General features: G+C 63.4%; 51 protein-coding genes. 17 read left to right on the top strand and 34 right to left on the bottom strand.

The genetic code is table 11. The features are described from left to right. Window positions 1-992, top strand: a 992-nt coding sequence (locus tag I8J29_RS26685; RefSeq protein WP_240546516.1) for an RluA family pseudouridine synthase, incomplete at its 5' end; no start/stop codon positions are given. A 92-nt stretch (window positions 993-1,084) separates the two neighbouring features. Beyond that, window positions 1,085-2,056, top strand: coding sequence for a helix-turn-helix transcriptional regulator (locus tag I8J29_RS26680; protein ID WP_208850408.1), 972 nt, complete (start codon window positions 1,085-1,087; stop codon window positions 2,054-2,056). On the opposite strand, the gene I8J29_RS26675 is transcribed toward I8J29_RS26680, so the two are convergent. Beyond that, window positions 2,045-2,755 carry an MBL fold metallo-hydrolase gene (locus I8J29_RS26675; RefSeq protein WP_208850407.1) on the bottom strand — a complete coding sequence of 237 codons (711 nt, stop codon included), beginning with the start codon at window positions 2,753-2,755 and terminating at the stop codon, window positions 2,045-2,047. The two genes, I8J29_RS26680 and I8J29_RS26675, sit on opposite strands and share 12 nt — an antisense overlap. A 167-nt stretch (window positions 2,756-2,922) precedes the next feature. Between I8J29_RS26675 and I8J29_RS26670 the strand changes: the two genes are divergently transcribed. After that, window positions 2,923-3,690, top strand: coding sequence for a TspO/MBR family protein (locus I8J29_RS26670; protein WP_208850406.1), 768 nt, complete (start codon window positions 2,923-2,925; stop codon window positions 3,688-3,690). Window positions 3,691-4,408: 718 nt separating this feature from the next. Continuing rightward, window positions 4,409-5,029 carry a DUF2087 domain-containing protein gene (locus tag I8J29_RS26665; RefSeq protein ID WP_208850411.1) on the top strand — a complete coding sequence of 207 codons (621 nt, stop codon included), beginning with the start codon at window positions 4,409-4,411 and terminating at the stop codon, window positions 5,027-5,029. Between the two features lie 213 nt (window positions 5,030-5,242). On the opposite strand, the gene I8J29_RS26660 is transcribed toward I8J29_RS26665, so the two are convergent. The 3 genes from I8J29_RS26660 to I8J29_RS26650 form a co-directional block, all read right to left on the bottom strand. Further along, window positions 5,243-6,745 (bottom strand): IMP dehydrogenase, encoded by a 1,503-nt coding sequence (locus I8J29_RS26660; RefSeq protein WP_208850405.1) that lies wholly within the window; start codon window positions 6,743-6,745, stop codon window positions 5,243-5,245. Window positions 6,746-6,837: 92 nt separating this feature from the next. Then, window positions 6,838-8,277 (bottom strand): S41 family peptidase, encoded by a 1,440-nt coding sequence (locus I8J29_RS26655; RefSeq protein ID WP_208850404.1) that lies wholly within the window; start codon window positions 8,275-8,277, stop codon window positions 6,838-6,840. A 222-nt stretch (window positions 8,278-8,499) separates the two neighbouring features. Then, window positions 8,500-9,438, bottom strand: coding sequence for an aldo/keto reductase (locus I8J29_RS26650; protein ID WP_208850403.1), 939 nt, complete (start codon window positions 9,436-9,438; stop codon window positions 8,500-8,502). A gap of 139 nt (window positions 9,439-9,577) precedes the next feature. Between I8J29_RS26650 and I8J29_RS26645 the strand changes: the two genes are divergently transcribed. Beyond that, complete coding sequence (locus I8J29_RS26645; protein WP_208850402.1) at window positions 9,578-10,444, top strand: AraC family transcriptional regulator; 867 nt, start codon at window positions 9,578-9,580, stop codon at window positions 10,442-10,444. 71 nt (window positions 10,445-10,515) lie between these two features. Beyond that, window positions 10,516-11,319 (top strand): Cof-type HAD-IIB family hydrolase, encoded by an 804-nt coding sequence (locus tag I8J29_RS26640; protein ID WP_208850401.1) that lies wholly within the window; start codon window positions 10,516-10,518, stop codon window positions 11,317-11,319. A 119-nt stretch (window positions 11,320-11,438) separates the two neighbouring features. Here I8J29_RS26640 and I8J29_RS26635 read toward each other — a convergent pair whose 3' ends face one another. After that, a complete protein-coding gene (locus tag I8J29_RS26635; protein WP_208850400.1) occupies window positions 11,439-12,500 on the bottom strand; it encodes a YeiH family protein in 1,062 nt (353 codons plus the stop codon). 195 nt (window positions 12,501-12,695) lie between these two features. Between I8J29_RS26635 and I8J29_RS26630 the strand changes: the two genes are divergently transcribed. Further along, window positions 12,696-13,835, top strand: a complete 1,140-nt coding sequence (locus I8J29_RS26630) for a PdaC/SigV domain-containing protein (RefSeq protein WP_208850399.1) — start codon at window positions 12,696-12,698, stop codon at window positions 13,833-13,835. A gap of 135 nt (window positions 13,836-13,970) precedes the next feature. Here the strand turns inward: I8J29_RS26630 and I8J29_RS26625 are convergent, their stop codons facing one another. The 6 genes from I8J29_RS26625 to I8J29_RS26600 all read right to left on the bottom strand — a co-directional run bounded on the left by I8J29_RS26625 (window position 13,971) and on the right by I8J29_RS26600 (window position 20,027). Beyond that, window positions 13,971-15,047: a sulfate ABC transporter substrate-binding protein gene (locus I8J29_RS26625; RefSeq protein WP_208850398.1), complete on the bottom strand. Its 1,077-nt coding sequence runs from the start codon at window positions 15,045-15,047 to the stop codon at window positions 13,971-13,973. Window positions 15,048-15,123: 76 nt separating this feature from the next. Next, on the bottom strand, window positions 15,124-16,188 hold the full coding sequence (locus I8J29_RS26620) for a sulfate/molybdate ABC transporter ATP-binding protein (RefSeq protein ID WP_090641223.1): 1,065 nt from the start codon (window positions 16,186-16,188) through the stop codon (window positions 15,124-15,126). Between the two features lie 3 nt (window positions 16,189-16,191). Beyond that, window positions 16,192-16,989 (bottom strand): sulfate ABC transporter permease subunit, encoded by a 798-nt coding sequence (locus tag I8J29_RS26615; protein ID WP_208850397.1) that lies wholly within the window; start codon window positions 16,987-16,989, stop codon window positions 16,192-16,194. Next, complete coding sequence (cysT, locus tag I8J29_RS26610; protein ID WP_420831166.1) at window positions 16,986-17,789, bottom strand: sulfate ABC transporter permease subunit CysT; 804 nt, start codon at window positions 17,787-17,789, stop codon at window positions 16,986-16,988. The genes I8J29_RS26615 and cysT overlap by 4 nt, the downstream gene beginning before the upstream one ends. Window positions 17,790-18,035: 246 nt before the next feature. Continuing rightward, window positions 18,036-18,668, bottom strand: coding sequence for a YigZ family protein (locus I8J29_RS26605; protein ID WP_208850395.1), 633 nt, complete (start codon window positions 18,666-18,668; stop codon window positions 18,036-18,038). 9 nt (window positions 18,669-18,677) lie between these two features. Further along, window positions 18,678-20,027, bottom strand: a complete 1,350-nt coding sequence (locus tag I8J29_RS26600) for a glucose-6-phosphate isomerase (protein ID WP_208850394.1) — start codon at window positions 20,025-20,027, stop codon at window positions 18,678-18,680. Window positions 20,028-20,471: 444 nt separating this feature from the next. On the opposite strand from I8J29_RS26600, the gene I8J29_RS26595 reads away from it, so the two are divergent. After that, entirely contained in the window at window positions 20,472-21,380 is a 909-nt protein-coding gene (locus tag I8J29_RS26595; RefSeq protein WP_208850393.1) for an NAD(P)-dependent oxidoreductase, read from the top strand. A gap of 242 nt (window positions 21,381-21,622) precedes the next feature. On the opposite strand, the gene ppnP is transcribed toward I8J29_RS26595, so the two are convergent. From ppnP to I8J29_RS26575, 4 genes are all read right to left on the bottom strand, one after another. Next, window positions 21,623-21,940: a pyrimidine/purine nucleoside phosphorylase gene (gene ppnP, locus I8J29_RS26590; protein ID WP_208850392.1), complete on the bottom strand. Its 318-nt coding sequence runs from the start codon at window positions 21,938-21,940 to the stop codon at window positions 21,623-21,625. A 105-nt stretch (window positions 21,941-22,045) separates the two neighbouring features. Beyond that, on the bottom strand, window positions 22,046-24,061 hold the full coding sequence (gene tkt, locus I8J29_RS26585) for a transketolase (RefSeq protein ID WP_208850391.1): 2,016 nt from the start codon (window positions 24,059-24,061) through the stop codon (window positions 22,046-22,048). A 307-nt stretch (window positions 24,062-24,368) separates the two neighbouring features. Then, complete coding sequence (gene purU / locus I8J29_RS26580; protein ID WP_090641210.1) at window positions 24,369-25,265, bottom strand: formyltetrahydrofolate deformylase; 897 nt, start codon at window positions 25,263-25,265, stop codon at window positions 24,369-24,371. Between the two features lie 61 nt (window positions 25,266-25,326). Further along, window positions 25,327-26,454 (bottom strand): deoxyribonuclease IV, encoded by a 1,128-nt coding sequence (locus tag I8J29_RS26575; RefSeq protein ID WP_208850390.1) that lies wholly within the window; start codon window positions 26,452-26,454, stop codon window positions 25,327-25,329. Between the two features lie 217 nt (window positions 26,455-26,671). Here I8J29_RS26575 and I8J29_RS26570 point away from each other — a divergent pair, with 217 nt between their 5' ends. Together I8J29_RS26570 and I8J29_RS26565 are read left to right on the top strand one after the other, a co-directional pair. After that, complete coding sequence (locus I8J29_RS26570) at window positions 26,672-27,103, top strand: DUF2621 family protein (RefSeq protein ID WP_208850389.1); 432 nt, start codon at window positions 26,672-26,674, stop codon at window positions 27,101-27,103. Window positions 27,104-27,180: 77 nt separating this feature from the next. Continuing rightward, window positions 27,181-28,086, top strand: a complete 906-nt coding sequence (locus I8J29_RS26565; RefSeq protein WP_208850388.1) for a TIGR01777 family oxidoreductase — start codon at window positions 27,181-27,183, stop codon at window positions 28,084-28,086. A 196-nt stretch (window positions 28,087-28,282) separates the two neighbouring features. On the opposite strand, the gene I8J29_RS26560 is transcribed toward I8J29_RS26565, so the two are convergent. Genes I8J29_RS26560 through I8J29_RS26510 form a run of 11 tightly spaced genes read right to left on the bottom strand, consistent with a single transcriptional unit; the run spans window position 28,283 to window position 38,945 of the window. After that, entirely contained in the window at window positions 28,283-30,079 is a 1,797-nt protein-coding gene (locus tag I8J29_RS26560; RefSeq protein ID WP_208850387.1) for a DUF6382 domain-containing protein, read from the bottom strand. A 21-nt stretch (window positions 30,080-30,100) separates the two neighbouring features. Continuing rightward, window positions 30,101-30,619: an A24 family peptidase gene (locus tag I8J29_RS26555; protein WP_208850386.1), complete on the bottom strand. Its 519-nt coding sequence runs from the start codon at window positions 30,617-30,619 to the stop codon at window positions 30,101-30,103. Continuing rightward, the gene (locus I8J29_RS26550; protein WP_208850385.1) at window positions 30,612-31,739 is read right to left on the bottom strand and encodes a TadE/TadG family type IV pilus assembly protein; all 1,128 of its coding nucleotides are present in this window, start codon (window positions 31,737-31,739) and stop codon (window positions 30,612-30,614) included. The genes I8J29_RS26555 and I8J29_RS26550 overlap by 8 nt, the downstream gene beginning before the upstream one ends. Further along, on the bottom strand, window positions 31,702-33,246 hold the full coding sequence (locus I8J29_RS26545; protein ID WP_208850384.1) for a hypothetical protein: 1,545 nt from the start codon (window positions 33,244-33,246) through the stop codon (window positions 31,702-31,704). The genes I8J29_RS26550 and I8J29_RS26545 overlap by 38 nt, the downstream gene beginning before the upstream one ends. An 18-nt stretch (window positions 33,247-33,264) precedes the next feature. Further along, window positions 33,265-33,963, bottom strand: coding sequence for a hypothetical protein (locus I8J29_RS26540; protein WP_208850383.1), 699 nt, complete (start codon window positions 33,961-33,963; stop codon window positions 33,265-33,267). Then, window positions 33,956-34,669 carry a TadE/TadG family type IV pilus assembly protein gene (locus tag I8J29_RS26535; protein ID WP_208850382.1) on the bottom strand — a complete coding sequence of 238 codons (714 nt, stop codon included), beginning with the start codon at window positions 34,667-34,669 and terminating at the stop codon, window positions 33,956-33,958. The genes I8J29_RS26540 and I8J29_RS26535 overlap by 8 nt, the downstream gene beginning before the upstream one ends. Beyond that, window positions 34,659-34,850 (bottom strand): Flp1 family type IVb pilin, encoded by a 192-nt coding sequence (locus I8J29_RS26530; protein ID WP_208850381.1) that lies wholly within the window; start codon window positions 34,848-34,850, stop codon window positions 34,659-34,661. The genes I8J29_RS26535 and I8J29_RS26530 overlap by 11 nt, the downstream gene beginning before the upstream one ends. Before the next feature lie 35 nt (window positions 34,851-34,885). After that, a complete protein-coding gene (locus I8J29_RS26525) occupies window positions 34,886-35,740 on the bottom strand; it encodes a type II secretion system F family protein (protein WP_208850380.1) in 855 nt (284 codons plus the stop codon). A gap of 13 nt (window positions 35,741-35,753) precedes the next feature. Then, the gene (locus tag I8J29_RS26520) at window positions 35,754-36,599 is read right to left on the bottom strand and encodes a type II secretion system F family protein (RefSeq protein WP_338113291.1); all 846 of its coding nucleotides are present in this window, start codon (window positions 36,597-36,599) and stop codon (window positions 35,754-35,756) included. Continuing rightward, window positions 36,596-37,834: a TadA family conjugal transfer-associated ATPase gene (locus I8J29_RS26515; protein WP_208850378.1), complete on the bottom strand. Its 1,239-nt coding sequence runs from the start codon at window positions 37,832-37,834 to the stop codon at window positions 36,596-36,598. Before I8J29_RS26515 ends, I8J29_RS26520 begins: the two co-directional genes overlap by 4 nt. A 13-nt stretch (window positions 37,835-37,847) precedes the next feature. Further along, window positions 37,848-38,945 (bottom strand): P-loop NTPase family protein, encoded by a 1,098-nt coding sequence (locus I8J29_RS26510; RefSeq protein WP_208850377.1) that lies wholly within the window; start codon window positions 38,943-38,945, stop codon window positions 37,848-37,850. A gap of 315 nt (window positions 38,946-39,260) precedes the next feature. Here I8J29_RS26510 and I8J29_RS26505 point away from each other — a divergent pair, with 315 nt between their 5' ends. Continuing rightward, window positions 39,261-39,890 carry a nitroreductase family protein gene (locus I8J29_RS26505; RefSeq protein ID WP_420831165.1) on the top strand — a complete coding sequence of 210 codons (630 nt, stop codon included), beginning with the start codon at window positions 39,261-39,263 and terminating at the stop codon, window positions 39,888-39,890. Window positions 39,891-40,013: 123 nt separating this feature from the next. On the opposite strand, the gene ndk is transcribed toward I8J29_RS26505, so the two are convergent. Further along, window positions 40,014-40,496: a nucleoside-diphosphate kinase gene (gene ndk / locus I8J29_RS26500; protein ID WP_208850375.1), complete on the bottom strand. Its 483-nt coding sequence runs from the start codon at window positions 40,494-40,496 to the stop codon at window positions 40,014-40,016. A 230-nt stretch (window positions 40,497-40,726) separates the two neighbouring features. Next, the gene (locus I8J29_RS26495) at window positions 40,727-42,520 is read right to left on the bottom strand and encodes a M3 family oligoendopeptidase (protein ID WP_208850374.1); all 1,794 of its coding nucleotides are present in this window, start codon (window positions 42,518-42,520) and stop codon (window positions 40,727-40,729) included. A gap of 270 nt (window positions 42,521-42,790) precedes the next feature. Here I8J29_RS26495 and I8J29_RS26490 point away from each other — a divergent pair, with 270 nt between their 5' ends. Continuing rightward, the gene (locus I8J29_RS26490) at window positions 42,791-42,973 is read left to right on the top strand and encodes a YycC family protein (RefSeq protein WP_208850373.1); all 183 of its coding nucleotides are present in this window, start codon (window positions 42,791-42,793) and stop codon (window positions 42,971-42,973) included. After that, window positions 42,970-43,206 (top strand): hypothetical protein, encoded by a 237-nt coding sequence (locus tag I8J29_RS26485; RefSeq protein ID WP_208850372.1) that lies wholly within the window; start codon window positions 42,970-42,972, stop codon window positions 43,204-43,206. The genes I8J29_RS26490 and I8J29_RS26485 overlap by 4 nt, the downstream gene beginning before the upstream one ends. A gap of 138 nt (window positions 43,207-43,344) precedes the next feature. Here the strand turns inward: I8J29_RS26485 and I8J29_RS26480 are convergent, their stop codons facing one another. Both I8J29_RS26480 and I8J29_RS26475 read right to left on the bottom strand, forming a co-directional pair. Next, window positions 43,345-44,043 carry a DUF2225 domain-containing protein gene (locus tag I8J29_RS26480; RefSeq protein WP_208850371.1) on the bottom strand — a complete coding sequence of 233 codons (699 nt, stop codon included), beginning with the start codon at window positions 44,041-44,043 and terminating at the stop codon, window positions 43,345-43,347. A 23-nt stretch (window positions 44,044-44,066) separates the two neighbouring features. Next, window positions 44,067-44,444: a globin domain-containing protein gene (locus tag I8J29_RS26475; protein WP_208850370.1), complete on the bottom strand. Its 378-nt coding sequence runs from the start codon at window positions 44,442-44,444 to the stop codon at window positions 44,067-44,069. 457 nt (window positions 44,445-44,901) lie between these two features. Here I8J29_RS26475 and ylbJ point away from each other — a divergent pair, with 457 nt between their 5' ends. The 3 genes from ylbJ to I8J29_RS26460 all read left to right on the top strand — a co-directional run bounded on the left by ylbJ (window position 44,902) and on the right by I8J29_RS26460 (window position 48,646). Further along, entirely contained in the window at window positions 44,902-45,975 is a 1,074-nt protein-coding gene (gene ylbJ, locus I8J29_RS26470) for a sporulation integral membrane protein YlbJ (RefSeq protein WP_208850410.1), read from the top strand. Window positions 45,976-46,107: 132 nt separating this feature from the next. Next, on the top strand, window positions 46,108-46,905 hold the full coding sequence (locus I8J29_RS26465; RefSeq protein WP_208850369.1) for an NAD kinase: 798 nt from the start codon (window positions 46,108-46,110) through the stop codon (window positions 46,903-46,905). 1 nt (window position 46,906) lies between these two features. Then, on the top strand, window positions 46,907-48,646 hold the full coding sequence (locus tag I8J29_RS26460; protein WP_208850368.1) for an ABC transporter ATP-binding protein: 1,740 nt from the start codon (window positions 46,907-46,909) through the stop codon (window positions 48,644-48,646). Between the two features lie 197 nt (window positions 48,647-48,843). On the opposite strand, the gene I8J29_RS26455 is transcribed toward I8J29_RS26460, so the two are convergent. Both I8J29_RS26455 and lipA read right to left on the bottom strand, forming a co-directional pair. Continuing rightward, window positions 48,844-49,779, bottom strand: coding sequence for a YutD family protein (locus tag I8J29_RS26455; RefSeq protein ID WP_208850367.1), 936 nt, complete (start codon window positions 49,777-49,779; stop codon window positions 48,844-48,846). Window positions 49,780-49,798: 19 nt separating this feature from the next. Then, window positions 49,799-50,806 (bottom strand): lipoyl synthase, encoded by a 1,008-nt coding sequence (lipA, locus tag I8J29_RS26450; RefSeq protein ID WP_208850366.1) that lies wholly within the window; start codon window positions 50,804-50,806, stop codon window positions 49,799-49,801. 108 nt (window positions 50,807-50,914) lie between these two features. Here lipA and I8J29_RS26445 point away from each other — a divergent pair, with 108 nt between their 5' ends. Then, window positions 50,915-51,925: a M23 family metallopeptidase gene (locus I8J29_RS26445; RefSeq protein ID WP_208850409.1), complete on the top strand. Its 1,011-nt coding sequence runs from the start codon at window positions 50,915-50,917 to the stop codon at window positions 51,923-51,925. A gap of 103 nt (window positions 51,926-52,028) precedes the next feature. Here I8J29_RS26445 and yunB read toward each other — a convergent pair whose 3' ends face one another. Next, window positions 52,029-52,910: a sporulation protein YunB gene (gene yunB / locus I8J29_RS26440; RefSeq protein WP_208850365.1), complete on the bottom strand. Its 882-nt coding sequence runs from the start codon at window positions 52,908-52,910 to the stop codon at window positions 52,029-52,031. Window positions 52,911-52,986: 76 nt separating this feature from the next. After that, window positions 52,987-53,225, bottom strand: a 239-nt coding sequence (locus I8J29_RS26435; protein ID WP_208850364.1) for a hypothetical protein, incomplete at its 5' end; no start/stop codon positions are given.

Genomic DNA, 53,225 nt, shown 5'->3' with positions numbered 1-53,225 from the left:
CGCACGGCAAGCCCGCGGGCCGGCCGAAGCCGGCCGGCAAACCGCCCGCGGCGCAGCGGCGCGGCCCGGCCAAGCCCGCGGCGCAGCTCCGCGGTCCGGTTAAGCCCCCGGTCCGCGCCTACGAAGTGAACGAGCCGTCGGAGCTGCTCGCTTTCCTGCTGCAGCACGTCGCCGGCGAAGGCCGCAACGCCCTCAAATCGATGCTGAGCCGCGGCCAGATCGCCGTCGACGGCACGCCGGTCAAGCTGTACAACCATGCCCTGCGGCCCGGCCAGACGGTCACCGTGTCCAAGGAGCGCGTCGCCGAGAAGCCGCCGCTGATCGGCCTCGCGATCCTGCACGAGGACGACGACGTCGTCGTCGTCGCGAAGGACGCGGGCCTGCTCTCCGTCTCGACCGGGCAGGAGAACGAGCTGACGGCGTACCGGCAGCTGACCGCGCATGTGCGCGCGGCCGATCCGAACAGCCGGATTTTCGTGCTGCACCGGCTCGACCGCGATACGTCCGGCGTCATGATGTTCGCGAAGAGCGAGCAGGTGCAGCAGAAGCTGCAGAACGCCTGGCAGGACGACGTGGAGGAGCGCACGTACGTCGCCCTCGTCGAAGGCAAGGTCAAGAAGCCGGAAGGCACGATTTCGTCGTACCTGAAGGAGACCAAGACGCTCAAGATGTATTCGACGAACAATCCGGAAGGCGCGCAGCATGCCGTCACGCACTACAAGCTGCTGCAAAGCGGCGCCCAATTCTCCCTGCTCGAATTGTCGCTCGAAACCGGGCGCAAAAACCAGATCCGCGTCCACATGGAGGACATCGGCCATCCGATCGTCGGCGACAAGAAGTACGGCGCCCGGTCGAAGGCGATCGGCCGGCTCGGCCTGCACGCGCGTGTTCTGGCGTTCAAGCATCCCCGGACGGGCGAGACGATGCGGTTCGAAACGCCGATTCCGAAAGCGTTCCTGCAGCCGTTCAAGGAGAACGCCGGCCCGCGTTGAGCGGAAGCCCTGTCTGGACGCGAGGTGCCTGAACCCGAATTCGGGAAGCCCGCGGCCCGGACGATTCCCATCCACCGCAAGGAGGTGCCCCCGTGTCCAAAGCCGACAACATGCTCGCCATCCTCTGGCTGCTCAAAGCAAACAAGCGCATGACGGCCAAACAGCTGGCCGATGCGCTGGAAATGCATATCCGCACGGTTTACCGCTACATCGACGCGCTGTGCGCGAGCGGCGTGCCGATCGTGGCGGACTCCGGCCATAACGGGGGCTACAGCCTCCTGCCGCAGTTCAAGGAATCGCCGCTCTTCTTCGACCTCGAGGAGCAAAAGGCGCTCCTGCAGGCGGCCGTCTTCGCCCAGGAAGCCGGCTACCCGTACGGCGACGTGCTCCGGCAGGCGCTGACGAAGCTGAAGCGGTATACGAACGAGGAGCAGCGGACCGCCATCGACCGCCATCTCGTCGGCTTCGACGTCATCAGCTCCGGTCCGGACGAAGGCATGGCGCCGCTGCTGCGGCAGCTCGAGGCGGCCGTCGCCGGGAACGGCACGATGCTGATCGAGCACCATAAAGGCGTCGGGCTCGAGCCGCAAGGGCGGCGCATCGACCCGTACGGCCTCGTGCATTGGAAGGGCAAATGGTACGTCGTCGCCCACTGCCATCTGCGGGAGGAAATCCGCAGCTTCCGCGTCGACCGCATCGTCTCGGCCGAGCCGACCGACGCGACCTTCGAGCGGCCCGCGGACTTCTCCGCCCGCGGCTATCTGCTGCAATTCCTGAAGCCGTGGATCAGCGCCGACGGCGAGAAGCTGATCGCGGTCGGCGTGGAGGGCAAGCCGGAAACGTTGAACGCGCTCTGCGAAACGGGGCCGTTCGGCGATTCGCTCGTCGAGCGAGCGAAGGACCGGGCGCAGTTCATGTTCGAGGAGAACGCGATGCTCACCTACGTCCCCTACTACCTGCTCGGCTACGGCGCCAAGCTGACCGTTCTCGGCCCGCCCGAATTGAAGGCGCGCATGGCGAGCCTGGCCTTGGAGCTCCACGAGCATTACAACTCAGCGCTGTAACGAAACGCCACCGCCTCCGCCTCCGCCCGCGAAGCCCTGGCTCCGCTGATACGCGTCCAGCTGATCCGCCGGATTCAGGACGGCGCCGCCGTGGCACACTTCGAGCCGCGAAGGGCGAAGCTGGCGCACGATCTCGCTGCTGCGGACCGCTTCCGCCATGTCCGACGTAAACATCGGCATCGGCTTGCGAAGGCGTCCGCCCTTGGACGTGAACAGATCGCCCGCCAGCATAACGCCGTCCGCCTCGTGGAAGTAGACGACGTGGCCCGGCGAATGGCCCGGCGTCAAATGCGCGGACAGCCCGCCCACGCGGGCAAGCGTGCCGTCCGCCGCCGCGGGCAGCGGCTTCGCCAGCCCCGGCGCGACGGATTGCTGCGGCTTTTTGCGTCCCGGGTAGGCGAGCTTGCCTTCCATATACGGAATTTCGATCTCATGCGCATAGACGGTCACGTCCGGATAGCGTTCGGCCAACTTCTTGACCGCCCCCGTATGATCTCCGTGGCCGTGCGTCAGCACGATGCGCCGCAGCGGCAGCCCGAGCCGCTTCTCGGCGAATTCCGCGATTCCTTTCGTCATCATCGATATCCCCGCGTCCACCAGCGTAATGCCGTCCTTCTCCACGACCGCCCACACATGGATCGGAATAATGACCCACGTGCTCAAGCTCCACACCTGCTCCGATATCCGTTCGATTTTCATCCGTATCTCCGCCCTCTCATCTCATCGTCATTCGTAACCACTGGTTACTAACCGTTGGTTATAATATAGAGCAATTTCTTCCGGCTGTCAATGCTCAATTTCATGCGCCGTTTCATCCTGACCCGCCAGTGGGAATAATGACCGTAGAGGAAAGGAGCGAATCGCCCATGCATCGTTTTCATCGAATAATTCGCCTGCTGAACCCGGTTGCCTTTGCCGTCATGCTGGCCTTCAACGCGCTGGCCGTATGGCTGCCGCTCAACGACCGGACGACCGGGGAATTGTCGGACCGCCACCCCGTGCTGATCACGCCCGCCGGTTACGCCTTCGCCATCTGGTCGGTCATCTATGCGCTTCTGGCCGGGTTCGTCATCTATCAGCTCTTGCCCGCCGGCCGTTCGCGGCCGTCCGCCGCGCGCATCGGACCTTGGTTCGCGGCCAGCTGTCTGCTGAACGCGGCCTGGATCGTCGTCTGGCACTACGAATTCATCGCCGCGAGCGGCGTCGTCATGCTCGCGCTGCTGCTTGCGCTCATCGTCGTCTACCGCCGCGTCCGAAGCGGGCGCGGGACGCCGACCGCCGGCGAACGCTGGCTGGTCCGGCTGCCGTTCAGTCTCTATCTCGGCTGGATCAGCATCGCCGCGATCGTGAACTTCGCGGTCGTAATCGACGACGCCGGCTGGCGCGGCTTCCGGCTCCCGGGCAGTCCGTGGGCCTACATGCTTCTTGCGCTTGCCGCCGCGCTTGCGCTTACGGCCCTGTGGAGCAACAGGGATGGGACGTACGCGCTCGTCTTCGCTTGGGCGTTCGCCGCCATTGCCGTCAAGCAAGCTGATCACCCGGCTATCGCAGCCGCATCCGCCACGGCTGCCGTCCTGCTTGCCATCGCGTCGCTCGCCGCGCTTCGCCGTTTGCGACATCGTTCGTCAAATTGAGGAATTGTAAAGATAGGCGAGCATCCCGTGGATTAGGGCCATTTTTCGGCGGCAAACGGGAGATTTTATAATTTTCTGAATATTTACAAAATTTACGCCGGCCTGTACACTGAAGGCAGATCAAGCGGAACGGACGCTTCTCCCGCGGGGGATGCTGCTTTCGGGCTTGCTGATCTGACATCCACGTTCCGACGGAAGGGGATAGTCCATTGGAGACGGCAAGCGAAGCATGTTCCGATGCGGTCCCGCGAAAGGCGCCATGCGGACGCGCGAAGACGAGGAGCATGCGGGGCCCGGCAGCAATGCTCGAACGGCGCCATAGCGGCACAAAATCTGAAAAATGTGGAAGCGCATTTTAGAAACGGAGCGCGAAAGACAATTGAATAGGCGTAGAACGAAAGCATAGGGATTCCGGTTGTCATCCGACGAGCGGGATCCCTATTTGCGCGCGTTCGGGGCCAATCCGCATGTGCCGGGCAGCCCGCGAACCCGTTTTGCGCGCCTAACCTAAGGACGGGTCTATCGCAACATATAGGCAAACGACGCTTGACTCCGACATTCGAATTAGATTATTATCTAATTAGATAATCATTAAATTAGATAAGCGATAAATTTTGATGACCGACAAATTTGATGGGCGACTAATTTAATGATTACCATATTCAATGAACGCCGAATTCGATGAAAACCAAACCACAGAAAGGCGGCGACCTTCATGATGCAGCTCGACAAACTCGTCAATTATCACAAAGCGCTGGCCGATCCGACCCGCGTCCGCATGCTGATCCTGCTGGCGGAAGGCGAGCTGACCGGCCAGGAGCTGGCGGAGAAGCTGTTCCTCTCCCCCGCCACGATCACGCATCACGCCGGGAAGCTTCGGGGCGTAAGCCTGATTCGCGAGCGGCGCGACAAGAACGCAATCTATTTCTCGCTGGACCGGTATTTCGTGAAGCAGTACGAAGGGGCGCTGCAGGCCATGCTGGCCAAACCGGCGGAAGCCGGACCCGCGAAGGAGGCGGAACCGATGAACGAGAAGAACGAGAAGAACGAGAAGCTGAAGCAGTCCGTGCTGCGCAATTTCTTTACCGCGGACGGCAAGCTGAAGCATATCCCAGCCCAGCTGAAGAAGAAGCGCATCGTGCTGGAGCATCTGGCGGAGCGGCTGCAGGAAGGCCGCAGCTACACGGAGAAGGAATTGAACGCCTTCATTCAAGCGTATCATCCCGACTTCGCCACGATCCGGCGCGAATTCATCATGCACGCGTACCTGTACCGGGAGCGTGAAGTGTACGAACGCAACCCGCGCGAGATGTGGGAGCGCTGGGAGACGCTGGCGTGAGCGCGCGAGCAAAAAACTGTCAATCGGCCTACCGGAAGGCGCGCACAAAGGTACTCGGCAAGGCAAGCGGCACGGCAATCGCCAAGGCAAAGGCCGGCGTCCGAATCCTCTCCGCCCCAGAACCCGCGATTTCGCATCCCAGGCGCAATCGGCACGCAAAGAAGGCTGCATGAACCTCGTCGGTTCCATGCAGCCTTCTTGCGTCGACCCGGCTTATTCGCCGGCGATGTTGTTTTCCTTCAGGATGACGTCGTGCGCGCCGCCTTCGACGATGCTGGTCGCGGAGACGAGCGTGATCCGCGCGTTGCGCTGGAGCTCCGGAATGGAGATGGAGCCGCAGTTGCACATCGTCGATTTGATCTTGTGCAGCGTCTTGCTCATGTTCTCCTGCAGGCTGCCCGCGTAAGGCACGTAGGAATCGACGCCCTCCTCGAACATAAGCCCCGCCTTGCCGCCGGTGTCGTACCGCTCCCAGTTGCGGGCGCGGTTGGAGCCTTCGCCCCAGAATTCCTTCACGAAATTGTTGCCGACCTTGAGCTTGCGCGTCGGGCTCTCGTCGAACCGCGCGAAGTAGCGGCCCATCATGACGAAATCCGCGCCCATGGCGAGCGCCAGCGTGATGTGGTAATCGTGCACGATGCCGCCGTCGGAGCAGATCGGCACGTATTCGCCGGTTTGCTCATAGTACGCGTCGCGCGCCGCCGAGACTTCGATCAGCGCGGAGGCTTGTCCGCGGCCGATGCCCTTCTGTTCGCGCGTGATGCAGATGGAACCGCCGCCGATGCCGATCTTCACGAAGTCCGCGCCGGCGTCGACCAGGTATTGGAAGCCTTCCTTGTCGACGACGTTGCCGGCGCCGATCTTGACTTGCGGGAAGTTCGACTTGACGAATTCGATCGTATCCTTCTGCCATTCGGAATAGCCGTCCGAGGAGTCGATGACCAGCACGTCCACGCCCGCCGCCACGAGCGCCGGCACGCGGTCCCGATAATCCTTCGTGTTGATGCCCGCGCCGACGATGTAGCTCTTGTTGGCGTCGAGCAGCTCCATCGGGTTCACTTTGTGCTCGTCATAGTCTTTGCGGAAGACCAGGTATTCCAGATTGCCTTCGTCGCCGACGACCGGCAGGCAGTTCAGCTTATGATCCCAGATCAGGTCGTTCGCTTCCGACAGCGTGATGCCGGATTTGCCGTAAACCAGCTTCTCGAACGGCGTCATGAAGTCGGCGACGGACTTGGACTGCGAATCCCGGCTGACCCGGTAGTCGCGGCCCGTCACGATGCCGAGCAGCTTGCCGTTCGGGGAACCGTCGTGCGTGATCGCTACGGTGGAATGGCCCGTCCGCTCTTTCAGCTCCAGCACGTCCTTCAGCGTATGGTCCGGCGTCAGGTTCGAACGGCTGACGACGAAGCCGGCTTTGTAGCTCTTCGCCTTGCGGACCATCTCCGCTTGGCTCTCGACGGATTGCGAGCCGAAGATGAACGAGATGCCGCCGCTGCGCGCCAGCGCCACGGCCATGCGATCGTCCGACACGGCCTGCATGACCGCCGACGAGAACGGAATGTTGAGCGAATACGCCGGCTGCTCGCCCTTCTTGAATTTCACGAGCGGGGTCTTGAGCGAAACGTTGGCCGGGTTGCACGCCTTCGTCGTCAGATTCGGCACCAGCAGAAATTCGCTGAAGGTGCGGGACGGTTCCATGTAATAATAAGCCAAAACAATGTCGCCTCCTGGGATGATGGATTCCGGATAAATTTTTACAAGCATATCACAGCGCCCACGAACAAGCAATGGAAGTTATGTTAAACCTATTTGCCGGACGACGCGGCCGCTTCCGCCGCTTTCAGCAGCTCGATCGCCTTGTTCCGCTGCGGATCCTCGGTCTGGAATTTGGCCGTCAGCCGATCCAAAATCCGGTAGGCGGTCCGGTCGTTCGTCTCGCCGGTCACCGGCAGCGACTCCTTCTGCTGGAAGGCGCGCACGGCAGCTTCCGTCGCCTCGTCGTAGATGCCCGACCCCGTCCCGGTGCCGTAGCCGATCGCCTGCAGCATTTTCTGCACGGTGACGACCTTGTCGCCGTAATCCCCGGCCTTCAGCTTCAGGCCCGCGTCGAGTCGCGGCAGCAGCGCGTAAGCCGGCGGCGCGACCGCCACGTTGGGCTCGATGCCCTTCTTGTGGATCCACTGCCCGTTCGGCGTCCGCCACTGCGCCTCCGTCAGCTTCAGCACGGAACCGTCCTTCAGCTGGTTGAAATTTTGCACGATGCCCTTGCCGAACGTCTTCTCGCCGACGACCTGCGCGCCGGCCGTATCCTTGAGCGCCGCGGTCAGCACCTCGGCGGAGCTGGCCGTGTGCCCGTCCACGAGAATCGCGATCGGCAGCGTCCACGGCTCCTTCTGGCTCGACGTATGCGTGAGCACCCGCTTCTCGTCCTTGTAGACGACCTGCACGATCGTTTTCCCTTTCGGCACGAACCGGTTCGCGATCTCGATCGTCGGGTTGAGCAGCCCGCCCGGATTGCCGCGCAGATCCAGCAGCAGCGCCTTCATGCCCTGCTTCCGCAGGCTCTGGACCGCCGCGTCGAATTCCTGCGCCGTCTTCTCCGCGAACCGGCTGATCGTGATCTCGCCGACGCCGTCCGCCTTCATCTCCGAGGAAACCGTCAGCACCGGCACGTCGCCGCGCTTGACGGAGACGGTCACCATGCCGCTGCGGCCGGGCCGCTGCACCTCGAGCTTGACCGTGGAGCCCGACTTGCCCTGCAGCTTGCTCTTCAGGTCGTCGAAGGTCAGGCCCTTGACGCTCTTGCCGTCGACCGTCTCGATGGTGTCTTCCTTCTGCAGCCCCGATTTCTCGGAAGGCGCTCCTTTAATGATATTGTCGATGATGAACGCGCCGTCCTCCTGCCGGATCTCCACGCCGATCCCGACGAAATGGTCTTCGTACGACTGCATGTAGGCCTCGCCCTTGTCCTCCGACAAATACACGGAATACGGATCCTGCAGCGAGCCGACCATCCCTTCCGCCGCGCCGTCGACGAGCGCCTTGGACTTCGCGCCGTCCAAATAATCGTTCATGATTTCCTTGTACGCGTACGATAAATTCCCGAACGCCTGGTCCTTGATGATCGGATATTGCGCCAGCATGCTCAGCCTGCCGACGAAGAAGCCGCCCAGGAGCAAAATCACCATGATCACGACGAGCGTCACTCGCCGCTGCTTCGCGGCGTTCTCACCAAACCTATTCATTCCCACACCTCTTCCGCAAATGAACCTGTTTCCTCACTCTATCGCATTCGGAGAGCCGCCGCAAGTTCGCGCGAACCCAGGCGAAAAAGACCCCTTCCGAGGCTTGCGGAGGGACGGCGCTGCCGTCGTTTCCGCATGCTCGATAGAGGTCTTCGCTGCGTGTCATGCCGCTTCGCGGCGGCGCTGCAGCCCGGAGGACCGGCGCTGCCGCGAACGCCGGCTTTACAGAGACGCCGTCTCCGTCGCGAGCTTGAGCCAGGCGCGTTCTTCGGCGCTCAGCGCGATCGGCAGCGCGTCGACGCTGTCCTTCAGCTCCGCCGGCGACTGCGGCCCGATGATCGCCGCGACCGGGAACGGCTGGTTCAGCACGTACGCGAGCGCGATTTGGTTCGCGGAGACGCCGTATTTCTCGGCGAGGACGCCGGCCCGGCGCTTGCGCTCCCAGTTCTCGTCGCTGTAGTAGACGCGGACCATGTCGGCGTCGCCGCGCTTGTCCGGAGCGCACCGGTCCGTGAAGAAGCCGCCGGATTGCGACGACCAGGACAGGATCGGCAGGCGGGACTGCTCGTGCCACGCCTCGTCCTCGGCCGTCGTCGACACGCAGCCCGCCCAGCGCGGTTCGATCGGACGGGCGAGTCCGAGGTTCGGGCTGCTGCAGCCGAAGCCCGTCAAGCCGTGCTTCTCCGCGTAGGCGTTGGCCTCGCGGATGCGCGCGACGCTCCAATTGGACGCGCCGATCGCCCGGCAGCGGCCGGCCGCCAGCTGGTCGTTCAAGCCTTCGAGGATGTAGCCCACGTGAACGTTGGGATCGTCGCGGTGCAGCAGGTAGACGTCCATATAATCCGTAGCCAAGCGTTCCAGCGATTCGATGAGATCGTTCTGAATGCACGTCTTCGTCATGCGCGACTGCTCGTACGGATGCGCGCCTTTGCCGATCACGACGATGTTGGCGCGGTTGCCCCGCGCTTCCATCCATTTGCCGATGGCTTGCGCCGAGCTGACGCCGTAGATGTGGCCGGTGTCAATCGCGTTGCCGCCGGCGGCGGCGTAGGCGTCGAGCAGCCCGCCCGAGTAGTCCATGTCCTCGGCTTTCAGCATCATGGAGCCCTGGATAAGCTGCGTAATGCCTTGCGGGATGCCCGCGATTTCGATTCGTTTCATGGCGGTTCGTTCTCCTTTGCGTGGAATTGATCTATATTGCTTATTATAGTAAAGGATTCCGCCGCGCCATATCGAAATATATTGCTTGCGTTACCACGATATTGACAATAGCAACTACTCATACGGAGGAGGCGATGCCGTGTTCCGCAACCATCTTACCCTGCCGCTGCAGTCCCCCGGCCGCTTCTACTGCTTCCCGGAGTCGGCCGGCCATTACCAGCCCGACCCCGAGCACGAGGTCCGCCGCGACGCCGGCGCGATGCAGGCGTTCAACCTGCATCTCGTGACCGCCGGCAGCGGCTTCGTCGAGCTGGACGGCCGGCGGCGGGAGCTGCGGGCGGGCGACTGCTTTCTCTATTTTCCCGGCGACCGCCAGGTCTATTACGCCCACCCCGATCATCCGTGGGCGATCAAGTGGATTCATTTTTACGGCAGCGGGATCGCGGCGGACTTGAAGGCGCGCGGCTTCCGCCGCGCCGTGCCGTGGCGGCCGCGCACGGCGGCGGAGCTGGAGGCCCGGTTCGACGAGCTGCTCGCCGAAATCGAACGGCACAAGCTGCTTCACCCGAGCCGGGTCGCCATGCTGCTTTACGGCGTGCTCGCGGAATTCATCGAGCAGGCCGAGCCGTTGTCCGCGCCGGCCGCCGGTCCGCCGGCCGCCGCCGCGCGGCGCATTCTCGCCCTGCTGCCGGAGCTGCAGGCCGCCGCGGCCGAGCCGTTCGACCTCGACGCCTGGGCCGAGCGGGCGGAGACGAACCGCTACGCGTTTTGCCGCTGGTTCCGCCGCGCCGTCGGCCAGACGCCGCTGCAATTCGTCACGCTTTGCCGCATCCAGCGGGCCAAGGCGCTGCTCGTGGAACGGCCCGAGCTGAGCGTCGGCGAGGTCGCCCGCCAGTCCGGCTACGAGACGGCCGGCTACTTCAACAAGCGGTTCCAGGAGAGCGAAAACATGACGCCGACCGCCTACCGGCAGCAGTTCGCGGGACGCCGCGCTTTACGAAGATAACGCTTGTTCCCGCCCCCGAATTCCGCTACAATCAAGGACAATGCAAGCCATAGAGAGAAGGAGCGGAGAGCATGACCTACAAACTGATTGCCATCGACATCGACGACACCCTGCTGACGGACGACATCGTCGTCACGCCGGGCACCAAGGCGGCGCTGGCCGCCGCGATCGAGCGCGGCGTCTTCGTCACGCTGGCCACGGGCCGGATGTTTCCGTCAGCGAAGAAGATCGCGAAGCAAATCGAGCTGAACGTGCCGATCATCACGTACCAGGGCTCCATGGTGAAGACGCTGCTCGACGAGCAGGTGCTGTACGAACGGTACGTGCCGGAGGACGCGGCCCGGGAGCTGTACGCCTTTTGCAAAGCGAACGGCCTTCATCTGCAGCTGTACATCGACGACATCTTGTACGTGCAGGAGGACAACGATAAAGCCCGCGCCTATTCCGCGCTGTCGAACATTCCGTTCGCGGTGGAGCCCGACTTCGAGTCGCTGCTGGCCAAACCGTCGGCGAAAATGCTCATGATCGACGATCCCGCCCGGCTGGACGAGGTGGCGGAGCAGCTGGCTCCTCTGATCGGCGACCGCGCGCATATCACGAAGTCCAAGCCGCATTACCTGGAAGTGACGAACAAGGAAGGCACGAAGGGACACGCGATCGCGTTCATGGCCGAGCACATCGGCTGCACGCTGGACGAGGTCATCGCCATCGGGGATTCCTGGAACGACCACGAGATGATCGAAGCCGCCGGCCTCGGCGTCGCGATGGGCAACGCCCTGCCGAAGCTGAAGGAAATCGCGCAGTACGTCACGAAGACGAACAACGAAGAGGGCGTCAAGCACGTCATCGACAAATTCATCCTGCAAACGGTGTAAACGCGAAGAGCTGCAGCCTCCGGTCCGAACGGACGGGGCTTGCAGCTCTTTTTTGCGCTGCGCGCCGCGGACGGCGGCGGCGGTGGCGGCGGTGGCGGCGTTACGGCGGCGGTGGCGGCTTATACCGTGAAATACGTCCACGCCGACAGCAGCAGCGACGCGGCGACCATGGCCGCGAGCGCCTTCAGCACCCCGCCGCCGAGCTTGCGCAGGTCGACGTTCAAGCCGAGCCCGACCATCGCCATCGTGAGCAGGAACGTCGTGGCGACGGTCAAATCGTTCACCGCGCCCGGCGCCGCTTGCAGCACCTGATGGCCGAACGCGCTGCTGCCGAACAGGCTCATGGCCGCGAAGCCGAGCAGGAACCACGGGAACGGCAGCGGCGTCTTCGCTTCCCCGCCGCGCGCCTCGGCGCCGCCTTGGCGAAGGCGCCGCTGCACGTACACGATCCCGAGGCAGACCGGCACGAGCAGGAACACGCGCCCGAGCTTGGCGAGCAGCGCCAGCGCCAGCGCGTCCTGGCCCGCCGGCGACGCGGCGAGCGCGGCGTGCGCGATCTCGTGCAGGCTCGACCCGGACCAGACGCCGTATTGCGCGCCGGTCAGGCCGAGCAGCGGGCGAAGCAGCGTATACGCGACGGCGAACGCCGTGCCGACCAGCGCGATCAGGCCTGCGCCTACCGCCGTGTCCTCCTCCTTCGCGCGCAGAATCGGCGAGACGGCCGCGATCGCCGCCGCGCCGCAAATGCCCGTGCCGATGCCGAGCAGCAGCGACAGCCGGAGGTCCGCGCGCAGCCATCTCGCGAACAGCATCGTGCAGCCGACCGCGAACAGCACGACGGCCGCGTCCCGGGCCAGCAACCCGAGGCCTTCCTCGTAGATCGCGACGACGTTCAGCTTGAGGCCGTAGAGGATGATGGCCAGCCGCAGCAGATGCTTGCTCGCGAACTGGATGCCGGCCTTCTGCCGCGCAGGGTAGCCCCTCACCTGCCGGTAGGCGACCGCGAGCAGGATGGCGCAGGCCATTTGGCCGGCGTAGCGAAAGCCCGGCAGAAGCGCCAAGCCGCAGCCGGCAGAAGCGATCAGCAGCGTGAACGCGAGGCCGCCGAGCCGCAGCCGGCAGGCGCGAAGCAGCGCGAGGGAAAAGCCGGGCGGCCGTTTCAGCGAGTAAGGGATCGACATGTCTGTACCGCCTCCGTACGTTTGGGATGGTTCCCATTATACCGACCGCTCTTCGATATGAGAAATCAATCCTTATGATGAATCGAATCAAGATTCGTTATGCGATGCGCCCTGACGGACTCGTTACCGTTTTGTTACGATCATCCGGCGGGCAAGCGTTTATAGTATAAGTAGACTCATTCAGGAGGGATTCCCATGAACGACCGTACTCATAACCGCCCCGTCAAAACGATGACCGCCGCCGTCCTCGGCTCCGCGCTCCTTCTCTCGGCAGCCGCGCCGTTCGCGTTCGCCGCGGAAGCGAGCCAAACGCCGGCAGCCGCTCCGGTCGCCGTCGTCGCGCAGGCGAACGGCGCCGTGCAGATGACGACGACCGTCATCAAGAAATCGACGGACCAGCTCGAGACCGATCTCGAGATTCCGGTCCTCCAAGGCATGAAAGACGCCGCCTACCAAAACGCGCTGAACGCGAACATCGCGGCGCGCGCGAAAGCGGCCGCGGACGCGATCGCCAAGCAGGCAGCCGACGACTATGCCGCCAATGACGGCTCGTACGAGTTCCGCCCTTACGGCGTCACCGTGAAAGCCGAGCTGATCTCGAACGGAAGCGCGGCCGCGAACGGCGTCCTCTCGTTCCGCGTCCTGACGTATACGTACACGGGCGGCGCGCACGGCGGCACCCTCGCGGAGACGTACAACGTCCGCAACGAAGCGAAGGCGTCCCCGATCAAGCTGAAGGACCTCTTCGGCGCGAACTACAAGAGCGTCGTCAACCGCGCGGTGCAAGCGGAGATGAACGCGCGCCCGGACGATTTCTTCGCCGACCAATTCAAATCGATCGCCGATAATCAAGCGTTCTATATCAAAAACGGCGTCGCCTACGTCATCTTCCAACAATACGAGATCGCGCCGTATGCCGCCGGCATGCCGGAAGTCGCGGTCGTGATTCCGGACGGCGGCGCGGCCGTGCCCGCGGGCGCGGTCAAGCTGCCGGTCGTGGCGAACGGCCAGAACGCGAAGGCCGCCCTGTACGCCGGCCCGGGCGGTACCGTCATGGCGCCGCTGCGTTCGGTCGCCTCCGCGCTCGGCTACACGGTCAGCTACGACGCGCGCACGCATCAGACCAAGGCGACCAAGGGCAACGACTGGGCGAAAGTGACGGCCAACCTGAACCGCTACGGCTTCAAAGACATGGCGCCCTTCACGCTCGGCGCCGCGCCGGCAACGAAGAACGGCACGCTCTACGTGCCGCTGGATTTCTTCGCGCGGGTGCTGCACGCCGACCTGGCGTACACGAAGCAAGCCATCGTCCTGACGTCCGCGCCGGCGAACTAACGCGCGCGGATTCCCGTTTAGCCACAGCCGCTGGCTTCCCGCCGCCCCGCGCGGCGCCGGCAAGCAAGCATGAACAAGGCCCTGCCGCTTCCATCGAAGCGGTCAGGGCCTGTTTACGGTGAGGCGCGGCATGCGTCAGATGCCCGCCAGGATTTGGTACCAGACGCCTTTCGGCGAATAGAGCGTATTGCGAACTTCCGCCCAGCCGCCCAGGTACGAGATATCGAACAGCCCCGGCGGCGTGACGAATCGGTCCTTGACCTCCTCCATGACGGCAGCGTTCACGGGACGGAAGCCGTACTTGGCGAGCATCCGCTGCGCGTCCGGACTGTGCAGGTAAGCCAGGAACGCTTCGGCGACCTTGCGCGTGCCGTGCTTGTCGACGTTCTTGTCGACGATCGCAGCGGGGTTCTCGATCAGGATCGTCGAAGACGGAATCACTTCCTCGTACGGAACGCCCTGCATCTTCCGGCCCAGCAATTCGTTCTCGTAGGTAACGATTACGTCGCCGAAGCCGTATTCGAACGCCGCCATGGAGGCGCGGCCGCTCTTGTCGAGCGACTCGACGTTCCGGTGGATGCGCTCCAGGAACGCCTTGGCGTACGCCGGATCCTTCTTGCCCGTCTTCGCCTCGGATTCCTTCAAGCCCGCGCCGTACATCGCGTTGATGTCCCACTGCGCGCCGCCGGACGTCTTCGGGTTCGGATAGAGCACTTTGACGCCTTTGCGGGTCAGATCTTCCCAGTCCTTGATCCCCTTCGGGTTTCCTTCGCGGGTGCCCATGACGGCGATCGATCGCGTGATCATGCCGGCGTCGCCGAACTGCTTGCGCCAGTCGGCGGTGATGAAGCCGGCCTTTTGGATTTTGTCGATGTCGCTTTCCATCGCGAGCACGGCCACGTCCGCCTCGAACCCGCCGGCGATGGCGCGCGCCTGCGTGCCGGAGGCCTCGTACGATTCCTGGAACGTCACCGTCTGCCCCGTCTCGGCCTTCCACTGCTTCGCGAACGCGGGCAGCAGCTCCGCGAACGAGTCCTTCGCGACGGAATACGCGCCGATGACGAGCGTCACGCCGCCCTTGGGCGCCGTCTGCGCGCCGCCGTCCGCCGCGCCCTCCGCGCCGTCCTTCCCGCAGGCCGCCGTCAGGAGAAGCGTCAGCGCGAGAAGCGCCGTACCCGCAATCCGCCATCCTTTGAGTAGGGTAGGTTTCATTGTGCACACAACACTTTCTGTTCGGCAAGCGAGTCGCCTAGATGGGACGGCCGGCTGTCGCGCGCGGCCGGGATGCTTAGATGTAGATCGGCATGGGGTCTTCCTTCAGCTTGTTCTCCATGATCCACGTGTCGTCGTCGTTGAACAGATACGCGCGGTGGATGAGGACGCTGACCGGCTCGCCCGGCGTCAGGACGTCCTTCTCGAGCGAACGGTACGTGATCAGCTTGACGTCGCCGATCTCGACCTCCACCATCCACTCGCTGCCGCGGAAGTGCAAATGCCGCACGATGCCGTCCACGGTCGCGGACGGGATGCGGAAGTCGCTCCGCTTGCCGATCTCGATGTATTCCGGCCGGATCAGCGCCTTCGTCGACGGCCAGTTGGCCGCTTCCTCGAAGCCCCTCAGCCGCTCCACGTTCTCGACGATGGTCGATTCGCCGATGAAGCTGGCCACGAACTGCGTTTGCGGGCTCTTGTAAATATCCCAAGGCGTGCCTTTCTGCTCCAGCCGCCCTTTATTGATGATCATGATCTCGTCGGCGACCTCGATCGCCTCGTCCTGGTCGTGCGTCACGAAGATCGAAGTGATGCCGAGGCGCTCGATCATGTCCTTCAGCCACGTGCGCAGCTCCGTTCGGATCTTGGCGTCGATGGCCGCGAACGGCTCGTCGAGCAGCAGCAGCTGCGGCTGCGGGGCGAGCGCCCGCGCGAACGCGACCCGCTGGCGCTGGCCGCCGGAGAGCTGGTGCGGGTAACGGTGCTCGAAGCCCTTCAGTCCCGTCAGCTCGATCAGCGACATGACGCGCTCGCGGATGACGTCCTTCTTCTCCTTCTTCACCTTCAGGCCGAACGCGACGTTGTCGTATACGGTCATATGCTTGAACAGCGCGTAATTCTGGAAGACGAAGCCGATGCCGCGCTCCTGCGGCGGCAGGTCGTTGACCCGCTTGCCATGGAACACGATGTCGCCCGACGACGGGGATTCCAGCCCCGCGAGCATGCGGAGAATCGACGTTTTGCCGCCGCCGCTCGGGCCGAGCAGGCCGATCAGCTGGCCTTTGGCGATGTCGAAACTGACGTCCCGCACGGCGTGGAAATCGCCGAACTGTTTGTTTAAGCCGCGCACCTCGATATGCATCGTTCAATGCACTTCCTTTCTCTTCTTCGCCCATTCCATGAGCAGCAGCAGGCCGACGGAGAACGCCGCGAGCACCAGCGCGACGCTGCTGGCCTCGGTGACGTTGAAGTTCTCCACGTCCTGGTAGACGAGCGTCGTCGCCGTCTGCGTCTTGTTCATAATATTGCCGGAAACGACGAGCACCGCTCCGAACTCCCCGAGCGACCGGGCAACCGTCAGCACGACGCCGTAGATGACGCCCCAGCGGATCGAAGGCCATGTCACCTTCCAGAAGGTGTACCACGAATAGGCGCCGAGCGTCGAGGCCGCTTCTTCCTGCTGCGCGCCGATCTCCTGCAGCACCGGCATGACCTCGCGCACCATCAGCGGGAACGTGACGAACAGCGTCGCCAGGATCATGCCGGGAAGCGCGTACACGACTTTGAAGCCGATATCCTCGAAGAACGCGCCGAGCGCCGAGCTCGGTCCGAGCACGAGGACGATCATAAGGCCGCCGATGACGGGCGAGACCGCGAACGGCAGGTCGACGATGCTGTTCAGAAGGCCCTTGATCCGGCGGGACAGCCAGGTCGCCCGGACGAGGTACAGCGCGAGCATGACGCCGAACAGCGTGTTCAGCAGCGTCACGATCACGACGAGCATGCCCGTCATCAGGAGCGCGTGCAGCGATTGCTCGCGCGTGAGCGCCTCCGCGAAGCCGCTCCAGCCGTCGCCCCAGGAGCCGGCGAAAATTTTGACCAGCGGCGCGACGATCAGGATCAGAAACACCAGATACGTCAGCGCGATCCACAGCTTTTTCATTTGGCGCGCCTCCTCGCCTGAACGAGGTTGACGGCGCCGAGGATAAGGAACGACAGCGTCAGGAGCAGCACGGACACGGCCGCGGCGCCCTGCGCGTTGTCGCTTTCGATTTCGCCGAAAATATACACCGACGCGATCAGCGTCTTGCCCGGAATGTTGCCGGCCACGAGCACGACGGCGCCGAATTCCGCCAGCGCCCGGGAGAACGCCAGCATCGCGCCGCTGATGATGCCCGGCAGCATCGACGGGAATATCACCTGCAGAAACGTCCGCGTCCTGGATGCGCCGAGGGTGTAAGACGCCTCCTCCTCGGATTTGTCCATCTCCTCGAGCAGCGGCTGCACGCCGCGAATGACGAACGGAAACGTCACGAACACCATCGCGATGACGATCGCGGGTTCGTGGAAGACGATTTCGAAACCGAGCTTGCCGGCCTGGCCCCCCACGAGACTGTTGGGGCCGAGCAGCAGCAATATCATCAAGCCGCCGACCGCGGTCGGCAGCGCGAACGGCAAATCCACGAAGCTGTTCAGGATGCTGCGCCCGGGAAACCGGTACCGGATCAGCACCCACCCGATCATCGTGCCCAGAAGCACGTTGATTACCGTGGCGAACACGGACAGCTTAATCGTAAGGAGAACGGCTTCCCACGCCAGCTGGTCCGTCACGCTTTGCCAGAACGGCGCCCAGCCCAGCTTGAACGACTGGGTGTAGATGCCGATGATCGGCAAGACGATCAGCAGAATGAAATAGAGCATAACGGTGCTGCGAAACCCGAAGCTCCACAAGCGGCCGCGCATTATGAAATTCAAGCTGAATAACCCCCTGACGCTTTCCTTGAGGAATCGCGGTGCGGAAACGGATAATCCCCATTAAAATACTTGGTATTCACACTTTAGCAGACCACGGGATGTCTAGTCAATCCTTGGAACGGTGAAAATCTCGCGCCAACGGCAAAAAACGAAAAGCTCCCCGGAGGTCCGTTCGGAACCTCAGGGGAGCTGGCCGTTCATTCTCGATTGGGGGTTGCGTGGCGGCACGCGCGGCTACTCGCCGTCGATGAAGTACCGGTCCTCGCCGATCGCGATGACCGCCTGGCCTTGCGTCAAGTCCGTGATCCACGCCGCGAACTTGTCCGCTTCGGGCGCCTCCGGCAGGCATGTAATGACGACGCGGTCGGTAAAATCGGTGCCGCCGACGCGGACGCCGCGCGCGTGGAATTCGTTCTCGAGCTTGCCGTACCAGGTATAGTCGACGTCGACGATGACCTCCCGGTGCAGCACCTGGGTAACGGCCTCCGCCGCCTCGATCGCCGCGACCGCGCCGTCGGTATAGGCGCGGATCAAGCCGCCCGCGCCGAGCATGATGCCGCCGAAATACCGGGTCACGACGACGGCGACGTTCTTAAGCCCTTGATGCTTGATCACTTCAAGAATAGGTTTGCCGGCCGTGCCGCTCGGCTCCCCGTCGTCGGACTGCTTCTGGCATTCGTCGCGTTCGCCGACGACGTAAGCCGAGCAGTTGTGCGTCGCGTTCCAGTGGAGCTTCTTGATCTCCTCGATGAAGGCGATCGCTTCTTCCTCCGAGGCGACGGGTCTGCCGTGGCCGATGAAACGCGACTTCTTGATGACGATCTCCTTGCTGTCCGGCCGCCGCAGCGTCCGGTAGCGGTTCAGCATGTCCGCCGCTTACAGCCGAGCTTCGAGCTCGGCTTTTTCTTTCTCGTAGCCCGGCTTGCCGAGCAGCGCGAACATGTTCTTCTTGTACGCTTCGACGCCCGGCTGGTCGAACGGGTTCACGCCCGACAGGTAGCCGCTGATGCCGCAGGCGATCTCGAAGAAGTACACCAGATAGCCGAACGTGTACGGCGTCATGTCGGCGATGTTCACGACGAAGTTCGGTACGTGGCCGTCCGCGTGCGCGAGCAGCGTGCCTTCGAACGCCTTCTTGTTGACGAAGTCCATCGTCTTGCCGGTGAGGAAGTTCAAGCCGTCCAGGTTGCTTTCGTCATGGCCGATCGTGATTTGCTCGGAGACGCTGCCGACCTGAATGACCGTTTCGAAGATGTTCCGGTTGCCCTCCTGGATGAATTGGCCCATGGAGTGCAGGTCGGTCGAGAAATCGACGGCCGCCGGGAAAATGCCTTTGTAATCCTTGCCTTCGCTCTCGCCGTACAGCTGCTTCCACCATTCCGACACGAAGTGCAGCGCCGGCTCGTAGTTGACGAGAATTTCCGTCACTTTGCCTTTGCGGTAGAGCGCGTTGCGGGCCGCGGCATACTGGTACGCCTCGTTCTCGGCCAGAGCCGGGTTGTTGTAGGCGGCGGACGCGTCCGCGGCGCCTTTCATCATGGCTTCGATGTCGATGCCGGCAGCGGCGATCGGCAGCAGGCCGACGGCCGTGAGCACGGAGTAACGTCCGCCGACGTCGTCCGGAATGATGAAGGACTCGTAGCCTTCTTCGGTCGCGAGCTTCTTCAGGGCGCCCTTCTCGCGGTCCGTCGTGGCGTAGATGCGCTTGCGCGCTTCGGCTTTGCCGTATTTGGCTTCCAGCGCTTCGCGGAAGATGCGGAACGCGATGGCCGGCTCCGTCGTCGTGCCCGATTTGGAAATGACGTTGATCGACCAGTCGCGGCCTTCCAGCAGCTGCAGCAGATGCGTTACGTACGTGGAGCTGATATTGTTGCCCGCGAACAGGATCTGCGGCGTCTTGCGCTGCTCCTGCGGGAGAAGGTTGTAGAAGGAATGCGACAGCATTTCGATCGCGGCGCGCGCGCCGAGGTAGGACCCGCCGATGCCGATGACGACGAGCACTTGGGAGTCGGATTGGATTTTGTCCGCCGCTTGCTTGATCCGCGCGAATTCGTCTCGATCGTAATTCGTCGGCAGGTCGATCCAGCCGAGATAGTCGGAGCCCGCGCCGGAGCCGTTGCGGAGCTGATCGTGCGCCGTGCGCACCTGCTGCGCCAGATTGTCGATCTCGTGCTGGCCGATGAAGCCGAGCGCTTTGCTGTAGTCGAAGGAAACTGCTTTCGTCATGGTTTTTGGAACCTCCTGAAAGTTTTTGCGATGCTTCGTTGGTTATTCTTCAATGCGAGCAAAAACTCGCTTCGAAAGCATAGGCTTAAGTTTTTGCGATGCTTCGTTGGTTATTCTTCAATGCGAGCAAAAACTCGCTTCGAAAGCATAGGCTTAAGTTTTTGCGATGCTTCAGTGGTTATTCTTCAATGCGAGCAAAAACTCGCTTCGAAAGCTGAGGCTTAAGTTTTTTGCGATGCGGCTCTATGTAGGACGGAGCAGCTCCGGCCGGGCGTCGGGACGCGCCGTTCGGCCTGCCGCGGAGCATGTCCTTTTTACGTCACGATAAGGATAATGGATTTCCTACCCAAAAACAAGGGAACCCGGGCCGAATGCAGCTTGGCCGGTAAGTATGGTAAAATGGTTGGAGCCTTCACATTCGGAAACTCAAGGAGATGACGTATCATGTTCAAAATCGGCTTTATCGGCCTCGGCGTCATGGGCGAGCCCATGGCGGCCAACCTGCTGCGCAAAGGCTATCCGGTCACGGTCTACAACCGCACGCCGGGCAAAGCGGCCCAACTGCTCGAGCTCGGAGCCGCGGAAGCGAAGACGACCGCGGCGGTCGCCGATGCCTCCGACATCATCATAACCATGATCAGCAACGACGATTCGATCCGCGAAGTCTACTACGGCGACAACGGCGTGCTCGGCGCGTTGAAGCCGGGTTCCGTCGTCATCGATAGCAGCACCATTTCGCCCGCCCTCTCCCGACAGCTGCACCAGGACATCGCGGCCAAGTCCGCGGCCTTCCTCGACGCGCCGGTCACGGGCAGCAAGCCGGCGGCGGAAAGCGGCACGCTGACGTTCATGGTCGGCGGGGACGCGCAAGTGCTGGCGAAGGTCCATGACGTGCTGGGCGCGATGGGCCGCAAGATCATTCCGATGGGCCCGGGCGGCAGCGGCTCGACCGCCAAGCTGGCCCATAACACGGTCGTCGGCATCAACGTCGCCGCGCTGCTGGAAGGCATGGCCATCGCGGCCAGCGGCGGCATCGACGCCGCCTCGTTCCTCGAGCTTGTCCAATCCGGCGGCGCCGCGAGCAAAATGGCCGAGCTGAAAACGCCGAAGCTGCTGGAACGCGACTTCGGCGTGCAGTTCTCGCTCGGCCTGATGCTGAAGGACCTGCGGCTGGCTTCGGTGCTGTCGGACGAGCTGAAGACGCCGACGCCGATTCTGGAGACGGTCAAGAGCCTGTATCAGATCGGCGACGCGATGGGCTTCGCCGAAGCGGATCTCTCGGCGCTGGCGCATACCTACGAGCAATGGATCAACAAGCCGATCACGAACCGCGCCGGCACGAAGGCCGAATAGGATTCACGCCGCGCGGTGCATCGCGGGCTCGCCTTAGGCCGGCTTAGCCGCGGCCCTCGGGGGTGCGCGTTTCGGCGCGCCCGGGAGCGCCTAACCCCGCCGGCGCCGCACGAAAGACAAAGAAGGCTGCTCCGCCTCCCGTTTATTGCGGGAGAACGCGGAGCAGCCTTTTTTTTGCATGCCTTTGACGCGATTCGGATCCGCGGCTCGAGGCCGAGCGTCCGGTTAAGCGCGCCGGATTGTTATTCTTGGATGTACGAGCAGGCGTAGTCGGTAATCGACGCGACCTGCAGCTTGAACTTGGCGTTGGCCGGGACCGTGAACTCGCCTTCGCCGGCGATATGGAGCCATTCCGTTTCGCCCGGCAGCAGCACTTTCAGGTCGCCGGCGAGAATTTCCATGATTTCCTTGGCGTCCGTGCCGAATTCATAGTCGCCCGGCAGCATGATGCCGAGCGTTTTTTTCGTGCCGTCCGGAAACAGGACGGTGCGGCTGGATACTTTGCCGTCGAAGTACAGGTTGGCTTTTTTGATAACGGTGACGTTTTCGTACTGGGACATAAGGGCAATACTCCTCTGCGTGTGGGATGATGGCGATATGTAAAAAGCGGAGCTCACGGCCGCCGAAGTGGCCCAAGCCCCGCGATTGGAACCGATGATGCGCGTTTACAGCAGCCCTTTGACGTGGCTGACGACGTTCTCGACCGTGAAGCCGTACTCCTGGATGACGCGGTCGCCTTTCGCGGACGCGCCGAACTTGTTGATGCCGAGCACGGCGCCTTGGTCGCCGACGTAACGCTCCCAGCCGAACGGCGACGCCATTTCGATCGCTAGGCGCGCCTTGACGTCAGGCAGCAGGACGGAATCCTTGTAGGCCTTCGATTGGCGCTCGAACAGGTCGAAGCTCGGCATGCTGATGACGCGCACGTGGATGCCTTCGTCCGCCAGCGCCTTCTGCGCGGCAACCGCCAGCTGCACCTCGGAGCCCGTCGCGATCAGCTGCGCTTGCGGCTTGCCGTTCGCCGCGTCGGCGATGACGTACGCGCCTTTCGCGATGCCTTCGCGCGAATTCTCGTTCGTGCCTTCGAGGATCGGCAGGTTCTGGCGAGTCAGGACGAGCGCGACCGGCTGATCCGCCTGCGAGAGCGCGTAAGCCCATGCCGAGGACGTCTCGTTGGCATCGGCCGGACGGATGACCGTCAGCTGCGGGATGATGCGCAGGGACGCCAGCTGCTCGATCGGCTCGTGCGTCGGGCCGTCTTCGCCGACCGCGATGCTGTCGTGCGTCAGGACGAACGTGACCGGCTGCTTCATCAGCGCGGAGAGGCGCACTGCCGGACGCAAGTAGTCCGTAAAGACGAAGAACGTCGCGCCGTACGGCTTCACGCCGCCGTGCAGGCTCATGCCGTTTACGGCAGCCGCCATGGCGAATTCCCGTACGCCGAAGTACACGTTGCGGCCTTCGTAGCTGCCCGGTTTGAATACCGGCAAGCCCTTCAAGTGGGTCATCGTGGAGCTTTCCAAGTCGGCGGAGCCGCCGATCAGGCTCGGCACGTTGTTCGCCAGGCCGTTCAGCGCGTTGCCGGACGCCACGCGCGTCGATACCGCCTTGTCCGCGGTCGTGTACGTCGGGAGATCCTTATCCCAGCCCGCGGGCAGCTTGCCGCTGATGGCCGTTTCGAATTGAGCCGCCAGCTCCGGATACGCGGACTTGTAGGACGCGAACAGCTTGTCCCACGCTGCGTTCGCTTGCTCGCCGCGGGTCTTGACTTCGGCGAAATGGGCGCGAACCTCGTCCGGCACGAAGAACGCCTCATGCTCCCAGCCGTAAAATTCTTTCGTCAGCTTCGTTTCGTCGGCGCCGAGCGGGCTGCCGTGCGTGCCGAGATGGCCGCCTTTGCCGCCTTTGTTCGGGCTGCCGTAGCCGATCGTCGTCTTGACTTCGATGAGCGTCGGACGGCCGAGCTCCGCTTGCGCCGCAGCGACGGCTTGCGCGAGCGCGTTCAGGTCGTTGCCGTCCTCGACGCGAAGCACCTGCCAGCCGTACGCTTGGAAGCGGCCCTGCACGTTCTCGGAGAACGCCAGGTTCAGCTCGCCGTCGAGCGAGATGTCGTTGGAATCGTACAGCACGACGAGCTTGCCGAGCTTCAGATGAGCCGCCAGCGAAGCCGCTTCGCTCGCCACGCCTTCCATCAGGTCGCCGTCGCCGCAAATCGCGAACGTGAAGTGGTCGACGATGTTCAGGTCCTGCTTATTGTAAGTCGCGCCCAAGTGCGCTTCCGCCATGGCCATGCCGACCGCCATCGCGACGCCTTGTCCGAGCGGGCCCGTGGTCGCGTCCACGCCGGCCGTGTGGCCGTACTCCGGATGGCCCGGCGTCAGGGAGCCCCATTGACGGAACTGCTGCAGCTGTTCGATCGGAAGGCCGTAGCCCGAAAGGTGAAGCAGGCTGTACAGCAGCATGGAGCCGTGGCCCGCGGACAGCACGAAGCGGTCGCGGTTGATCCAGGTCGGATTGGACGGATTGTGGTTCATCGTCTTCGCGAACAATTGATAACCCATCGGCGCCGCGCCCATGGGCATGCCCGGATGGCCGGAGTTCGCTTTCTCGACCGCGTCGATCGCCAGGGTGCGAATGGTGTCGATGGAAAGTTGATCGATGGTTTTCTGCGTGACTGTCATTCAAATACTCCTCCTAAATCGCAATGGGTACAGCTTCGCGTTTCTCTCTATATTCTACAATTGGCAGGGAATCCCGCACTGGCTTTGAAATATTGTACCATTACCTCTTGGCCATTGCCATCTTTATTGCGGTACTGCTCTAAAATTCGACACTTAAATTATGGCCCAACATTTGCATTCTTATCGCTGTCCGTACTTATTAAACCGACCGCCCTCGCGCATAAACGGTCAACGCGAAAAAAGCGCGCCGTTCCTTGGGGGGAAGGCGCGCGGGTCTTGACTCAGCAGATAAGGACCAAAGAAAAAATCAATTGAAAACGACCGTTTTGTTCTGATGCACGAGAATCCGGTCCTCGACATGCCATTTGACGGCGCGCGCGAGCACGACGCGCTCGATGGTCCGGCCGATCCGTTTCAAGTTGTCGACGTCGTCGCGGTGCGTGACGCGCTGGACGTCCTGCTCGATGATCGGACCGCCGTCAAGCTCTTCCGTGACGTAATGCGCCGTGGCGCCGATGATCTTGACGCCCCGCTGGTAGGCTTGCGCGTACGGCTTGCCGCCGACGAAGGCCGGGAGGAAGGAATGATGGATGTTAATGATCCGGTTCGGAAACTGCTCGATGAATTTCGGCGAAATGATTTGCATGTAACGGGCCAGCACGATTAGATCGGCTTTGCCTTTGACCGCTTCCAGCTGGCGTTTCTCGGCTTCCGCCTTCGTGTCCGGGGTAACCGGAATGTGATGGAAGGGGATGCCGAACGATTCCACGAGCCCCTGCATGTCGGGATGGTTGCTCACGACCATCGCGATTTCCGCGTCGAGGTCGCCGGCCTGCCACTGCCAGAGCAGCTCCAGCAAGCAGTGATCTTCCTTGGAGACGAAGATCGCGAGGCGTTTCTTGCGGCTGGCGCGAAACGTATTCCATTTCATGTCGAAGCGGTCCGCCACGCGGCCGAAATCTTCCTGCAGCACGGGCAGCTCGCGCTCCAGGTCGCTTAAGTCGAATTCGAAACGGATGAAGAACATGCCGCCGCCGGGGTTCAGCGTATATTGGTCCGATTGCACGATATTCGCGCCGTGTTCGTACAGAAATTGCGACACCGCGGCCACGATGCCGTTGCGGTCCGGGCACGAGATGAGCATCCGCGCGCGGTTGGCGTTGTCCGGCCGCGGCGGCCGCGGGGCTTGATGAATGGTTTGCATGAGAGACAGTCTTCCTTCCGTCGGCGAGTGGGTCAAGCAAAGCCGGCCGAAGCCGGCGGGATCAGGCGTTTACGAGCAGCGTCTTGCCGGCGAACCATGCCGTGATGCGCTGGTTGACCGCTTCCTCGGACAGCTCGGGCAGCACGCGGTGCTCGGCCACGAGGTCGTAGAGACGGTCCATCGGCTCGCGCGGGTCGGCTTTCTTCGCTTTCGCGTCGGTTTTAAGCACGTCCCAGACGTTCAGCACGTACTGGCGGTGATCGATGTCCTGCTTGCCGAAGAAATGGTGCAGGCGCTCGACGTCCTCCAGGAACTCGCCGCCGAAGCGGTTCGACGCATCGCCGCGGAGCAGCGCGATTTCGGCTTCGTACATCGGACGCTGCGTCTTGTCTTGTTGGCCGATCCAAGGCGTCTCGAGAATGAACGGACGGCCCTTCAGCGCTTCGTGGTGCACGAAAGCGCGGATGGCGTCGTAGCCGATCCAGCCCGCGCCGATCGGCGCATGGCGGTCTTTCGCGGCGCCGCGCGGGTTTTTGCTGTCGTTGACGTGGACGACGGCCACGCGGTCGAGACCGACGATGCGGTCGAACGCGCTCAGCACGCCGTCGGGGTCGTTCACGAGGTCGTAGCCGGCGTCGTGCATGTGGCACGTGTCCATGCAGACGGTCAGCCGGTCGTTCGCCGCGACTTTATCGATGATGGACGCGATTTCCTCGAAGCTCCGGCCGATTTCCGTTCCTTTGCCGGCCATCGTTTCGAGCGCGATGTTGACGTTCGTTTCTTTCGTGCCGTTCAACACTTCGTTCAGGCCTTCCGCGATCCGGGCGATGCCGTACTCCGCGTCCTTGTCCGTATAAGCGCCCGGATGCAGCACGATGTTGCGCACGCCGATCGCGTCGGTGCGGCGGATCTCCTCCTGAAGAAACCGCACGGCGAGCTCGTACGTGTCGTCTTTATAGGAACCGAGGTTAATGATGTAGGGGGCGTGCACGACGATTTCGTCGATCCCGGCCTCGCTCATCGCGGCCTTGCCTTCCGGAATGTAGAGGTCTTCCATAGGCTTGCGGCGCGTGTTCTGCGGGGCCCCGGTGTAAATCATGAACGAGCTGGAGCCGTACGAGACGGCTTCGTTCGTGGCGGTGAGCAACCCTTTATCGGAAAAAGAAACGTGCGAACCGATTTTCAACATGGACGTGTAATCGCTCCTTTCGTGTATACGGCGGAAGCCTGCGAAGGGGCAGGTCCTGATTCAATGCTTGTCCCTCCTATTTTACAAGGAACGGCGAAATAAATCTAGGTTCCGATCACGGCCGATTGTTGCGGCCGAAGGCCGGCTTGGCTTATAATAGGCATGATTTGCCGATATTTTTCGAGGCATAGAGTGCCCGCAAGAGGTGATGGTAGCGATGGCTCCGAATTGGTTCATGTATTTTATCGTGTTTTGGGCGGTCGTCATGATCGTCTTCATGTCGATCGGCGGCTATTTCATGTTCCGCAAGTTTCTGAAGGTGCTCCCCCAGCGGGATGGCAAGTCCAAGCTGGATTGGCAAAACTATTGGGTCGAGCGCAGCCGCGGCATGTGGTCCGAAGATGCCAAGGCGTTCCTCGAGAAGCTCGTGTCGCCGGTACCGAGCGCGTTCCGCGATATCGCCAGGCATTCCATCGCGGCCAAAATCGCGCAGGTGGCGGTCGAAGGGGGAGCGGCCGAAGTCTCGCAAAGCCACTGCATCGAAGGCTACATCCGGGCCACGCCCAAACGCGACTACCGCAGTTTGATTACGTTTCTGGAGAAGGAACAGATCGATTATCGGCCGTATACCCATCTGCTGAATAAATAAGCCGCCCGTTCGGGCGGCTTTTGTTGTACCATGAGGTTAATCGTTGTGGGAACAATTGGAATATGGGAGGGATTGGCATGAAAGTAGCCGTTGCCGGCGGGACCGGTTACGTGGGGCGCCTGCTCGTCGCCGCGCTGAAGGCGCGCGGAGACGAGGTGGCGCTGATTTCCCGCTCGGGAGGAGGGGCGGCTTCGGCTTCGGGACCGCGCCGGATCACGTGGGCGCAGCTCGCCGCGTCGCCCGAGGTGCTGGAGGGCTTCGACGCGATCGTGAATCTGGCCGGAGAGACGATCAGCCGCCGATGGAACAAAAGCGGCAAACAGGCGATTCTGCAATCGCGGCTGGATGCCGTCGATGCGCTCGCGAAAGCCGCGGCGGCGCTGAAACGGAAACCGGGCGTCGTCGTGAACGCCTCCGGCATATCCGTCTACGGCACCGACGGCAGCGTCCCCCACGACGAAAATAGCGCGGCGCGGGGAACGGATTTCCTCGCTTCCGTCGTGGGGCAATGGGAAGCCGCCGCGGACCGCATCCCCGTCCCCCGCCTCGTCAAACTGCGAATCGGACTCGTGATCGGCCTGGACGACGGCGCGTTTCCGAAGATGCTGCTGCCCTACCGCTTGTTCGCGGGCGGGCGGATCGGCAGCGGGAAGCAATGGATGCCGTGGATCCACGAAGAGGACATGGTGCGTCTGATCTTGTTCTGCCTCGACCGTTCCGACATCGAAGGCCCCGTCAATGCCTGCGCGCCCGAACCGTTGACGAACGACGAATTCGGACGGGCCGTCGGCGCGGCGGCCCGCAAACCGCATTGGCTCCCGCTGCCGTCGTTCGTCCTGAAAGGCGCGCTGGGGGAAATGTCCTTCCTGCTGCTCGAAGGCTCGCGCGCGATCCCGCGCAAGGCGACGGCGCACGGCTTTTCGTTCCGGTATCGGACGGCGGACGCCGCTTTGGGACAGCTGTTCGGCCGCCAGCGGAGCTAGGGCCGATCCATTAGCCGTTACGAGATTCGCGGCACGCCTCGGGCGCTCGGCTTAGCCGAGCGCTGTTCGTGCTTCGCGCTTAAGCGCCCAACTGCGCTTTCATGTCCGCTCCCCGCGTAACCTTTGTTAATGTACTGCACGATACGCCTTAACCCTGAATTGCTCGCAGCAATATTTACTTCCGTATGGAGAATACTTATCCCGCCCGAAACACGTAGACCGGTCCCTGTTCGCCCGCCAGCTGCAGCTTGTCCGTATCGGCCAGCTCGTACGTCTTGTACGGCACCATGCCGCTCCCGTTCAGCGTGCTGCCGTTCCGGGAGCCCATGTCCTTGACGCACCAACGCTCTCCGCTGGCGTGCAGCTCCACGTGGGCGCGAGAAATGCCCGACGAGCGGTCGATGTATTGCACGCCTTCGCGGGAGCGGCCAATGACGAATTGCTGCTGCTCGAGCGGAATTTTTTCCGCCACGCCTCCATCGTCCCGTCGTTCCAGCCATGGAATCCGCTTGTCCGTGCCGGAATCCTCCTTAGCGTCCCGGCCGAGCAGCACCGTGACATCGTCGGAACGCGGCGATTTCGCGAATGACTGCGCGGCGCTTGAAGACGTCGCGCCGGTCCTTAGGCCGTTTGCAGGCGAAGCGGAAGATAATGGGTAGCCGGAGGGCATTGCTGGCGCATGCGCGATTTCGGATGAAGCCGCGACGGACAACCCGCTCCCGGACGCAGCGCCGGCAGACGGCATGCCCCCGGATAACGCAACGGGCATCGGGCTGCTTTCCGTGTATGAGGCGGCTGCCGCACCAAACGGCGTTTCCCGGTCTCGCGGCTCTCGCGCCTTGATCGGGGCCGGTTCCGGGACGCGGAGCTTGGCCGATTGCGGCGAATGTTTCGAGCCGGAACCGATTTGCCCGGAATTCGGCACGAACGCATCCTCGGGGCTCCATTCTTTGCCGGCTCTCCAATTCACCTCGTCGGCGGTATCCGCGCTTCTTCCCGCCCGCTTCAGCAGCACGATCGCCAACGTGCCCGTCAACAGCGTCAGCCCGGCGCACAGAAGCAGATTCGTGCGCGAAGGAGAAGCCAAGTATAGGAACCGCCAGATGACGGCCGCCGCAAGAATCCAGCCCGCGCCGGCCAGCCATCCCATGCGCGACGATTCTTTCGCGGCTTCCACCGGCATTTCCGTCAAAGGCAGCTCCTCTTCCGCCGGGGCATTCATCCGTTCGCGGCCGATCGCGTTATTCCAGACCGCCTCGAGCGGCGAGTGCTCGTGCTTGTCCATGAACATGGCCGGGTTTTCGAAGGCTTTGCGTTCATCGGCGGGTTCTTGCGCAACAGCCGGCGGAGCGGCGTACTGTTCCGGCGCCGGGTATCCGCGCACGTCGGCGGCCTCCTCCGTCAGTCCCGCCCGATAGCTGGACCCGAGCAGCGAAAGCAGCGTTTGCCGGAGCAGCGTCCACGAGACGTACTCGCCGCGCAAGTGCTGGAACACCTGCTGCAGGCCGAGGCCGTCCGGCTCCGCGACGGCGCCGATCCAGCGGATCGCCATCGCGAGCACCGCCTCGCCGGCCGAGTGCACCATGCGCTTGCCCCGCAGCGGCACGTAAGCGAGAACGGCATCGTCCCAGTTTTCCCCGATGAAGATGTATTGTTCATGGAGCAGGAAACACTCCGCGCGAAGCATGTAATGCCGGCTGTCGTCCAACGCTTCGACGACGGCGAGCAGCAAGGCGTAGAACTGAAACATGGTCAGCTGCCGCGTCTGCAGCCGGTGTGACAGCATGCGCCTCCCGTTCAGCGGGTAGCGGAACGTAATTCCGCCGTCGATGTCGATCCATTCGACCGGCAGCAGCTTCGGAATGCGCTGACCCTGCAGCATTTGGATTTCGACGGCGTCAAGATCGGCCCGTTCGACGCCGGACTTCAAATCCACGATCATTTCATGGCCGCGCTTCATGGCGTAATCGACCCGAAGATCGTCGAGCAGCATAGCAATCCCTCCTAGATGAAATTAAAACGGCGCCATGCACCACGCCGTAACGGCTCCCGGCAAAACCGCGATCATGAACGGAAACCGCAGGCCGCCGGAACCGGCAACATTCGTCCCCCAAGCCGCAAGCCGGGAATCCGCCGCGATGACCGCAACGGCGCCGGACAGCAGGCGCCGGGCAAAAGTCCGCTTCAGCAGCAAAAAGGCAAAGCCCAGCAGGCCGCCGTACAAAATCGCATACATCAGCACCTGCAAAACGGCCACCGGCCCGACGACCGCCCCCAAAGCCGCGAAAAATTTCACGTCTCCCGCTCCGATGCCCTTCAGCGCGTAGAGCAGCAGCAAAGGAACCAGGCCGGCGGCCGCGCCGAGCAGCGCCTGCAGCCCTCCGTTCCAGCCACCGGCGGCCACGTGATAAACCGCCCCTGCGGTAAAGAAAACGGCGTTCAGACGGTTGGGAATCGTCATCTTGCGTATATCGCTGACGAAAGCCGCCGCAACGAACAGCAAAGCCAAAATAGCGGTTGCCCAGCTAACCATGCTCTCCCTCCTTCGGTTTCTTCTGAACGACGAAATGCCGCGCCGCGGATCCTCCGTCCGAGGCCGTCACGACGATTTCCCAGACGCCCGGCGTCGTGTTGCCGGACACCAGCCACGTCCATTCGGCCAGCCCTTCGCCGTCCGTGACCGTATCGCCCAAGTGCTTGGCGACGCTTTGCCCGCTCTTGTACAGCACTTCAATGGACAGGCTTCGGCCCGGGCTCGTCTTCACCACCACGCGGGCTTTATGGCCCGGGCGCGCCGGCGAAGGCTCGATCAACACGATTTGGATCGGCGCGTGTTCGGAATCCGAATCGCCGCCTTTCGGCGCCGGGACGGTATCCGGCGTCCAGACGCGCTCCTCCGCCCGTTCCCGCAGCACGATCGCTTTCTTTGTGAACGGGAACCCGAGCGGAAACGAATATTCCGCTTCGATCGCCAGCGTGAGGTCGGTCTTGTCCTTCAGATCGGGGAGCGAGAGCTTCGAGAGCCGAATCCGCTCCGGATCGAGCACGGAGGCATCGGCTTCGCGGCGAAGCAGCGGCTCGATGACGGGCCGGCCGACCGTCGCGGCGGCGGTGTCCCGGATCGACTTCCAATCCCCCTTCAAAGCCGCCGAAAGCAATGGCCCCGCCGGCGACGGAAGCCACTCTTCGAGCTTATCCGCCAAGTACTCGACGGCCGGGAGCGGTTCGTCCGAAGTTGAGCCGGACGATTGCCCGTTCCATGGGAATCCGGAGGCAGCCAGGCCTTCGCCCGAGGAATCGGCGGATGGATGCCCGCCGCCGGAGTTGCCGTTTCCGGTTGAGTGCCCAACCGCCCCGCTGCCTGATTCCGCGCCTCCCCCCTCCGTCCCGCCGCCCGCATCCGCGTCGTTCTCGCCGGAAGCAAGCCGATTCACGGCGAGATCGATCGGATGAATATTGGCCGCCGCCTGCCGGACCGTCTGGGAGACGGCGCCGTGAAGCGCCATCTGCGCCGCGTTCAGCCGGATCAAGCAAATGAAGAAAATGATCGCCATCAGCACGATTGGAAGCGTCAAGCTCGCTTCCAGCGCGATGCTGCCGGACTCGCTCCGCCATCTAGCCGTAAGAGCTGCCGATCGTCTGCGTTTTCTCATAACGGCCATCCTTAACCTTTCCGCTCAGAATCCCGGTCGCCGTGAAGCTCCTCATCAGTCCCGGCAAAAACCAAAGATTGACCGAGGACGTCATTTCGCCCGACAATCCCGTCGCGACGTTCGACAAATCCGCGCCCGTGTTATGCTCGATGACCGCGATGACGCGGGCCGTCCTTGCTTGGCCGCCGCAGCCGTGGAGCACGAGAAAGAGACGCAAGTAATCCGCATACGTCAGTTCGACGGGAACGTACTTCGAGAGCTGCACCTTTCCGGTTTCCGCCAACGCGGTCATGTCCGCGATGGATTTCTCGATGCCGTAAAGCACGGCCGCCGACAGGATCAACAACGGGTTGCCGAGCTCGCGGCAGGCGATCAAGCCCTCCATCGTTCGTATCGCCAGCCGCGCGGCGAAAATCTCGCCGTAAGCGGCGGCTACATTCGCCCCCGGCTCGCCGAACCCGTACAAAATAAATTCCGTCTCCTGGTTCTCCAGCGCCAGCGATCGCGCGAACGCTTCCCGGCTGCCCCCGGCGATCACCTCGCGAAGGAGCTTGGGATCGAACCTGCTGAAGCGATGCGCGACGTATTCGTTGACGTAGAGCGGATCGCGGATGCCTTGGAGCAGGTCTCCCATCCCCCCGAACATCGCCCCCATGGAGGACAGCGCGGACTTCGCCGCATCGCCTGAAACTTCCGCAGCGCTGCCGGATGGCTCGCCGTCGGAATCGCCGCCGTTTTCGGCCGCCTGGTTGAACGTCAAGTTATCCGCAGCCAGCCGCTTCGCGTCCTCGAACGCTTTCCGCTGCTCCTCCGAGCCCGGCTCGGCGGACATGCCGCCGATGATCGTCTTGACCTGGCCCCACTTCGACTGCGCCGCCGCTTCGTTGGATTTGCGCTCGTCGTCCCCGGCATGCCGGACGCGCAGCTCCTCCTGCCTCGCCTTTAGCGCCGTTCCCGGATTGCCGTAGGGACGATCGTAGTCTTGAAAGGCGCGGCTCACGCTTGCCCATGCTTGACCGAGCGCGGCGCCGCCGCCGGGCGCCGCGACGGCGCTCCGAACGGCGGCGCCGAATCCCGCGGCCGCGCCGTCCAGCCCTTCAAAAGCGTCAAGCTGCCCGCTTAATTCCTCGCGGTAACGCGCGAACCAATCCGCTTCCATCGTCAATCCGCCGATGGACTTTCGCGTGTCGCCGAAGCCCTCGAGCTCGCCTGGCGTCATCGACGAGGCGGTCTGCCCGCCGAGCTGCGCCTCCGCGAGGTCATCGAACCCGCCGCCGTCCTGAGACTCTTCCATTCGCTTGGCCGCCTCCGCGATCGACGCGTTCAACCGCTCCGCCGACCGCAACTCGGACAGCGCCTGGGCGAGACCCGTTTTCAAGCGCGCCAGTTCCCCTGAAGCCGCGGAAGCCAAAGCCGCCGCGTCGTTCAGCGCGCGGCTGCGGTAGGTTTCGATGGCATCCGCGTGCGCAGGCTGCTCGCCTTCGCCGATCGCCGCATCCTCGCGCATCCAACTCTCGTAGTCGCCTTAACCTCCGGCGATTCCAGATGCCGCTTCGAGCTTGGATGCGATCCCCGGCAGCCGCCCGGCGCTTTCCCGCCGGATGTCCTCGATGCGTTCGAGATGCTTCTCGCGTTCCTCATAGAGGTGCTTGACATCCTCCAGCGCGCCCACCGTTGCCGATGCTTCTTTCAGTGCCGAACCCATGGGGGCGAAACGGGAGGCGATCTCCATCGTGAAATCGATCGGCGCTTTGTACTTCATTTCTTCCAGTACTTGACGGGTGAACACCGCCTGATTGCCGAGTACCTCGTACGCGTCGACGTGGGACGTCTCCCGGCGGATGCGGAGAAGCTGAAAGCCGTTCCCGTCCTCGGGCGGCCAATTATGCTCCGCGGCCTGCGCGAACAGCTCGCCGCGGTCGGAGCCGCCTGCGCCGAACAAGCCGTAACGGGTATACAGCGCGTCGTCGTAAGCCGATAAAGCCGAGCGGACCCCGGACTGCGCGGCGAGCTCGGATTGCTTGTTGAACGCGGCGATTCTGGCGTAATCGATCAGAAGCGCCGTGAACAGCAGGATTGCCGCCGTAGCAACGATCAAATACAGCGAGACGGATCCGTCTTCCCGCCGCCCTGCCGGATGCCGGCCCCGCCGTTTCGTCCGCATGCGGGGCGGTGCGGGCCAGCCTGTCCGGTATGCGTCCCTGGCCTCCCTGCTCCTAGCCATGTTCCATCCCCTGCCGCCCGATCAAGATCGCCTGCGCCTGCTTTCGCTGGTCGCCGCTCATGCCGCCCTTGAACTTGCCGGCGTAATAGCGGGCCAGCTCGACGTTCCGGATCAGCTCGACGGGATCGGCGATCGAAGCGGACGCCTCCGCCGCGGGCTCCGAATGGCCCAGAAACGCCTCCAGCACCGGAATGGAGAGCGGCTGCCGCAGCTTCGCGTCCACCCGTTTCTCCAGCGTGCCGGAGTATCGCATCGTGCCCTGGAACGGACCTGCGACGCGGGCGCCTTCCGCCCGCATCTTGAGGACCGGCAGGGACGCGTCTTCTTCATCGCCGTCCTCGGCTCCGGCGGACCCGTTCACGCCGACGGCGATCTCGATGCCGCCCTCCCCTTCGCCGCCGGCGGCCAAATCGAACAAGGACCGCAGCGCGCCGTTATCCGTCATGCGCCAATATAAGCCGTCGTAGCTTCCGGTCGGCCCGATGCCGCTGACGGGATCGCGGGCGCTGTTGTCCCAGCGGAAAGCCGTCCGCTCCGCCGCCAGCGAAGCGCCGTGATACGCCGCGACCGTCTGGTAAACGTACATGCTCAGCATCAGCAGCGCGATCAGCGCCACGAACAACGCCGGGAACACGAGACTCGCCTCGACCGCGAAACTGCCCTCTTCGCGCTTAAGGAGCGCCGCGAGCGGGCGATTACTTGTCATCGAAGATCCCGCTTGCCTTCTCATCCGCGTTATCCATCAAGCTTTGCAGCAAGCCGATGATCCAATCCTTGAATATCAGCGCCAAAATAATGACGACCGCTATAATGAGCACGACCTCCAGCGTCCCCAAGCCTTCCTCGTTCTTCCAAAAGCGGCGTACCGCTTGTCCCCATTTGCGCATTTTCGTTTTCTCTCCCTCGATTCGAATTTCGGCCGTTACCCGCCCATCATCAGAACGGCAGGCGCCGCGACCACGACCATAAGCACGAAAAAGATGCCGACGAGCGGAAACACCAGCTTCGACGAAGCTTCTTCCCCCCGGGCGCGGACGACGGCTTTGCGCTTCTCCCACAGCGAGTAAGACAGCTCCTTCAGCGAAAGCACGAGACGATCGCCGCCTCGCCTGTAGTTCAACAGCAGCGTCGTCGTGAAAATCGAAACCTCCTGCACGCCGCAGCGCCGGCTGAACAGCTCCATCGCCCCCGCGAACGACTCGCCGTTCCGAACGGTCTCGTTCACCCGGCGCAGCTCCGCGAGCAGCGGATGACCTTCGGGCGCGCCGCTTCGTTCCGAACAGCGGACGAGCGACCGCTGCAGCGTCTCCCCCGCGCCGAGCAGAAGCATTAATTTATTCAGCAGCTCCGGCAGCAGCAGGACGATGTCCTGTTTGCGGCGATCCAGCTTCCGGGCCACGTCCCTCCACTTCGCGGCAGGGAGAACGAAGCCGAGCAGCAAGCCGATGAGCGGCATCGCGGGCTCCCCGCTCAAGACGCCGAGCCAAGACCCCGCGCAAACCGCCGCGTACCCCATGCCGGCGGCTTCGGCGATGTACGTCCGGCTCGCCTCGGCGGTCCAGCCTTGCCCGTGCAGGAGCAGCAGCTTTCCGTGCAGTCCCGCGGCAAGCGGCTGCATCCGGTCGAGCAGCCCGCTCCGCTGCAGCAGCTGCAGAGAGGGACCCGCGATCCACCGCCGTTTCGGCTCCTTGCTTCCGCCCCCGATACGTTCGTTCAATAAGATTCCGTAGAGCCACATTAACGTCAGGGCCGAGCCCGCCGCCCATGCTGCCATCATATGCCCATTCTCCTTACAAGCGGATATTCATGATCTTCGACATCAACGCGTAACACAGCCCGAGCGCCAGCAAGGCGCCGGTCAGGAGGACATAGCCGGCGCCGCTGTACAGCGGCTTCATATATTCCGGCGCGGCCAAGGTCAGGAACGCGAGAAACACGAACGGCACCGCCATCATGATCCGCGACTCGAACCGCTTCTGAGCGATCATGACCGAGATTTCCTGCTGGACCTCCAGCTTCTCGCCGATCATTTGGGACGTTCTCCGGATGACGTCCACCATGTCTCCGCCCGACCGTTTGCAGGTCGCGAAGACGTCGGCGAACTGGGCGATGTCCTCGATTTCGGCCCGCTTGCTCAAATCCGCGAGGGCGAATTCGAGCGGCTCGCCGTAGCCCATTCGGGCGGCAAGGATCTCGAACTCGGCCAGGATTTCCGTCCCCGGGCCAGGGTACAGCAGCTTCATATCCTCCTGAGCGGCCAGAAACGCGTTCTCGACGGATCGCCCGGCCGCGAGCGAGGAAGCGATGGCATACAGCGCTTCTTTAAACTGCTGCGTCAGGCGAAGCTTGCGCCGTTCCAGCAGAAACTTGCGGTACAGCCGCGGGGCCGCGATGCCGATGGCCGCCAACAGAAGCGCGGCCGGCGCCGAGCGATAGAATAAGTACGCCGCCATGAAGACCGCCGCGCCGCCGGCCAGGGCCGCCGCCGCGAACTGCCGCTTGGTCAGCCGGTAATCGCCATAGCGGACCAAGCCTTCGGAGGACCGGGCGCGCGCCTTCGCGGCTTCCGCGTCCGGCCATGCGAACCAATCCAGCCAATCCCGCCTCGGCCGATCCCGGTTCTTCTTGTTCTTCACGTCCGCTCGCCTCCGATCATCTCCGACATGCCTGCCATTTGCAGCTTCCATGTGCGCGACAGGCCGTTCCCGCAGCGCTTCAATCCGCCGATGACGCGGCCGTTCCGCTCGCCTTCTTCCTCGAAGCGGAACAGCGGCGAGACGGCGACCTCGCCCCCGGCCATCCCGGTCACCTCGCAAATCTCCGTCACGCGCCGGGACCGGTCGCGCAGCCGCGCCAGATGCACGATGACGTCGATGGCCGAAGCGATCTGCTGGCGGATTACCGCGACCGGCAGGTCCGCGCCTCCGAGCGCCATCGTCTCGAGACGGGCGATCATGTCGCGGGCGCTGTTGGCGTGACCGGTGGACAAAGAACCGTCGTGCCCGGTATTCATGGCCTGCAGCATATCGATCGCTTCGCCGCCCCGCACTTCCCCGACGATGATCCGGTTCGGCCGCATCCGCAGCGAAGCCCGAATCAGCTCCCGCATCGAGATCGTTCCCTTCCCTTCGGTATTGGCGTTGCGCGTCTCCAGCGAGACGAGGTTCGGCACGGACACGATGCGCAGCTCCGCGGCGTCCTCGATCGTGACGAGCCGCTCGTCCTCGGGAATGAACTGGGACAAGGCGTTCAGGAACGTCGTCTTCCCCGAACCCGTTCCGCCGCTGATGAAGATGTTATACTTCGCCTTGACCAGCTTCTCGAGCAGCGCGGCGGCCTCGTCCGGAATGGCCCCGAACGCGACCAGGTCCTTCATAAGCAGCGGCTTCTCCGGGAATTTACGGATCGTCATCGTCGGTCCCTTCAGCGCGACCGGCGGCAGCACGACGTGCACGCGCGAGCCGTCCTTCAGCCGGGCGTCGACGATCGGCGTTGATTCGTTGACGACGCGGTTCACCCCCGCCACGACGGACTGAATCAGATCTTCCAGCCGCTCGCGGCTCTCGAAGGCGAACGGCAGCCGCTCGAGCCGGCCGTCCCGTTCGACGAACAGCTCCTCGTGGCCGTTGATCATGATCTCCGTCACGGCGGGATCGTCCATCAGCGGCTGAATCAGGTCCAGGCCGCGGAAAGCGTGAAACAGCCGGCGCACCAGCTGCACCTTCTCGCCGGCGGGAAGCGGGTGATCGGCGCACCAGCGGAATACGGCAGTCTCGATCCGCGCTTTAAGCTCCGCGTCCGTCAGCGCGCTGTCGAGCTCAAGCTGGCCGCGGATGCGCTCCTTCAGGAGCTGCACCGTTTCTTCGTTCATCCCAACCGCCTCCTCACGCGATCCCGAGCCTGCGGATGAGCGTCTCGACGGCTCCGCGGTAATGGGGCGCCATCACCCCGGTGCCGCTCAAATGCCCGCCGCTCGCCCATTCCTCGACGTACGGGAGCACCGCGTCGATCCGCAGGTTCCGTCCGCCGTACACGGCCGGTTCGCGAGACGATCCGCCGACTTGGACGAACCGGAACTTGGGCCGCTGGGACGCGAACGCGTCGCCGAACTTCCGCTCGCCGTAGTCCAGCGCGAGCTCGTTCTTGCGCAGGCTGACGGCATCCGGCGTCATCAGCCACAGCACGGCGTCGCACGCTTCGAAGACGCCGGCGTGCAGCGCGTCGAGTCTGCAGTCCAAATCGACGGCGATGCAGCCGTACTCGCCCGTGCCGGCGATCGCGGCGATCAGCCGCTTCGCCTGCTCCGCGCCGAGCGACAGCCGCTCGTCCGGATTGTCGCTCGCCGCGATCATGTCCAAGCCGAGCGACGGATGCCTCCTTCGCAGCGCGGCGACGGCGGAGGCGGCTTGCCCGGAATCGGACTGCAGCGCGTAGAGCAGCTTCGCCAAGTCTTCGCCTCCGCCGCCGTCGGCGGGCCAGGAGGCGTTCCACTGCTCGAGGTTCAAATAGAAGCTCGGCACGCCGAGAATGCCGGCCTGCTTGGCCGCTTGCATCGCCAGCGTCGTCTTGCCCGTGCCGCCGGAAGCCGAATAGACCGCGACGACGGAGGGTTCTTTGCCCTCGCGGACGGCCTTCGGCAAGCGATTGCCGCCCGCGGCGTAAAGCGCGGCGAACGCCTGCAGCAGCTGCGGCAGCGGCTGAAACTGCAGCACCTCCTGCCCGTGCCGGGACTGGCCGAGATACTCGACGAGCGCCGCCACCGGAAGATCGGCCGGCAGCTCGCCCAGCTCGCCCAGCATGTCGGGCTGGGCGGCCAGCAGGTCGATCGCGTAGCCGCCGCGGATGAAGCCGCGAAGCGCCGCGGGATTCGTGAACGCCGTCAGCTGCCAGCTCTCGCCGAACGCGGAATCGCGGAGATAGTCCGCGAACCGCTCGACGTACTCGCCTTCCTTGACCGCCACGATCAAATGTCGTTTGCTCATGATGACGATTGCCACTCTCCTTCGAGGATGAAACGAACGCAAAAAAGCACCGTAACGTCGCAGAACTGCTGCGCGTTACGGTGCTTCCGTAGCGTAAGACGGGTTGATTTGACCATAATTTACCACGGACATACGTTCGGAGTCAACTTTTTTCTTAGGCCATCGGAACCATAATTATGACAACAAAATTAGTTGCTTATCTTTTGTAAGTTAATTATAATGACTATACCGACAGCACAAGAGATGCTTTGCGCATCATGCTTCGTATAAATACAAGTATTCCAATCGGAGAGGGAGAACTTATCTATGAGCCAAATCGATACGACCGCTAACCTGACGGCCGAAGAAGTCATGCGCGCGCGCGCGTCCGTGCGCCAATACAAACGCGACGTCGCGATCCCGCAAGAAACGCTGAACGAAATCCTGGAGCTGGCCGCGGCCGCGCCGTCCTCGTGGAACCTGCAGCAATGGCGTTTCCTCGTGATTCAGAAGCAAGAGCAGAAGGACCTGATTCTTCCGATCGCTTACGGGCAAAAGCAAGTGTCCGACGCGTCCGCCGTCGTCGTCGTGCTCGGCGACCTGCAGGCGCACGTCACGGGCCGCGAAATCTATGAAGCCGCCGCACGCGACGGTTACGTGCCGAAGGACGTGGCCGACAACCTGATCAAGCAAATCGAAGGCGCGTACGGAATCGAGCAAGTCGCGCGCGACGAAGCGAACAAAAACGCCGGCCTGGCGGCCATGCAGCTGATGCTGGCGGCCAAAGCGAAAGGCTACGACACCGTGCCGATGGGCGGATTCGACAAAGCGAAGCTTGTTGAAGCGCTGAACATTCCGCCTCGCTACATCCCGGTCATGATGATCCCGATCGGCGAAGCGGCGACGCCGGCGCGTCCGTCCGGCCGCCTGCCGCTCAGCCAGCTCGTCATCAACGAGTCGTTTTAATACGAATCGGTCCAAACGCGCTACCCCATAACCCTTTATATAACGAAAGCCCTCCGATCCCCAAACCGGGACCGCGAGGGCTTTCCCTTGTTTCCGCCGCGCGGTTCGCGCCGAACCCGGCGGTCAATGAACCGTATGCTCGCCGCCGTGCGCTTCGTCGAGCCCCGCCAGCCAGCCGGCGCGATGATCGTCGGCCGTCCGGCCGAAAAACAGGCCGATCTCCCGCTCCGCGCTTGCCGCCGAATCCGAGCCGTGCACGATGTTGCCCGCGATATCCATCGCGAAATCGCCGCGGATCGTCCCCGGCGCCGCTTCGACGGGATTCGTCTTCCCGATCAGGGCGCGTGCGTTCTCGACCGCGTGCAAGCCCTGCCAGATCATGGCGCACACGGGTCCCGACGTCAGATACGCGACCAGCTCGCCGAAGAACGGTTTCGCCCGCAGCTCCCCGTAATGCCGCTCCGCCAGGGCGCGGTCGATCGTCAGGATTTCGATGGCCGCCAGCTTGAAGCCCTTCTGCTCGAAACGGGATACGATCGCGCCGATCAACCCCCGCAGGACTCCGTCCGGTTTTACCATCACAAACGTCTGCTCTTGCTGCTGCATGCCAACCTCTCCTTCCGTGATCATCCAGCTCGCAGACGACGTTTGGTGCGCGGTCGATCCAAAGATCGAACTGGCGGCATTCATCGATGCATCCCGCGAGAGGACAGAAAAACGGCGCCGACGCCCTCGCGGGCCGCACCGTTCCTTCTCTGCCTAGTATGCCACGCCAAGGGAGTTTTCATTCCTACGCCGCGATGCCAGAACTTGCCTGAAGTCAATCCTCCATAGCCTCACGCTTCGGTCAGCGCCAGGAACGCGTCCACGTCCGCCAGCAGCAGCGCCACCGCTTCGCGCCAGAAGCCCGGTTCGTCCAGCCGCACGCCCAGATGCTTCGCGGCCAGCTCTTCGACCGTCATGAGGCCCGTGTCCCGCAGCAGGGCCACGTACTTGTCCGCGAACGTCGCGCCTTCCTTCTTGGCGATGGCGTAGATGCCGCCGCTGAACAGATAGCCGAACGTGTACGGGAAATTGTAGAACGGCACGTCCGTCAAGTAAAAATGCAGCTTCGACGCCCAGAAATGGGGATGCAGCTCGCCCAGCGCGCCGCTAAAGCCTTCCCGCTGCGCGTCCGCCATCAGCGCGCTCAATTCCTCGTGGCTGACCATGCCTTCGCGGCGCTTCTCGTAGAACCGGTTCTCGAAAATAAACCGCGTGTGGATGTTCATGAAGAACGCCACGGCGTTCTGCAGCTTCTCGTCGAGCAGCGCCAGCTTCTCTTCGCGGTCCGTCGCCGCTTCCAGCGCGGAATCCGCCACGATCATCTCGGCGAACGTCGACGCGGTCTCCGCCACGTTCATCGCGTACTCCTGCGCCAGCGGCGGCAGGTCGTTCATGACGTGCTGGTGATAGGCGTGGCCGAGCTCGTGCGCCAGCGTCGAGACGTTGTCCGGCGTGCCGGAGTACGTCATGAAGATGCGCGTCTGCTCGCTCTTCGGGAACGCCGTGCAGAAGCCGCCGGGCCGTTTGCCGGGGCGGTCCTCCGCCTCGATCCACGCGTCGCGGAACGCCATTTCCGTAAACGCCGCCAGGTCCGGGCTGAACGCGCCGAACTGCGCCTTGATGAGCGCGGCCGCTTCGTCGTACGACACCTTCTTCTCGACTTGGCCGAGCGGCGCGTGGACGTCGTGCCAATCGAGCTTGTCCAAGCCGAGCAGCTTCGCCTTGCGCTCCAGGTAGCGTACGAGCTTCGGCTTGCCCTCCGCGACCGCCGCCCACATCGCGTCCAGCGTCGCGGCGGTCATCCGGTTCATGTCGAGCGGCTCCTTCAGCACGCGATCCCAGCCGCGCTTGCCGTACAGCTTCAGGCGGAAGCCGGCGATGCGGTTCAGCGTATCGGCGCACAGATCCGCCTGCTCGCCCCAACCGCGTTCCCACTCTTGAAAGGCGGTCTCGCGCACGGACCGGTCGCTGTTCGACAGGCGGTTGAACATTTGTCCCGCGGACAGCGCCATCGCGGTGCCGTCCTCCTCCGTCACGTCGAAGCGGATGCGCGAGACGATCGTGTTATAGAAGTCGCCCCAGCCGTGATAGCCGTCGACCGCCAGCTCGCCGGCCAACGCCTCCTGCTCCGGCGGCAGCTTCTCCTTCGCCGCTTCGCGGCGCTCGTTCAGCACGAACGCGACCTGCGCCGCGTCGCCATCCTTCAGCCACGCCGCCCACGACGCGCCGTCGACGCGCAGCAGCTGCTCGTCGTAGCGGGCCAGCGCGGAATTGAACTTCGCGGACATCGTCTTCACGCGGTCGTTCAGGCCGTTCGCGGCGGCGTCCTTCATCTGCTGCGCCTGCAGGCAGGAGACGAACGAATCGGATTGGCGCAGCCGCAGCAGGATCGACTGCACCGCGGCCGTCCAGGCGCTCAGCTGCGACTCGCTCGGCGCGGCGTCCGCCGGCAGCGCGGCAAGCTCGCCGGCCAGCGCCTCGATGTCGCGTTCCATGCCGGCCAGCTCCGCCAGAAAAGCCGCGGAACCCGAGCCGCCCGGATAAATCGCGTCCAAGTCCCAAGTCATCGGATAAGAGGTTGTCATTGTAGGTTCCTCCTCGAATAAGTTCGTATTCTTCACTAAGTCAACCCAAGCCGGACATCCGGCCCTGCGGTCGAAACCCGCGAGCGCCCCGCGGACGCGGCTCTTCGGCATCCGCTCTTCGTCATCCGCGCGAAACCGGGGCCGTTTCGCATTGCGCAACGAAGCGCATCGGTGTATAACTGATTATAACGGCAAGGGCCGTCCTTTTACCAATCCTATGCAGGCAAGCCTTCCGTTCCTACGATTCGATCGATAAAGGAGTTGACGAAGATGTCCCAACCGCTGCAGCTGTCCCCCGAGACGGCCGTGAAGCTGGCCAAGGAACTGAACGTGCCGCTGGAGCATCTCATGCATATGCCGAAGCATATTTTGCTGCAAAAAATCGCCGAGCTGGCGAAGGCCGACGCCAAGCCCGCGGGCGGCGACGGCGCCGAAGGAGACGGCAAGCCGTGATTCCGTTCGAGCGCGCCTGGCCTTACGACGTCGTCATGAAGGACGTGTACGTCGCCTCCTGCCCGTTCTGCGGGCAAGACAACGTCCTGCTCCCGATGCGGCCGAAGGAGCTGGCCGAAATCCGCGGCGGCAAAAAGAAGCTGCTCGTCTTTCCCTGCTGCCATAATAAAGTGACCGTCCTGGACACGGACCAGGACTACCTGTTAACGGACACCGTACTGCGCCGCGCCTGAGCCGAGCTAGCCTGACGCGACCGCATCCGAACCGCCGCACGCGCATAGCCAGCCGGACCCGCCGGCCGAACCGCTTCCGTACGAACGGCGAAAAAGCCGCCCGGACTCCCAAGTCCGGGCGGCTTTTTCGTCTTGCCGCTACGCGATGTCGGCGGCCGCGTCCTCGCCGAGGCCCGTCTGCTCCTCGCGGATCAGCTGCCACTGCTCGCGGCTCGCGCGAATCATCGCGGCGTCGGTGATCTTCTTGTCGTTCACGACGCGGGAGAACCAGCGGACGGCGTCCCGCGGCTCGCCGAGGCGCCGGTGCAGCTCCCCGATCAAATACATCAGCTTGGCGTTGTTGAGCGAGACGCCTTCCGTCTCGAACACGGCGACGTATGCGTCCAGGGCGTAGCGAAGGAAGCGCCGCTCCTGCCCGACGTTCCCCGCCGAACGGTACAGCCAGGCGAGATGATGGAGAATGCCCGCCACCACCCGCTCCTTCTCGCCGACGATGCCCGCGCACAGCAGCGCGAGCTTGAAGCAGTCCGCCGCCTGCTCCCGCGTCCGGCTGCCGCCGTAATCCCGGCGCGTCCAGCGCGAGCCGATCCGCTCGTAGTACAGCTCCCGCTCGGCGTCCGTCATGGCCGCCGCGCCGTTCTCCGTCGTCGCGAAGCCGCAGCCCGGGCAGACGAAGACGACGTAATAATCCGGGTTAACGTCGGTCTTGTACGCGGCTTGAAAGTCGGTTTCCCGGCTGTCCGCCTTCTTGAAGCTGGGACGGACGCGCGACGTTTGAAAGGAAGCACCGCAGCAGGGGCAGGTTTTGGCGGTCGAGTATAGCGGCTCCAGTTCCATTCGTCATCACGTCTCCAGATCGTTTAGGGTTGGTTGATAAAATGATGCGCCGGCCCCGAGAGCCTGTCCACGATGATCGCCTGCAGCTCCTGCGGCAGATCCGTCTCGGCCAGCGCCTCCCGCATGCAGCCCAGCCAAGCCTCGGCGCGTTCCGGCGTAATGGGGAACGGCAGATGTCTGGCGCGCATCATGGGATGGCCGTACTCGTCCGAGTACAGAGGGGGGCCGCCGAAGAACTGCGACAGAAACAGCGTTTGCCGGTCCATGACGGGATCGATCTCGGCCGGAAACAGCGGTCCGATCAGCGGATTGCGCAGCACCTTGGGATAAAAGGCCTCTACGATCCGCCTGATTCCCGCGACGCCTCCGACGGCTTCGAAAATAGTGCTATAGTTATTCATCGTCATCTTCATCTCCGTTTTTTAGGTCTTTGGGATTAGTATACCAAACTTTTCGGCCTTTCGGCCGGGACGAAAACATCAAAAAAATGCCCTCTCGCAAGAGGGCATTGCGGCGTAGTATGAAACTTTTGAACGACGGATCAACTCTCGTAATCCTCTTCTCCGGGAGCCACCAGCGACTCGCGGATGACGTAAACGAAGGCGCAGACAAGAATGCCGGCTAGAATACTCATACCCATCACCTCTAGCGTTTGTCTTACTCCGATTGTACCATATCGCAACCAAAAAGACAGCAGGTTTTGCAAGCGTTCTCAAAAAAATATTTTTGCGCAAACCCGGCATTTTCAGGGCTTTTCCGGACGAGATCCCCGGGGACAAGTGATGATTGTCCGCGCCGGAACATATAGCAGTAGTAGGCCCGATTCCATTCGCCCATAGGAGGGAACTCCCTTTGCATATCGTCCGTTTCCTGCTTCGTCCGTCCGTCGTTCCCGCCTGGTCGACGGCCCTGCTCGCGCTGCTGCTCGCGGCTTTTCCCGCCCAGGCGTTCGAGGCGTCCCTCCGGGGGCTCTCGATCTGGTGGGAGGTGCTGTTCCCGGCGCTCTTCCCCTTCTTCGTCATCTCCGAGCTGCTGCTCGGCTTCGGCATCGTCCACTTCTTCGGCAAAATGCTGGATCCGTTCATGCGGCCCCTCTTTCGCATCCCGGGCATCGGCGGCTTCGTCGTCACCATGGGCTACGCGTCGGGCTATCCCGTCGGGGCGCGGCTGACCGCCCAGCTTTGGGAGCAGCGGCTCATCAACCGCGCCGAGGGCGAGCGGCTCGTGGCCTTCACGACGACCTCGGACCCGATCTTCCTGATCGGCGCCGTGTCGGTCGGGTTCTTCCACAGCGCCGCGCTCGCGCCCGTGCTGGCCGCGGCGCATTACGGCGGCGGCCTGATCATCGGGCTGCTGATGCGGTTCCACGATCGCCATGCGCCGGCCAGCGCCGAGGCGAAGGCGGCGGCTCCCCGCGGATGGAAGCGCGGCCGGTTCGCCGAAGCGATCCGGGCCATGCACGAGGCGCGCATGCTGGACGGCCGCTCGCTCGGCACGCTGCTGCAGGATTCGGTGCAGGCCGCGCTGCGCCTCATGATCGTCGTCGGCGGCCTCGTCGTCGTGTTCTCCGTCGTCATGGAGCTGCTCCGGCAGACCGGGGGCATCGAGGTGCTTGCCGCCGCGGTGCGCCTGCTGCTCGGGTTCGCGGGCGTGCCGGCCGCGCTGTCCGACGCCGTCGTGAGCGGCCTCTTCGAGGTGACGCTCGGCGCGCGCGCAGCGGGCGGAGCCGCGGGCAGCGGGCTCATGCACCAGGCGGCGATCGCCGCGTTCGTGCTCTCCTGGGCCGGCTTGTCCGTGCATGCCCAGGTCGCCAGCCTGCTCAGCCGCACGGACCTCCGCTATAAGCCTTTTCTCCTGGCCCGCCTGCTGCACGGCTTCATCGCCGCCGCGCTTATTTACGCGCTTTGGGGATGGCTCGGACCGGCCGCGTAACGTTGTGTTCGGCCCCGTTTTCGGCTATGATGCAAGAAGAAACCGGCTGACGCGCCCCGAAGCGGCCGCCGCCCGAACGCGGCGCGGACCGTCCCTTCGGAACGCCCTGCCGTGCGGAAGGGGCTAGAACTTTTGAATTACGACGTCATTGACAGAGGCGACAAGCTGTCCAAGCAGCTGGCCGCCGATTTCCATACGCTCGCGGCGGCCCGCGGTCTGAAGCGCAACGAGGAGCGGCCCGAGACGGTCATCTCCATCGGCGGCGACGGAACGCTGCTGCAAGCTTTTCATACCCATATCGACCGGATCGATGACATCGCCTTCGTCGGCATCCACACCGGCCATCTCGGCTTCTTCGCCGACTGGAAGGCCGACGAGCTGGAGACGCTGGTCGGCATGATGGCGGAGGACGAACCGAAGATCGTGCGCTACCCGCTCGCGGAAATCGTGCTCGACACGTCCGAAGGCCTGTCCACCTACATCGCGGTCAACGAATTCACGCTGAAGGGCGTGGACAACACGCTCGTCGCGGAGATCGACATCAACGACGAGCTCTTCGAGATGTTCCGCGGCGACGGCATCGTCGTCTCGACGCCGTGCGGGAGCACCGCCTACAACAAGAGCCTCGGCGGCGCGGTCATCCATCCTTCCATCGACTGTCTCCAAATTGCCGAAATCGCGTCCATCAACAACCGGGTGTACCGGACGCTCGGCTCCTCCGTCGTCCTGCCGCAGCATCACCACTGCGACATCATTTCGCGCAAAGACCAGCGGCTGCAGCTGACGTTCGACCACCTGAACATCACGCGCGACGACATCCGTTCCATCCGGTGCAGCGTGTCCTCGCGCAAAATCAGCTTTGCCCGCTATCGGCCGTTCCCGTTCTGGAACCGGGTCCGGGAAGCGTTCCTGGGCTACGAACTGAAGTGATATGAACCGGTATCGCGCCTTCTACCGCCTCGTCAAGCCGTACAAGTGGCTCGTCGCGCTGACGCTGCTCATCGGCGCCGTCAAGTTCGCGATTCCGCTGACGCTGCCGCTGTTCATCAAATACGTCGTCGACGACGTGCTGCTCGCCAAGCTGCCCGCCGCCGACAAAACCGCCCGGCTGTTCAAAGCAGTCGGGCTGGCCTTTTTGATTTTCGTCGTCCTTCGGTATCCGATCGAATATTTCCGCCAATATTTCGCCCAGTTCACGACGAGCCGGGTGCTGTACGACCTGCGCAACAAGCTGTACGCGCATCTGCAGCAGCTGTCGCTGCGGTTCTACCAGAACCGCAAGTCCGGCGAGATCATCTCCCGGATGATGAACGACGCCGAGCAGACCAAGGCGCTCGTGGAGACCGGCCTCATGAACGTCTGGCTGGACATTTTCACGCTCGTCATCGCGCTCGTCATCATGTTCGGCATGAACGTGCCGCTGACGTTCGTCGCCATCGCCATTCTGCCCTTCTACGGCTATGCGGTGAAGAAGCTGTACAAGCGGCTGCGCGGGTATTCCAAATCCCGCTCCCAGGCGCTCGCCGAGATGCAGGGCTATCTGAACGAGCACGTGAACGGCATCCCGGTCATCAAGAGCTTCACGCTCGAGCGCCATGAGGAGCGGCAGTTCGGCAAACGGAACAACGCGTTCCTCGAGCGGGCGTTCGCGCTGACCCGCTGGAACGCCCTCACGCAGTCGATCATCAACACGCTGACCGAGATCGCGCCGCTGCTCGTGCTCGCCGCCGGCGGCTACCTGGTCGTCAAGGAGGCGCTCACCCTCGGCGAGTTCGTCGCTTTCTACGGGTACCTGGACCGGCTCTACGCGCCGCTTCGCCGGCTGGTCAACTCGTCGACCGAGCTGACCCAAGCATCGGCGTCCCTCGAGCGGGTCATGGAGCTGCTGGACGAACAGCCGGAGGTGAAGGACGCGCCGGACGCGGCGGCGCTGCCGGCGGTGCGCGGCGACATCGCGTTCGAGAACGTCTCGTTCCGCTACCAGCACGAGACGGAATGGGTGCTGCGGAACATCAACCTGACGATCCCGCGCGGGGCGACCGCCGCGCTCGTCGGCATGAGCGGCGGCGGCAAGTCGTCGATGGTCAGTCTGCTCGCCCGGTTCTACGACGTGCAGGAAGGCCGCATTCGGATCGACGGCGTGCCGATCGACCGCGTCGCGCAGCGGAGCCTGCGAGCCCACATCGGCATGGTGCTGCAGGACAACATCCTGTTCAGCGGCTCCGTCCGCGACAATATTCTGCTCGGGAGCCCCGAGGCTTCCGAAGAGGCCGTGATCGAAGCGGCCAAGCGGGCCAACGCCCACGCGTTCATCCAGTCGCTGCCCCGCGGCTACGATACCGAAATCGGCGAGCGGGGCGTCAAGCTCTCCGGCGGGCAAAAGCAGCGCATCGCCATCGCCCGCGTCTTCCTGAAGGATCCCGCCATACTCGTGCTGGACGAAGCCACGTCCGCGCTCGACCTGGAGTCGGAGCACGCGATCCAGGAATCGCTCGCGGAGCTGGCCCGCAACCGGACGACGATCGTCGTCGCCCACCGGCTGTCGACGATCACGCACGCCGATCCCATCGTCGTCATGGAGCACGGGGAAATCGTCGAGCAAGGGACGCACGACGAGCTGATGGCCCGGGACGGGGCGTATGCCCGCCTCTACAACGTGCAGTATCTATAGCTTCCGGGCAGGCGCCCGGAACCAAACAAAGGACCGGGCGGCGGATGACCGCGCCCGGTCTTTTCTTGTTCGGTCTTGCCGTTGCCTGAAGGTGCAGCGGGCGCCAGCCGGCTCCCGCGAGACGAGCCGGAACGCAAATAAACGGCCATGCAGGCTCAAGGCCCGCATGGCCGTTTTGCGTCGGACGCGCCAGCCGGCTATTGCTGCGGCTTCGGCGCGGAATCTTTGTTCTTGGGCTGCGAAGACTGCGGCTTCGGCTCGGAAGCCGCGGCCACGGGCGCCTTCTGATGCTGCTGGTTCGGATTGAAATGGCGTTTGCCCCGGTTGCGGTCCGAACGCTCCGGACGTTCGCCCCGGTCCTGACGTTCGCCGCGCTGCTCCCCTCGTTCGTGGCGCTCGCCGCGGTCCTGGCGCTCGCCATGGTTCGGCCGGTCCTGGCGCTCGCCATGGTTCGACCGGTCCTGGCGCTCGCCCCGGTTCGGCCGGTCTTGCCGTTCGCCGCGATCCTGGCGCTCGCCCCGATCGTGCTGCTGGCCGCGTCCGCCCTGCTGGCCTTGCCGGCCTCCGTGGTCGCGGTCCTTGCCGGCCGGCTTGCGGTTCTCGCGCCCGCCGTCCTTCTCCTTGTCCGTCTCCTTCGCCGTATCCCGGTGCCGGTTGCGCTGCTGCTCGCGGCGAAGGTCCCGCTCGTGGCGGGGCATGAACTTCACGTGCTGGTTCTCCGAAGCCGGCGCCTCGACCGCCTTGGCGGCCGCGATCGCCCGGGAAGCCGTCAGGTACGCTTCCTCGGCGCTGTCCGGCACCTCGATGATCTCGATTACGCCGTCCTCGCCCGTACCGCCGTCCTCGCCCTGCTTCGCCCCGCCGGGCTGCTTCTCGAGCACGAAGTACGCGCAGCCGAAGTTGCAGTATTCGTTGATATAATCCGCCATCGAGGAGATCAAAGTGTCCCGCGTCGCCTTCGGGTGGCCGTCGCGGAAGAACCCCTTGAGACGCAGTTGATTGTATCCCCAATCCCCGACGACGTAATCGTACCGTTCCAGCACGTCGCTGTACCGTTCCCGGAACGCCTCGAGATTCCAGCCGTTTCTGTTTTCGTGAATTAATGCGTAGGTTCTGCCGCTAATATGGATCAAGGCTGCTTCTCACTCCTTCTCACAAGGATGCGGTGCGGGCTTCCTCCGCGGATTTCACCTGCTCGTGCGCGTGGTACGAGCTGCGAACGAGCGGCGCCGATTCCACGTGGCTGAAGCCGCGCTTCAAGCCCTCTTCCTTCAGCTTCGCAAACTCGTCGGGATGCACGTAACGCGCGATCGGCATATGGTTCGGCGACGGCTGCAAATATTGGCCGAGCGTCAAAATATTGCAATCCACGGCGCGCAAGTCGTCCATCGCTTCCAAAATTTCGTCCCATTCCTCGCCGACGCCGAGCATGATGCTCGATTTGGTCGGGATGTCGGGCTGCATCTCCTTCGCCCGCTTCAGAAGCTCCATGGAACGCGCGTATTTCGCTTTCGCGCGGACGCGGTCCGAGAGCCGGGCGACGGTCTCGATATTATGATTCAAAATATCCGGCTTGGCATCCATGACCGCCCGCAGCGCGTCCCAGTTGCCCATGAAATCGGGAATGAGCACTTCGACGCTGCAAAGCGGAAGCTTGCGGCGGATCGCCTTGATCGTCTCCACGAAAATGCTCGCGCCGCCGTCTTTCAGATCGTCGCGCGCCACGGAGGTGACCACGCAATGGCGCAGGCCCATTTGCTCCGCGGCTTCCGCCACGCGCTCCGGCTCCTGCAGGTCGAGCTCCGTCGGCAGCCCGGTCTTCACCGCGCAGAACCGGCACGCCCGCGTGCAGATATCGCCGAGGATCATGAACGTCGCGGTCCGGTTCGCCCAGCATTCGTAAATGTTCGGGCACTTGGCTTCCTCGCACACCGTATGCAAAGTCTTGGAACGCATCATATCTTTGAGTTCGGCATAATTGCCGCCCGTCGTCAATTTTATTCGCAGCCAATCCGGCTTAGGTTGCTTCTCTTTGGTTTTCATCGCGCTGTACCTGCTTTCCTGTTCGCTGATTCCCGTCTTATTATAGCATGTTTCGGATAAAAACCAATGATTTGCAAACCATAACAGCAGGAAGGCGCCGCTTCTCAAGGCGTCCATTTTAAGGCAACGGCCGGACGCGGCGCGCGCCGGCGACGGATCGGCGCGGCGAACGGACGGCCCCATGTTTGGAGGCTGAACCATGTGAAATCATATGCTTTCCGCCTCATGGCGGTGCTCCCGCTCGCGCTGTCGCTGCTCCTGCAGCCGGTCGCGGGACGGGCGGCCGCGGCGGAGCCCCGGAAAAAGGAAGTTCAAGAGGAAATCTACGCCAAACGGCGCGTGCTGTACGACGAGATCAGCGTCGTGACGGGCATCCCCTGGTATCGGTTGGCCGCGGTGGACCAGTACGAGCGGACGATGACCAATGCCCGCCCGAAAACGCGCGAGCAGCTCGGCCCGTACATCAGCGTGTTCGTCACCGACACGGAGTGGGCCGGCGAGCTGAACCCGGACAGCGGCGACCAGTCTCCGCTATCCATTCATTGGTTCCACGGCCTCGGGGAAGACGGCGACGGCGACGGGCTCGCGAGGCGCACGGACGATACCGACCTGCTGTACGCCGTCGCCAACCACCTGCTGCAGTACGGCACGGAAGAGGACGATTTCGCCATCGGGCTGTGGCAGTATTACCACAACACGCGGGCCGTGCAGCGCATCCGGCAGTTCTCCCGCCTGTACGAGGCGTACGGCAAGCTCGACCTGTTCCGGCACGCCTTCCCCCTTCCGATCGGCGACAATTATTCGTATAAAGGCACGTGGGGGACGCGCCGAAGCTGGGGCGGCTACCGGATCCACGAGGGCACGGACATCTTCGCGAACCACGGCGTGCCCGTCCGGAGCACCTGCTTCGGCGTTGTCGAGGTGAAGGGCTGGAACCCTTACGGCGGCTGGCGAATCGGCATCCGCGACCTCAACAATTACTATCATTACTATGCGCATCTGTCCGGCTATGACAAGACGATCGCCGTCGGCGCCATCGTCAAGCCGGGGCAGACGATCGGCTGGGTCGGCAGTTCGGGCTACGGCCGTCCCGGCACGCAAGGCAAATTCCCGCCGCATCTGCATTACGGCATCTACCGCGACCGCGGACTCGTGGAATGGTCCTTCGACCCGTATCCGAGCCTGCGGCAGTGGGAATCCGAGGAACGCCGCGCGCTGCGCGCCGGGAGACGGTAATCCCGCGGCTGGGCGCAGCCCCGCTCCCGGAGCCGCGCGACAAACAAGAAGAGCGCTTATCCGGTCCCAAGCCGATAAGCGCTCTTCTTCGCGTTGCCGGACGTCACGAATCGGCGTCCGCCTCGTCCGCGCCCGCGTCTGCGTCCGCCGGCAGCGCGTTCTCGTCCGGCGCGGAGCCGCCGTCTGCCCCCGCGGAGCCGCCAGAGCCCGCGGCGTCGCCTTCCTTGGCGCCGGGATTCGCCGGAATGGCGATGCTCGGCGCGTTCGGCGCGGAATCGCCGACGGGCTTGCCGTTCCCGTCGTAATAATACGTCGGCACGTCGCCCACGACGAGCAGATAGGAGATCGGAATCTCCGTCTCCACGAGCTCCGGTTTCGTGTCGAACGGAATGATGATGGACACCTCCGCCACGATGTGCATGTACACTTCCACGAGAATCATATTGATGCCGGCGTCCTTCTGCCGGGTGTTCAAGTCCACCTTCACGGCGCCGATCGGTTCGAACTTGACGGGGATGCGCGGCCCGAACGACGCGATGATCGCGCTGCCCAGCGCCTGGCCGAGCGGGATTTTCTCGGGGATGTCCCCCATCCGGTCGAGCGTCCGCTGCACGGTGTCGATCGTCTCGGACGTGATTCGCATATGCTCGGAATAATTGAGCATGAAGCCGGAGATTTTGCCGGCGGCGTTCGTCTTCCACTCGATCAGCTTGTCGGCGTTCGTCGTCTCCGCCACCTGATCGGTAATCGACTTGTTGATCGCCTGCGTCGCTTCCTGCTTGACGCGCACCTGCGCGACAGCCATCAGCGGCTTCTGCAAATTCCGCTCGACGAAGATGAACGTCTGGAAGAAGAAGATCAAAAAGAGGAGCGCGAGAAACAGCACGAGCCTCCGGCGGCGGTTCGGCTTCTTGCCGCCGGCCGCGCCGCCGGACCGGCGCCGGACGCCTCTGCTCCGCCAGCCTCTTCTCCCCCATCTGCGCATCGTGCGTCCCCCTTCCGAGCGTTTGTCCGCGTTCCCTTTCCAAGCTTATGCGGGAGGCGTCCAAAAAAGAAGGCGGCTAGCGGCGCGTCAGCATGCCCGCGCCGATGCAGGCCGCGGCCGACAGCTTGCGCACGCCCATGCCGAAACGGATCTCGACGTAGTCCCGGCCGGCCGAGAGAAATTCGCCTTCGCCGAAGGCCGAATGGACGAGCGCGTCGCCCGGCTTCAAGCCGTCGAAGCTGCGCAGCGCGCGCGGATTGCGCGCGCCCGGCTCCTCGCCCGGCCGGCCTTCTGTGACGGTCACGCCCGAGCCGC

This window comes from Paenibacillus artemisiicola (genome assembly GCF_017652985.1).
Taxonomy (GTDB): domain Bacteria; phylum Bacillota; class Bacilli; order Paenibacillales; family Paenibacillaceae; genus Paenibacillus_Z; species Paenibacillus_Z artemisiicola.
The sequence above is the reverse complement of the archived record's forward strand: the minus strand, read 5'-3'. Positions and strand labels throughout refer to the sequence as shown.

Coding starts and splice junctions, on each gene's coding strand:
- I8J29_RS26600 (WP_208850394.1), bottom strand. CDS start 20,027: ATGACGAAAGCAGTTTCCTTCGACTACAGCAAAGCGCTCGGCTTCATC.
- I8J29_RS26550 (WP_208850385.1), bottom strand. CDS start 31,739: ATGAGAAAACGCAGACGATCGGCAGCTCTTACGGCTAGATGGCGGAGC.
- I8J29_RS26490 (WP_208850373.1), top strand. CDS start 42,791: ATGTCCCAACCGCTGCAGCTGTCCCCCGAGACGGCCGTGAAGCTGGCC.
- I8J29_RS26670 (WP_208850406.1), top strand. CDS start 2,923: ATGCATCGTTTTCATCGAATAATTCGCCTGCTGAACCCGGTTGCCTTT.
- I8J29_RS26620 (WP_090641223.1), bottom strand. CDS start 16,188: ATGCATATCGAGGTGCGCGGCTTAAACAAACAGTTCGGCGATTTCCAC.
- ppnP (WP_208850392.1), bottom strand. CDS start 21,940: ATGTCCCAGTACGAAAACGTCACCGTTATCAAAAAAGCCAACCTGTAC.
- I8J29_RS26525 (WP_208850380.1), bottom strand. CDS start 35,740: ATGATGGCAGCATGGGCGGCGGGCTCGGCCCTGACGTTAATGTGGCTC.
- lipA (WP_208850366.1), bottom strand. CDS start 50,806: ATGGACGCCTTGAGAAGCGGCGCCTTCCTGCTGTTATGGTTTGCAAAT.
- I8J29_RS26615 (WP_208850397.1), bottom strand. CDS start 16,989: ATGAAAAAGCTGTGGATCGCGCTGACGTATCTGGTGTTTCTGATCCTG.
- I8J29_RS26595 (WP_208850393.1), top strand. CDS start 20,472: ATGTTCAAAATCGGCTTTATCGGCCTCGGCGTCATGGGCGAGCCCATG.
- I8J29_RS26480 (WP_208850371.1), bottom strand. CDS start 44,043: ATGGAACTGGAGCCGCTATACTCGACCGCCAAAACCTGCCCCTGCTGC.
- I8J29_RS26545 (WP_208850384.1), bottom strand. CDS start 33,246: ATGCGCGAGGATGCGGCGATCGGCGAAGGCGAGCAGCCTGCGCACGCG.
- I8J29_RS26495 (WP_208850374.1), bottom strand. CDS start 42,520: ATGACAACCTCTTATCCGATGACTTGGGACTTGGACGCGATTTATCCG.
- ndk (WP_208850375.1), bottom strand. CDS start 40,496: ATGCAGCAGCAAGAGCAGACGTTTGTGATGGTAAAACCGGACGGAGTC.
- I8J29_RS26640 (WP_208850401.1), top strand. CDS start 10,516: ATGACCTACAAACTGATTGCCATCGACATCGACGACACCCTGCTGACG.
- yunB (WP_208850365.1), bottom strand. CDS start 52,910: ATGCGCAGATGGGGGAGAAGAGGCTGGCGGAGCAGAGGCGTCCGGCGC.
- I8J29_RS26665 (WP_208850411.1), top strand. CDS start 4,409: ATGCAGCTCGACAAACTCGTCAATTATCACAAAGCGCTGGCCGATCCG.
- I8J29_RS26510 (WP_208850377.1), bottom strand. CDS start 38,945: ATGAGCAAACGACATTTGATCGTGGCGGTCAAGGAAGGCGAGTACGTC.
- I8J29_RS26625 (WP_208850398.1), bottom strand. CDS start 15,047: ATGAAACCTACCCTACTCAAAGGATGGCGGATTGCGGGTACGGCGCTT.
- I8J29_RS26655 (WP_208850404.1), bottom strand. CDS start 8,277: ATGAATAGGTTTGGTGAGAACGCCGCGAAGCAGCGGCGAGTGACGCTC.
- I8J29_RS26635 (WP_208850400.1), bottom strand. CDS start 12,500: ATGTCGATCCCTTACTCGCTGAAACGGCCGCCCGGCTTTTCCCTCGCG.
- I8J29_RS26630 (WP_208850399.1), top strand. CDS start 12,696: ATGAACGACCGTACTCATAACCGCCCCGTCAAAACGATGACCGCCGCC.
- I8J29_RS26555 (WP_208850386.1), bottom strand. CDS start 30,619: ATGGTTAGCTGGGCAACCGCTATTTTGGCTTTGCTGTTCGTTGCGGCG.
- I8J29_RS26535 (WP_208850382.1), bottom strand. CDS start 34,669: ATGACAAGTAATCGCCCGCTCGCGGCGCTCCTTAAGCGCGAAGAGGGC.
- I8J29_RS26675 (WP_208850407.1), bottom strand. CDS start 2,755: ATGAAAATCGAACGGATATCGGAGCAGGTGTGGAGCTTGAGCACGTGG.
- tkt (WP_208850391.1), bottom strand. CDS start 24,061: ATGACAGTCACGCAGAAAACCATCGATCAACTTTCCATCGACACCATT.
- I8J29_RS26605 (WP_208850395.1), bottom strand. CDS start 18,668: ATGCTGAACCGCTACCGGACGCTGCGGCGGCCGGACAGCAAGGAGATC.
- I8J29_RS26460 (WP_208850368.1), top strand. CDS start 46,907: ATGAACCGGTATCGCGCCTTCTACCGCCTCGTCAAGCCGTACAAGTGG.
- I8J29_RS26540 (WP_208850383.1), bottom strand. CDS start 33,963: ATGGCTAGGAGCAGGGAGGCCAGGGACGCATACCGGACAGGCTGGCCC.
- purU (WP_090641210.1), bottom strand. CDS start 25,265: ATGCAAACCATTCATCAAGCCCCGCGGCCGCCGCGGCCGGACAACGCC.
- I8J29_RS26515 (WP_208850378.1), bottom strand. CDS start 37,834: ATGAACGAAGAAACGGTGCAGCTCCTGAAGGAGCGCATCCGCGGCCAG.
- I8J29_RS26530 (WP_208850381.1), bottom strand. CDS start 34,850: ATGCGCAAATGGGGACAAGCGGTACGCCGCTTTTGGAAGAACGAGGAA.
- cysT (WP_420831166.1), bottom strand. CDS start 17,789: ATGCGCGGCCGCTTGTGGAGCTTCGGGTTTCGCAGCACCGTTATGCTC.
- I8J29_RS26445 (WP_208850409.1), top strand. CDS start 50,915: ATGGCGGTGCTCCCGCTCGCGCTGTCGCTGCTCCTGCAGCCGGTCGCG.
- I8J29_RS26570 (WP_208850389.1), top strand. CDS start 26,672: ATGGCTCCGAATTGGTTCATGTATTTTATCGTGTTTTGGGCGGTCGTC.
- I8J29_RS26560 (WP_208850387.1), bottom strand. CDS start 30,079: ATGCTGCTCGACGATCTTCGGGTCGATTACGCCATGAAGCGCGGCCAT.
- I8J29_RS26475 (WP_208850370.1), bottom strand. CDS start 44,444: ATGAATAACTATAGCACTATTTTCGAAGCCGTCGGAGGCGTCGCGGGA.
- I8J29_RS26565 (WP_208850388.1), top strand. CDS start 27,181: ATGAAAGTAGCCGTTGCCGGCGGGACCGGTTACGTGGGGCGCCTGCTC.
- I8J29_RS26575 (WP_208850390.1), bottom strand. CDS start 26,454: ATGTTGAAAATCGGTTCGCACGTTTCTTTTTCCGATAAAGGGTTGCTC.
- I8J29_RS26650 (WP_208850403.1), bottom strand. CDS start 9,438: ATGAAACGAATCGAAATCGCGGGCATCCCGCAAGGCATTACGCAGCTT.